The sequence below is a fragment of the Streptomyces sp. NPDC057424 genome, assembly GCF_042803315.1.
In the GTDB taxonomy this organism is placed as follows: domain Bacteria; phylum Actinomycetota; class Actinomycetes; order Streptomycetales; family Streptomycetaceae; genus Streptomyces.
The window spans coordinates 1-55653 of record NZ_JBHVCP010000041.1 but is presented as its reverse complement, the minus strand read 5'-3'; the positions used below and the strand labels follow the sequence as shown (position 1 = coordinate 55653).

At 71.7% G+C, this 55653-nt stretch carries 52 protein-coding genes and 1 riboswitch (1 of these 53 only partly in view); of the genes, 16 read left to right on the top strand and 36 right to left on the bottom strand.

Annotated features, from left to right (window positions below; all coding sequences use genetic code 11):
- The 4 genes from ACFU3E_RS27390 to ACFU3E_RS27375 all read right to left on the bottom strand — a co-directional run.
- Nucleotides 1-146: the 5' portion of a DUF742 domain-containing protein gene (locus ACFU3E_RS27390; RefSeq protein ID WP_333935161.1), read on the bottom strand. 226 nt of this gene lie to the left of the window's left edge; only the first 146 of its 372 coding nucleotides appear in the window; its start codon is at nt 144-146; the stop codon falls past the left edge of the window.
- Nucleotides 147-148: 2 nt separating this feature from the next.
- On the bottom strand, nt 149-580 hold the full coding sequence (locus tag ACFU3E_RS27385) for a roadblock/LC7 domain-containing protein (protein WP_031135180.1): 432 nt from the start codon (nt 578-580) through the stop codon (nt 149-151).
- A gap of 68 nt (nt 581-648) precedes the next feature.
- The gene (locus tag ACFU3E_RS27380; RefSeq protein WP_384163594.1) at nt 649-2769 is read right to left on the bottom strand and encodes an ATP-binding protein; all 2121 of its coding nucleotides are present in this window, start codon (nt 2767-2769) and stop codon (nt 649-651) included.
- Between the two features lie 1065 nt (nt 2770-3834).
- Nucleotides 3835-5337 carry a SulP family inorganic anion transporter gene (locus tag ACFU3E_RS27375; RefSeq protein WP_384163591.1) on the bottom strand — a complete coding sequence of 501 codons (1503 nt, stop codon included), beginning with the start codon at nt 5335-5337 and terminating at the stop codon, nt 3835-3837.
- A 431-nt stretch (nt 5338-5768) separates the two neighbouring features.
- Between ACFU3E_RS27375 and ACFU3E_RS27370 the strand changes: the two genes are divergently transcribed.
- From ACFU3E_RS27370 to ACFU3E_RS27360, 3 genes are all read left to right on the top strand, one after another.
- A complete protein-coding gene (locus ACFU3E_RS27370; protein ID WP_384163588.1) occupies nt 5769-6182 on the top strand; it encodes a MerR family transcriptional regulator in 414 nt (137 codons plus the stop codon).
- 201 nt (nt 6183-6383) lie between these two features.
- Complete coding sequence (locus ACFU3E_RS27365; protein ID WP_384163585.1) at nt 6384-6740, top strand: hypothetical protein; 357 nt, start codon at nt 6384-6386, stop codon at nt 6738-6740.
- Between the two features lie 9 nt (nt 6741-6749).
- Nucleotides 6750-8435, top strand: a complete 1686-nt coding sequence (locus tag ACFU3E_RS27360) for a ribonuclease J (protein ID WP_384163582.1) — start codon at nt 6750-6752, stop codon at nt 8433-8435.
- 267 nt (nt 8436-8702) lie between these two features.
- Here ACFU3E_RS27360 and ACFU3E_RS27355 read toward each other — a convergent pair whose 3' ends face one another.
- From ACFU3E_RS27355 to ACFU3E_RS27345, 3 genes are all read right to left on the bottom strand, one after another.
- Nucleotides 8703-8981 carry an anti-sigma factor family protein gene (locus ACFU3E_RS27355; RefSeq protein ID WP_384163579.1) on the bottom strand — a complete coding sequence of 93 codons (279 nt, stop codon included), beginning with the start codon at nt 8979-8981 and terminating at the stop codon, nt 8703-8705.
- A gap of 41 nt (nt 8982-9022) precedes the next feature.
- Entirely contained in the window at nt 9023-9580 is a 558-nt protein-coding gene (locus ACFU3E_RS27350) for an RNA polymerase sigma factor (protein ID WP_384163576.1), read from the bottom strand.
- Nucleotides 9581-10061: 481 nt separating this feature from the next.
- The gene (locus tag ACFU3E_RS27345; RefSeq protein WP_384163573.1) at nt 10062-11255 is read right to left on the bottom strand and encodes an MBL fold metallo-hydrolase; all 1194 of its coding nucleotides are present in this window, start codon (nt 11253-11255) and stop codon (nt 10062-10064) included.
- A gap of 128 nt (nt 11256-11383) precedes the next feature.
- Here ACFU3E_RS27345 and ACFU3E_RS27340 point away from each other — a divergent pair, with 128 nt between their 5' ends.
- Both ACFU3E_RS27340 and ACFU3E_RS27335 read left to right on the top strand, forming a co-directional pair.
- Nucleotides 11384-12562, top strand: a complete 1179-nt coding sequence (locus tag ACFU3E_RS27340) for a Glu/Leu/Phe/Val dehydrogenase dimerization domain-containing protein (protein ID WP_384163570.1) — start codon at nt 11384-11386, stop codon at nt 12560-12562.
- Between the two features lie 98 nt (nt 12563-12660).
- A complete protein-coding gene (locus ACFU3E_RS27335; protein ID WP_384163568.1) occupies nt 12661-13272 on the top strand; it encodes a TetR/AcrR family transcriptional regulator in 612 nt (203 codons plus the stop codon).
- A gap of 72 nt (nt 13273-13344) precedes the next feature.
- On the opposite strand, the gene ACFU3E_RS27330 is transcribed toward ACFU3E_RS27335, so the two are convergent.
- From ACFU3E_RS27330 to ACFU3E_RS27315, 4 genes are all read right to left on the bottom strand, one after another.
- Complete coding sequence (locus tag ACFU3E_RS27330; protein WP_384163681.1) at nt 13345-14130, bottom strand: SGNH/GDSL hydrolase family protein; 786 nt, start codon at nt 14128-14130, stop codon at nt 13345-13347.
- A 145-nt stretch (nt 14131-14275) separates the two neighbouring features.
- Entirely contained in the window at nt 14276-14992 is a 717-nt protein-coding gene (locus tag ACFU3E_RS27325; protein ID WP_384163565.1) for a DUF6250 domain-containing protein, read from the bottom strand.
- 191 nt (nt 14993-15183) lie between these two features.
- Nucleotides 15184-16098, bottom strand: a complete 915-nt coding sequence (locus ACFU3E_RS27320) for a peptidoglycan DD-metalloendopeptidase family protein (RefSeq protein WP_384163562.1) — start codon at nt 16096-16098, stop codon at nt 15184-15186.
- Between the two features lie 4 nt (nt 16099-16102).
- Nucleotides 16103-16257: riboswitch (cyclic di-AMP (ydaO/yuaA leader) on the bottom strand.
- A gap of 315 nt (nt 16258-16572) precedes the next feature.
- Entirely contained in the window at nt 16573-18651 is a 2079-nt protein-coding gene (locus tag ACFU3E_RS27315) for an alpha-galactosidase (protein WP_384163559.1), read from the bottom strand.
- Between the two features lie 176 nt (nt 18652-18827).
- Here ACFU3E_RS27315 and ACFU3E_RS27310 point away from each other — a divergent pair, with 176 nt between their 5' ends.
- The gene (locus ACFU3E_RS27310; protein WP_384163555.1) at nt 18828-19625 is read left to right on the top strand and encodes a tyrosine-protein phosphatase; all 798 of its coding nucleotides are present in this window, start codon (nt 18828-18830) and stop codon (nt 19623-19625) included.
- Nucleotides 19626-19640: 15 nt separating this feature from the next.
- Here ACFU3E_RS27310 and ACFU3E_RS27305 read toward each other — a convergent pair whose 3' ends face one another.
- From ACFU3E_RS27305 to ACFU3E_RS27255, 11 genes are all read right to left on the bottom strand, one after another.
- Entirely contained in the window at nt 19641-19760 is a 120-nt protein-coding gene (locus ACFU3E_RS27305; protein ID WP_384163552.1) for a DUF6126 family protein, read from the bottom strand.
- Nucleotides 19757-20404, bottom strand: a complete 648-nt coding sequence (locus ACFU3E_RS27300; protein WP_384163548.1) for a helix-turn-helix domain-containing protein — start codon at nt 20402-20404, stop codon at nt 19757-19759. Before ACFU3E_RS27300 ends, ACFU3E_RS27305 begins: the two co-directional genes overlap by 4 nt.
- 74 nt (nt 20405-20478) lie before the next feature.
- On the bottom strand, nt 20479-21894 hold the full coding sequence (locus tag ACFU3E_RS27295) for an aspartate aminotransferase family protein (protein WP_384163545.1): 1416 nt from the start codon (nt 21892-21894) through the stop codon (nt 20479-20481).
- Complete coding sequence (dxs, locus tag ACFU3E_RS27290) at nt 21891-23786, bottom strand: 1-deoxy-D-xylulose-5-phosphate synthase (RefSeq protein ID WP_384163542.1); 1896 nt, start codon at nt 23784-23786, stop codon at nt 21891-21893. The genes ACFU3E_RS27295 and dxs overlap by 4 nt, the downstream gene beginning before the upstream one ends.
- A 29-nt stretch (nt 23787-23815) precedes the next feature.
- Nucleotides 23816-24973, bottom strand: coding sequence for a flavodoxin-dependent (E)-4-hydroxy-3-methylbut-2-enyl-diphosphate synthase (gene ispG, locus ACFU3E_RS27285; protein WP_384163539.1), 1158 nt, complete (start codon nt 24971-24973; stop codon nt 23816-23818).
- A 4-nt stretch (nt 24974-24977) separates the two neighbouring features.
- Nucleotides 24978-26000 carry an adenosyl-hopene transferase HpnH gene (hpnH, locus tag ACFU3E_RS27280; RefSeq protein ID WP_030840883.1) on the bottom strand — a complete coding sequence of 341 codons (1023 nt, stop codon included), beginning with the start codon at nt 25998-26000 and terminating at the stop codon, nt 24978-24980.
- A 5-nt stretch (nt 26001-26005) separates the two neighbouring features.
- Nucleotides 26006-26647: a 1-hydroxy-2-methyl-2-butenyl 4-diphosphate reductase gene (locus ACFU3E_RS27275; protein WP_384163535.1), complete on the bottom strand. Its 642-nt coding sequence runs from the start codon at nt 26645-26647 to the stop codon at nt 26006-26008.
- On the bottom strand, nt 26647-28704 hold the full coding sequence (shc, locus tag ACFU3E_RS27270) for a squalene--hopene cyclase (protein ID WP_384163532.1): 2058 nt from the start codon (nt 28702-28704) through the stop codon (nt 26647-26649). Before shc ends, ACFU3E_RS27275 begins: the two co-directional genes overlap by 1 nt.
- 122 nt (nt 28705-28826) lie before the next feature.
- On the bottom strand, nt 28827-29960 hold the full coding sequence (locus ACFU3E_RS27265; protein ID WP_384163678.1) for a polyprenyl synthetase family protein: 1134 nt from the start codon (nt 29958-29960) through the stop codon (nt 28827-28829).
- Entirely contained in the window at nt 29960-31372 is a 1413-nt protein-coding gene (hpnE, locus tag ACFU3E_RS27260; RefSeq protein ID WP_384163529.1) for a hydroxysqualene dehydroxylase HpnE, read from the bottom strand. The genes ACFU3E_RS27265 and hpnE overlap by 1 nt, the downstream gene beginning before the upstream one ends.
- Entirely contained in the window at nt 31372-31530 is a 159-nt protein-coding gene (locus ACFU3E_RS27255) for a DUF6380 family protein (RefSeq protein ID WP_384163675.1), read from the bottom strand. The genes hpnE and ACFU3E_RS27255 overlap by 1 nt, the downstream gene beginning before the upstream one ends.
- Here ACFU3E_RS27255 and ACFU3E_RS27250 point away from each other — a divergent pair.
- Complete coding sequence (locus ACFU3E_RS27250; RefSeq protein ID WP_384163687.1) at nt 31504-31779, top strand: hypothetical protein; 276 nt, start codon at nt 31504-31506, stop codon at nt 31777-31779. The two genes, ACFU3E_RS27255 and ACFU3E_RS27250, sit on opposite strands and share 27 nt — an antisense overlap.
- Before the next feature lie 83 nt (nt 31780-31862).
- On the opposite strand, the gene hpnD is transcribed toward ACFU3E_RS27250, so the two are convergent.
- The 9 genes from hpnD to ACFU3E_RS27205 form a co-directional block, all read right to left on the bottom strand.
- Nucleotides 31863-32813 (bottom strand): presqualene diphosphate synthase HpnD, encoded by a 951-nt coding sequence (gene hpnD, locus ACFU3E_RS27245; RefSeq protein ID WP_384163526.1) that lies wholly within the window; start codon nt 32811-32813, stop codon nt 31863-31865.
- Nucleotides 32810-33712 carry a squalene synthase HpnC gene (gene hpnC / locus ACFU3E_RS27240; RefSeq protein WP_384163523.1) on the bottom strand — a complete coding sequence of 301 codons (903 nt, stop codon included), beginning with the start codon at nt 33710-33712 and terminating at the stop codon, nt 32810-32812. Before hpnC ends, hpnD begins: the two co-directional genes overlap by 4 nt.
- A gap of 360 nt (nt 33713-34072) precedes the next feature.
- The gene (locus ACFU3E_RS27235; RefSeq protein WP_384163672.1) at nt 34073-34843 is read right to left on the bottom strand and encodes an ABC transporter ATP-binding protein; all 771 of its coding nucleotides are present in this window, start codon (nt 34841-34843) and stop codon (nt 34073-34075) included.
- A 4-nt stretch (nt 34844-34847) separates the two neighbouring features.
- Nucleotides 34848-35783: an ABC transporter permease gene (locus ACFU3E_RS27230; protein WP_384163520.1), complete on the bottom strand. Its 936-nt coding sequence runs from the start codon at nt 35781-35783 to the stop codon at nt 34848-34850.
- A gap of 107 nt (nt 35784-35890) precedes the next feature.
- Complete coding sequence (locus ACFU3E_RS27225) at nt 35891-36763, bottom strand: glycosyltransferase family 2 protein (protein ID WP_384163669.1); 873 nt, start codon at nt 36761-36763, stop codon at nt 35891-35893.
- A gap of 5 nt (nt 36764-36768) precedes the next feature.
- Nucleotides 36769-37548, bottom strand: a complete 780-nt coding sequence (locus tag ACFU3E_RS27220; protein WP_384163517.1) for a CDP-alcohol phosphatidyltransferase family protein — start codon at nt 37546-37548, stop codon at nt 36769-36771.
- Nucleotides 37526-38587, bottom strand: a complete 1062-nt coding sequence (locus tag ACFU3E_RS27215; RefSeq protein WP_384163514.1) for an iron-containing alcohol dehydrogenase family protein — start codon at nt 38585-38587, stop codon at nt 37526-37528. Before ACFU3E_RS27215 ends, ACFU3E_RS27220 begins: the two co-directional genes overlap by 23 nt.
- Complete coding sequence (locus ACFU3E_RS27210) at nt 38575-39327, bottom strand: sugar phosphate nucleotidyltransferase (protein WP_384163511.1); 753 nt, start codon at nt 39325-39327, stop codon at nt 38575-38577. Before ACFU3E_RS27210 ends, ACFU3E_RS27215 begins: the two co-directional genes overlap by 13 nt.
- Complete coding sequence (locus tag ACFU3E_RS27205) at nt 39324-41138, bottom strand: DUF5941 domain-containing protein (RefSeq protein WP_384163508.1); 1815 nt, start codon at nt 41136-41138, stop codon at nt 39324-39326. The genes ACFU3E_RS27210 and ACFU3E_RS27205 overlap by 4 nt, the downstream gene beginning before the upstream one ends.
- 277 nt (nt 41139-41415) lie before the next feature.
- Here ACFU3E_RS27205 and galE point away from each other — a divergent pair, with 277 nt between their 5' ends.
- The 3 genes from galE to idi all read left to right on the top strand — a co-directional run bounded on the left by galE (nt 41416) and on the right by idi (nt 44331).
- Nucleotides 41416-42387 (top strand): UDP-glucose 4-epimerase GalE, encoded by a 972-nt coding sequence (gene galE, locus ACFU3E_RS27200; protein ID WP_384163505.1) that lies wholly within the window; start codon nt 41416-41418, stop codon nt 42385-42387.
- A 148-nt stretch (nt 42388-42535) separates the two neighbouring features.
- Nucleotides 42536-43474 carry a cation diffusion facilitator family transporter gene (locus ACFU3E_RS27195; RefSeq protein ID WP_384163501.1) on the top strand — a complete coding sequence of 313 codons (939 nt, stop codon included), beginning with the start codon at nt 42536-42538 and terminating at the stop codon, nt 43472-43474.
- Nucleotides 43475-43737: 263 nt separating this feature from the next.
- The gene (gene idi, locus ACFU3E_RS27190; RefSeq protein ID WP_384163498.1) at nt 43738-44331 is read left to right on the top strand and encodes an isopentenyl-diphosphate Delta-isomerase; all 594 of its coding nucleotides are present in this window, start codon (nt 43738-43740) and stop codon (nt 44329-44331) included.
- Between the two features lie 21 nt (nt 44332-44352).
- Here idi and ACFU3E_RS27185 read toward each other — a convergent pair whose 3' ends face one another.
- Nucleotides 44353-44859, bottom strand: coding sequence for an ATP-binding protein (locus tag ACFU3E_RS27185; protein ID WP_384163666.1), 507 nt, complete (start codon nt 44857-44859; stop codon nt 44353-44355).
- Nucleotides 44860-45077: 218 nt separating this feature from the next.
- Here ACFU3E_RS27185 and ACFU3E_RS27180 point away from each other — a divergent pair, with 218 nt between their 5' ends.
- Nucleotides 45078-45833: an enoyl-CoA hydratase/isomerase family protein gene (locus tag ACFU3E_RS27180; protein ID WP_384163495.1), complete on the top strand. Its 756-nt coding sequence runs from the start codon at nt 45078-45080 to the stop codon at nt 45831-45833.
- Here the strand turns inward: ACFU3E_RS27180 and ACFU3E_RS27175 are convergent.
- Nucleotides 45820-46455, bottom strand: a complete 636-nt coding sequence (locus ACFU3E_RS27175; RefSeq protein ID WP_384163492.1) for a DJ-1/PfpI family protein — start codon at nt 46453-46455, stop codon at nt 45820-45822. The genes ACFU3E_RS27180 and ACFU3E_RS27175 overlap by 14 nt on opposite strands.
- A gap of 32 nt (nt 46456-46487) precedes the next feature.
- The gene (locus ACFU3E_RS27170) at nt 46488-47435 is read right to left on the bottom strand and encodes a GlxA family transcriptional regulator (RefSeq protein WP_384163489.1); all 948 of its coding nucleotides are present in this window, start codon (nt 47433-47435) and stop codon (nt 46488-46490) included.
- Between the two features lie 114 nt (nt 47436-47549).
- On the opposite strand from ACFU3E_RS27170, the gene ACFU3E_RS27165 reads away from it, so the two are divergent.
- The 4 genes from ACFU3E_RS27165 (at nt 47550) to ACFU3E_RS27150 (ending at nt 51784) form a co-directional block, all read left to right on the top strand.
- Complete coding sequence (locus ACFU3E_RS27165; RefSeq protein WP_384163486.1) at nt 47550-48425, top strand: hypothetical protein; 876 nt, start codon at nt 47550-47552, stop codon at nt 48423-48425.
- Nucleotides 48426-48491: 66 nt separating this feature from the next.
- Nucleotides 48492-48623 (top strand): LPFR motif small protein, encoded by a 132-nt coding sequence (locus tag ACFU3E_RS27160; RefSeq protein WP_252100478.1) that lies wholly within the window; start codon nt 48492-48494, stop codon nt 48621-48623.
- 99 nt (nt 48624-48722) lie between these two features.
- On the top strand, nt 48723-51122 hold the full coding sequence (locus ACFU3E_RS27155) for a Tex family protein (RefSeq protein ID WP_384163483.1): 2400 nt from the start codon (nt 48723-48725) through the stop codon (nt 51120-51122).
- 113 nt (nt 51123-51235) lie between these two features.
- Nucleotides 51236-51784 (top strand): putative glycolipid-binding domain-containing protein, encoded by a 549-nt coding sequence (locus tag ACFU3E_RS27150; protein WP_384163480.1) that lies wholly within the window; start codon nt 51236-51238, stop codon nt 51782-51784.
- Here ACFU3E_RS27150 and ACFU3E_RS27145 read toward each other — a convergent pair.
- Complete coding sequence (locus ACFU3E_RS27145; protein ID WP_384163477.1) at nt 51781-53421, bottom strand: ABC-F family ATP-binding cassette domain-containing protein; 1641 nt, start codon at nt 53419-53421, stop codon at nt 51781-51783. The genes ACFU3E_RS27150 and ACFU3E_RS27145 overlap by 4 nt on opposite strands.
- A 29-nt stretch (nt 53422-53450) precedes the next feature.
- A complete protein-coding gene (locus tag ACFU3E_RS27140) occupies nt 53451-54473 on the bottom strand; it encodes an oxidoreductase (RefSeq protein ID WP_384163474.1) in 1023 nt (340 codons plus the stop codon).
- 66 nt (nt 54474-54539) lie between these two features.
- Here ACFU3E_RS27140 and ACFU3E_RS27135 point away from each other — a divergent pair, with 66 nt between their 5' ends.
- Nucleotides 54540-55490, top strand: coding sequence for an NAD(P)/FAD-dependent oxidoreductase (locus ACFU3E_RS27135; RefSeq protein ID WP_384163471.1), 951 nt, complete (start codon nt 54540-54542; stop codon nt 55488-55490).
- Nucleotides 55491-55653 lie beyond the last annotated feature (163 nt).

Genomic DNA, 55653 nt, shown 5'->3' with positions numbered 1-55653 from the left:
CCGAGGGGGGTCGCCCCGGTGGCCATCACCTGCGACACGAGGTCGAGCGCGACGGTCGGACGGGTGCGGCCGTTGCTGACCGTGAACGGCCGCACCAGCCGCCCGGCAGCGTCGTCGAGCCAGGGCCCGTCACCGGCCGCCGTCACGCTCAAGGCCTCATCGCCGGGGATTCGACGGACTGCCGGGGAGCGGTCACCAGGTAGGGGCGGACGCTCTTGACCAGCATGGCCATCTCGTAGCCCAGCACGGCCGCGTCGGCCTCGCGGCCGGCGAGCACGGCCAGGCAGGTGCCCGAGCCCGCGGTGGTGACGAACAGCAGGGTCGAGGCGAGTTCGACGACGACCTGCCGCACATCGCCGCCGTCGCCGAAACGGACACCGGCGCTGCGGCCGAGGGAGTACAGGCCGGAGGCCAGGGCGGCCATGTGGTCGGCACTGTCCGGGTCGAGGCCGTGCACGGACTTCACGAGCCCGTCGCAGGACAGGAGCACCGCGGCACTCGTGTGCGGTACGCGCTGCACGAGGCCGCTCATCAGCCAGTCGAGATCGGATACATGGGCGGTCGGCGCATCGCTCGCCATGGTGGATCGACTCCTTGGGGTACGAAGGTCTGCGGGAGCGCTGTGGGTGGGGGTGGGAAGGGGGGTGGTCATCCGGCGGGTGCGCTCCCGTCCTGCCGGGTGGTGGTCGTGCGGTGGTCGGAACGGGACCCGGGCGCCGGCCTGCTCGAGGGGGACAGCTCCGAGGGGAGCGCCTCGAGATGGACCGGCCGGACGGACATCGGGTCACTGTCGGCGGACCCGCTGGATGCCGGGTCCGTGTGGGCGGAGTCCATGGAGGAGGACCCCATGTGGGCCGCATCCATGTCGCCCCACTCCGTGGTGCCGGCCTCCAGGTTCTGCTGGGCCTCCGCGAGACTGATGCCGCGTTGGAAGGCGGCCATCAGTCCGGGGTCGTGGCCCACGAGGTGCTCGGGGTCCTGGCGTGGTGCCGGGCCGTCACGCAGCTGGGGTGCGATGTGCTCCTGGGCACGGCGACGGGGCAGTTGGGGCTTGCCGATGGTGCCGCGCACAATGCCGTTGCGCGGGGTGGGAGGCTCGGTGATGTTCCCGGCGAGGACACGCCGGTCGTCCGGACTGATCCCGGGCCGCGCCTCGGCCGGGGTGGGACGCTCCCGGCGGGCTCCCCGCATGGGCAGAGGCGCGGGCCGGCCGCCCGGCGCACTCCCGCCCGCCGCAGGTTCGGCGTCTGCCTCGTGCCCCTGAGGGGCGGCGGGCGCGGCGAGCTGCACCGACGGCCCTGATCCGGAAGCGGGCAGCGGCACGGACGAGACTCCGAACTCCGCTTCCCTCACCGGGGACTGCCCCCCGGTGCTGCCGCCGGCAAGGGCCCCGGCAGCAGCACCGGTCTGCCAGTTCTGCCCGTGCCGTCCGGCTTGCCTGCCCTGCCCGGCCCGATCGGTCTGCCCGTCCGGCCGCCCCGGCACAGCCGGACGATCCGCACCGGCGGCACCGCTCTCCGGCTGCCCCGCGCCCCCCGGTGTCCTCGCTCCCGCCTCCGCTCCCAGCAGCGCCTGCGGTACGACGAGCACCGCCTGCACTCCGCCGTAGATGTTGCTCTGGAGGCGGACGGTGATGCCGTGCCGCCGGGCGAGCTGGGAAACGACGAACAACCCGATGCGGCCGTCCGCGAGGAGCCGGGCGACGTTCACCTGGTCGGGGTCGGCGAGCAGCGCGTTCATCCGCGTCTGCTCCTCCAGGGGCATGCCGAGCCCACGGTCCTCGACCTCGACGGCGAGCCCGGAGGTGACGAGGTTGGCGCGCAGCAGGACCTGGGTGTGCGGGGCGGAGAACACCGTGGCGTTCTCGACGAGTTCGGCCAGGAGGTGGATGACGTCGGCGACGGCGTGGCCGCGCAGTTGCCCGTCGATCGGTGGCACGAGCTTGACCCGCGAATACTGCTCGACCTCGGCGATGGCGGAGCGCAGCACCTCGGTCATGGAGACCGGGTTGCTCCACTGCCGGCGGGAGACGGCCCCGCCGAGCACGGCGAGGTTCTCGGCGTGACGGCGGATGCGGGTGGCGAGGTGGTCGACGTGGAAGAGCCCCTTGAGCAGGTCGGGGTCCTCCATCTCGTTCTCCAGCTCGTCGAGGATGGAGATCTCTCGGTGCACCAGGGACTGCAGGCGCCGGGCGAGGTTGACGAACACCTCGAGCTTCTGTTCGCTGCCGGTCTGGCTGGAGAGCTGGGAGGCCTGCACGACGGCGGTGACGGCGCTGTCGTGCGCGCGGGACAGGTCGGCGCTGAGGAGGTCGAAGTCGTCGGCGTCCTCGGCTGGGCCGCCGTGCCGGCTCTGCGGTGCGAGCCGGGGCGGGCCGTCGCCGCGGCGCAGCGTCTCGACGAGCGTGCGCAGATCGGCCTCGCGCCGCGCCGTGCTGCGGCGCAGGACACCGATCCGGTCGTGCACGGACCGGGCGGCCCGGTTGGCGGCGATCGCGGCGACGGCGATGCCGACGAGGGCCACGAAGACCGCGCCGCCGAGCACCGCCCACAGGGTGAGGCCCGGCCGCGCTCCGGTGGACCGGACGGTGAAGAGGACGGCGGCGCAGCCGCTGAGGGCGACGGCGACGGGGGGCAGTACCGCGAGCCGCAGCAGCTGGGGCCGTATATGGGTCTCGGGCAGCGCGGGTGCGGTGCGGGCGGCGGGCCGCCCGTGCCGCCCGCCCTCACGGCGGTCTGCGCGCGCGGCCGGGGCGCGGAGGTGAGACATCGGTGTCCTCGTGCTGGTCCGTCGGTCTTGGGTGCCAGGGGGGCTTGCGGGGGTGCGTCCGGGTTCACTTGGCCGCTTGCGCGCGCCCCGGGCCGTGCGCCCGGCCTCGCCCCGTTTCCGTACGGCACCGACGCCACCGCGGCCCGCGTGCCGGCCCAGGCCGAAGACCCCGGCCACACTCGCGCCGACCCCGGCAGTACCCGTGCCACCGGCGCCGGCCCCCGTGTCGTCGACCGCACCCGTGCCGGCGTAGGTGGCGCGCGGGCAGCCGGGATCCCCGTCGCGTCGACTCCCTCGTCCGCCCTGCGCCTGCACGTACCGGCCCCCGCTCCCTGATCCGTCTTGCTTCCCGACGGCCACTGACAGTAGTCGCCAGCGCATCATGTGCGGTGGGCAGTTGACAAACTCATACGGTGAGCGTCCCGCTCTGGTATGAGGTCTCGTACGGCAGACCGATTACGCCTCCCCGCATCCGACCATGAACAAAGCAAGCTCGATCTGACCTGGTCATAAGCGGTCACACAGAGACGGCGAGGGCCGGGAAGCCTCTCGCTCCCCGGCCCTCGCCGTTGGTCTGCCGTACGCCCCGAGTCGGCCCGCCGGGAGCGTCCCGGCGCCCTCCGCGCCCTGGCCGACCTCACGACCACCGTCACTCACCGTGTCGGCCTGGGCCACGGCTGCCGCGTCCCGACGCGGTCTTGACGCCGGCTCAGGAGAGGGCCTCCGCGGCCTGCCTGCCACCGACCGAGGCGAGCGCCACCCCACGCCACCACGGCTCGGACGGGACGTTCTCACCCGTGGGCCCGGAGGGCTCGCCGGGCCGGCCCGCGGGTGCGTCGCCAGGTTGAAGGTGGCCCGGTGGGGCGGCAGCATCGGGCCGTGCTCCGGTCCGCCCCTGAGGTCGGGGTGGGCGGGGAAGTGAACCTCGCAAGGCCCACTGCTCGTCCGACAGTTCGCTCGGACGCGGTCTTCGCTCCATGACCGCGTCCCGGCCTGGTCAGGCCACGTGTGGAAAGACCGGCCTCCCCCGCCACGTCCGTGGTCGGGGAAGGGCGGCCGGTCCGGTCAGTGGCTGCCGGTCAGCTGGCCGGCGAGGCGCTCGTGCATGTCGGCGCTGGGCTTGTTCAGGCCGATGATGGTCACCTTCTTGCCCCGCTGGGCGTACTTCGTCTCGACGGCGTCCAGGGCGGCGACGGAGGAGGCGTCCCAGATGTGGGCGGCGGAGAGGTCGATGACCACGTCGTCCGGGTCGTCCTTGTAGTTGAACTGGTAGACGAGGTCGTTGGACGAGGCGAAGAACAGCTCGCCGGTGACCGCGTAGACGACCTGGTTGCCGTCGGGGTCGACGACACCGGAGACGTTGACCAGGTGCGCGACGCGCTTGGCGAAGACGACCATCGCGGTGATACAGCCGACCACGACGCCGATGGCCAGGTTGTGGGTGGCGACCACGCAGGCGACGGTGACGACCATGACGGTCATCTCGCCGAGCGGCATCCGCTTGACGGTCTTCGGGGCGATGGAGTGCCAGTCGAAGGTCGCGAACGACACCATGATCATGACGGCGACCAGGGCGGCCATGGGAATGTCGGAGACGACCGGGCCGAAGACGATGCACAGCACCATCAGGAAGGAGCCCGCCAGGAAGGTCGACAGGCGGGTGCGCGCGCCGGACACCTTCACGTTGATCATCGTCTGGCCGATCATGGCGCAGCCGCCCATGCCGCCGAAGAAGCCGGTGACGATGTTGGCGACGCCCTGGCCGATGGACTCGCGGGTCTTGCCCGAGCGGGTGTCGGTGATGTCGTCGACCAGCTTGGCGGTCATCAGCGACTCCATCAGACCGACCAGCGCCATCGCGAAGGCGTACGGGGCGATGGTGGTCAGCGTGTCCATCGTGAAGGGCACGTCGGGCAGGCCCGGCACGGGCAGCGAGGAGGGCAGCGCGCCCTTGTCGCCGACGGTCGGCACCGCGATCGCGGCCGCCACGGTGATCACGGTCAGGACGATGATGGAGACCAGCGGGGCCGGGATCACCTTGGTGACCTTCGGGAAGAGCACCATCAGGGCGAGACCGCCGATGACGAGCGGATACACGGCCCACGGCACGTCGTGCAGCTCCGGCACCTGCGCCATGAAGATCAGGATGGCGAGCGCGTTGACGAAGCCGACCATGACGCTGCGCGGCACGAAGCGCATGAGCTTGGCCACACCGAGCGTGCCGAGGATCACCTGGAAGACGCCGGCGAGGATGACGGCCGCGATCAGATGGCCAAGGCCGTGCTCGCGGTTGAGCGGGGCGATGACCAGGGCGATCGCGCCGGTCGCGGCGGAGATCATGGCCTTGCGGCCGCCGACGACCGAGATGACGACGGCCATGGTGAAGGAGGCGAACAGGCCGACCGCCGGGTCGACCCCGGCGATGATGGAGAAGGAGATCGCCTCGGGGATGAGGGCCAGGGCGACGACCAGGCCGGCCAGCACCTCGGTGCGCAGGACCTTCGGGGAGTCGAGCCAGTCGGGCTTGGACAGGCGGAACTTCGGGGCTGCGGGCAGCGGTGAGGACATGCAACCGTTTCTGTTCAGGCGGATGCGCCAGCAGATGGCGGACGCTTCCACGTCGTCTACGAAGCAAGGCCGTAAGGCACACACGACTCCGCGCACGCATGAGGCGGAATCCTCGGCGGCCCGGCCACTTCAACGGGGCCCAGCCGATCTGCAAGGCAGCCGTCCAACTGCCGGTCGGGCATCATGTCCCGGAAGTCTTCGGATGCCATCGGGGCCCGGTCAGGCCCGCGCTGTGGCGTTCACTCCTGGCGTCACTCTCGACAGCGGCCGTGAACACGTCGAGACTCTACCCTGACGTGAGGGCAGAGTGCGACTTGGGGCTTGTGAAACACAGGTAAACACCCGCCAAGATCCAGTGATTCATGTCACGTAAGGTGGGTTGCTTTACGGATTCGAAAATCGAAGAAGACAACGAAGGGGATCATGGAGCGATGACGGATCAGCGGCAGATGCAGATCGGCGAGGTGGCCGAGCGGACCGGTTTGTCTCTGCGCACCATCCGGCACTACGAGGAAGTGGGCCTGGTGATCCCCTCGGCCCGCAGCAAGGGTGGCTTCCGGCTGTACACGGAGTCCGACGTCGAGCGCCTGATGGTGATCCGCCGCATGAAGCCGCTGGACTTCTCCCTGGAGGAGATGCGCGACCTGCTGGACATCACCGACCGCCTCGCCGCCACCGACGACCCGCCCGCCGGCGAGGAGCGAGAGCGGCTGCGGGAGCGGCTGGACTCCTACCGCAAAGTGGCCGACGCCCGCTGCGAGACCCTGCGGGCCCGCCTGGAGATGGCCGAGGACTTCGCCACCACACTCCGCCGCCTGCAGGCCGACGCCCGCGCGGGCGCCTGAGCCGCGTCGGCGGTCGCAGTACCGGACGAGGGGCACGGCCATGGCGGCCCGTGCCCCTCGATGCCGTCCGGCCACGTGCCGATCAGCCACGGCGCCCGTCACCTCTTCGGTGACACCGTGCGGCGGTGAGTCCGGATCACTGCCGTACGGGCGAGTGATGGCCTCCGCGTCCCGGCCTGCCTGATCACGGCCGCCTTCGACGTGGACGGGCCCGACCGCCAGCGCTTCTTCACCGACGCCGTGAGCGCCGCCCAGCCGAAGGAGGGCGGGCACCCTGGCGCGATCTCGGCCCACTTCCTGCACAGCGCCGACGGCAGCCGCGTCCTGCTGTACACGGAGTGGACCGGTGTCGAGGCGCACCAGGAGGCCGCCGAGGCCGGTGACCACGACCACGGGCACGAGATCTTCTCCAGTACGCCCGGGGTGCGCCTCACCCACGGCCGGCGCTACCGCCTCCACCGCTCCCGGCCACTGGCACCCGCCGTGACCGAGGCGCCCGGCGCCGCGCCTCGCCTCCAGCGGGCAGGCAGCGGATCATCCCGGCAAGCCCTTCGGTAGCGTGAGGGTATGAGCCACCCGCACCCAGAACTCAAAGCCGCCCCGCCACTGCCCGAGGGAGGGCTGAGGGTCACCGCCTTGGGCGGCCTTGGCGAGATCGGCCGGAACATGACCGTGTTCGAGCATGCCGGCAAGTTGCTGATCGTCGACTGCGGCGTGCTGTTCCCGGAAGAGACCCAGCCCGGCGTGGACGTGATCCTGCCCGACTTCACCTCCATCCGGGACCGCCTCGACGACATCGTCGCCATCGTCCTCACCCACGGCCACGAAGACCACATCGGCGGCGTGCCCTATCTGCTGCGGGAGCGGAGGGACATCCCCCTCGTCGGCTCCAAGCTCACCCTCGCCTTCATCGAGGCCAAGCTCAAGGAACACGGCATCAGGCCCCGCACTGTGCGCGTGCGCGAGAGTGACCGGCGCGGCTTCGGTCCCTTCGACTGCGAGTTCGTGGCCGTCAACCACTCCATCCCGGACAGCCTCGCCGTCGCGATCCGCACCGGCGCCGGAATGGTGCTGCACACCGGTGACTTCAAGATGGACCAGTTCCCGCTGGACGACCGGATCACCGACCTGCGCGCCTTCGCCCGCCTCGGTGAGGAGGGCGTGGACCTGTTCCTCACCGACTCCACCAACGCCGAGGTCCCCGGCTTCACCACCTCCGAACGCGAACTGAACCCCGCGATCGAACAGGTCATGCGCACCGCACCCCGGCGCGTGATCGTCTCCAGCTTCGCCAGCCACGTGCACCGCATCCAGCAGGTCCTGGACGCAGCCCACGAGCACGGCCGCAAGGTCGCCTTCGTGGGCCGCTCCATGGTCCGCAACATGGGCATCGCCCGCGACCTGGGCTATCTGAAGGTCCCCTCCGGCCTGGTCGTGAGCACCAAGGAGCTGGAGAAGCTCCCCGACCACAAGATCACCCTGGTGTGCACCGGATCCCAGGGTGAACCGATGGCCGCCCTGTCCCGGATGGCCAACCGCGACCACCAGATCCGCATCGGCAAGGGCGACACCGTCCTGCTCGCCAGTTCCCTCATCCCCGGCAACGAGAACGCCATCTACCGGGTGATCAACGGCCTGACCCGGTGGGGCGCCAACGTGGTCCACAAGGGCAACGCGAAGGTGCACGTCTCCGGCCACGCCAGCGCCGGTGAACTCGTGTACTGCTACAACATCGTCCGGCCCCGCAACGTCATGCCCGTGCACGGCGAGTTCCGCCACCTGCGCGCCAACGCCGACCTCGCCATCCGCACCGGTGTCGACCCCGAGCGGGTCGTCATCGCCGAGGACGGTGTCGTCGTCGACCTCGTCGACGGCCGCGCCGCCATCACCGGCAAGGTGCCCGCGGGCAACGTCTACGTGGACGGCATGGAAGTCGGCGGCGCCACCGAGGCCTCCCTCAAGGACCGCGTCACCCTCGCCCAGGAGGGCGTCATCACGGTCGTGGCCATCGTCGACGCCGACACCGGCGCCCTCGCCGAGGCCCCCGACTTCCTGGCCCGGGGCTTCGTCCACGACGAGACCACCTTCGAGCCGGTCATCCCCGTCATCGAGAAGACGCTGGCCACCGCCGCCGAGGAAGGCGTCGGCGACGCCCACCAGCTCGAACAGCTCATCGCCCGCGCCGTGGCCAACTGGGCCTTCCGCACCCACCGCCGCCGGCCACTGATCATCCCCGTCATCATCGACGCCTGACCGGGGGCCTCGCTCCGGACCGGGACGCCGACCGTACGAGACGGTCGTCGAAGAGCTGGTCGAGGTGGGCGCGCAGGATGGCCATGGCTGCTCCGGCGGACCGCTGACCGACCAGGACACCGCACCGCAGCCCAGCGGGTTCGGGCGAGTCCTCCGGCAGCAGCGGTGCGGTGGCCGGCGTGCGCGGCACAGTTCATGGTCGTGCTCGACGTGCCGGTGGTGAACGTCGTCCTGCGCAAGGCGGGTTCCCCGTCGGATCGATCCTGCTCAGGCACCGGCCGGTGGCGAGGCGCTGTCCGGCTCGCCACCGGCCTGGCCCTGCTCGTCGCGCACGAGGGACCGGCCGAACGCGGTCAGCCGTGCCACCGCGTCCACATCGGGCTCCGCCCGGCGGGCCAGCGCGCTGCGGATCTCCTGGTAGACCGATGCCTCCAGGCCGCAGCGCGGGCAGTCCTCCAGGTGGACCGCGACCCGGCGGGCGGTGACCTCGTCGGTCTCGCCGTCGAGGTACTTCTGGAGCACCCGGGCCACTTGCAAGCAGTTCATCCTGCGCTCGCGCGAGCGGCGAGCCCACCATGGGCGCTTGTTCACATCACACCTCGCTTCGGTGCCAGTCCCGCCGGGGACAGCCGCACACGTATGCGTTTGCGGGCGCGGTGCAGTCGGCTCATCACGGTTCCTTCGGGCACATCCAGAAGGCGTGCGGCCTCGGCGTAGGTGAGGCCGTCGATGTCCACCAGTTGCACCACCTGCCGGTGTTTGTCCGGCAACGCGGACCGCGCCGAGTCCACCACCTCGTCGAACGCCTCGCCGACCACCACTTCCTCCGCCGACCCCTGGTGGCCCGCAGAGCCGAGCCGGTCCAGATCGGTGTCCGGGTCGTCCAGCAGGTGCGGACGGCGTCGGCGATGCCGGTTGATCTCGGCCCGCCTCATGATCGTCAGCAGCCACGCCCTGGGGTGCCTGCCGTCGAACCCGTCGATGGCCCGGTAGGCCCGCAGCAGCGTGTCCTGCACCAGATCCTCGGCGTCCGCGCGCTGCGCGGTCAGCGTCATCGCCACCCGCAGCAGCACCTCCACCTCCGGCAGCACATAGGCGGCGAACGCCGTACCCCGCGGGTCCGCTGGTTCCGGCGGCGCTGTCACTTGGTCTTCCACACACGGGGAACCTGTTGGTCTGTTCCCCTCATTGACCAGGGAGAGCTGAACCCCGGCATGTCGCCCATCGGCGTCGGCAACGTGCTGCGTGACGTCTACCTCGGAGCATCTACCGATGGGCCGGCCAGTCGTCGGACTGGACCGGGTCACTGGCGGAGGAGCTGCAGCAGATCCTGCGCCTTCTCCTCGACGGCATGACCGCGACGAAGACGACCTAGAGGTGGTCTCCACGGGGACCAGCAGGCCGTGGACAGGGCGCTCGCCGCGACCGGCAGGACGGCGCTGGCCGGCCGTCCCCTGGAAACCCTGCCGGGCGGACAACGCCAGCGCGCCTGGATCGCCATGACGGTAGCTCAGGAGACGTCGGTACACGGATGCGGACCTCTCAGCGGGACCGCCTGCGGTGACGCAGTTCAAGGTCGGCGAGCCGAGCGCCTTCCCATCTGCCCGAGTTCGTCCCCGGCCGACGTCACCGCTCGCCGGCGAGGTCGAGTTCACCCCTGCGCGTCTCAACCACACCCTCAGTACTCAGGGACCCCCGCCACGGGTGCGAGATCGGACCGGCCACCGCCCGCCACCACGCCTCCACGGGCAGCTTCCCGGCAGGTTCGAAAGGCTGGCCGGGGCAGGGGAACGCCACCGCCTGCCCCGCCTCCGCGGCCACTTCCTTCATCCACTCCCCCGGCTCCGCCCACGGGTGCGTCGCCAGGTTGAAGGTGGCCCAGTGGATCGGCAGCATCGGGCCGTGCTCCGGTCCGCCCTGGAGGTCGAGGTGGGCGCGCACGCCCTCCTCGGGAGTCATGTGGATGTCGGGCCAGAAGTCGGAGTACGCGCCGATCTGGATCATCGTGGCGTCGAACGGCCCGTGCTCGGCGCCGATCTCCTCGAAGCCGTCGAAGTAGCCGGTGTCTCCGCTGTGGTAGATCCGGTGCTCCTCGCCGGCGACGACCCAGGAGGCCCACAGGGTGTGCTGGGTGTTGCGCAGCCCGCGGCCGCAGAAGTGCCGGGCCGGGGTGGCGGTCAGGGTGAGGCCGCCGACCTTGGTGGTCTCGTGCCAGTCCAGCTCGCGCAACCGGTCGGCGGACACGCCCCAGTGCTCCAGGTGCGCGCCGACGCCGAGGGGCACGGCGAACAGCGTGTCGGTGCCGGCGAGCGCCTTGATGGTGGGCATGTCCAGGTGGTCGTAGTGGTCGTGCGAGATGACCACGACGTCGACCGGGCCGAGCGCGGCCAGCGGCAGGGGCACGGGGTGCAGCCGCTTGGGCCCGGCGAAGGAGAAGGGGGAGCAGCGCTCGCCCCACACCGGGTCGAACAGGACCCGTCGGCCGTCGATCTCCGCGAGCACGCTGGAGTGCCCCATCCACGTCAGCCGCAGCCCGGTGGCCGGGGGCCGGGCGATGTCGGCGAGGGTGGTGGAGTGCACCGGAGCGGTGCCCTTCGGGGTGCGGCGGGGCCGGGTGTCCTTGTCGAAGAAGGCCTTCGCGAAGTCCAGGGTCGAGCCCGAGGGCTGGGTCCGCGCGGGGCCGCCGGGGTTCTGGAAGACCCCGTCCTTGAAGCGGGGCGATCTGCGGATGCGCGCCATGCGCTCACCACTCGGGTCCGCGCCGAACGCCCCGGGCTGCAGCGCGCGGAGCCCGGAGCTCAGGGTACGGAAACCGGCCACGGTACCTCCAGGTGGAGTCGGTCAGGCTTTCCATTATGGTCGGCCCCTCCGGCAACACCGGATCGCAGGGGCCCCACCGGAGGCGATACTGACCGGTGATTCAGTATCCCGGCGGCGAAGGAGCCCGTATGGCCACCCCCCTGCTGTCCCTGACCTGGACCGATCACCTCACGGGACGGCAGGGCTTCCTGGTCGTCGACCGGCTGGTGCGCGGGGTCGCCAGCGGCGGTCTGCGGATGCGCGCGGGCTGCACCCTGGACGAGGTCACCGGCCTGGCCCGCGGCATGACCGTGAAGGAGGCCCTGCACTACGACCCCGTGAGCCGCTACGTCCCGCTCGGCGGCGCCAAGGGCGGCATCGACTGCGATCCCCGGGATCCTGAGGCGTACCCGCTGCTGGTGCGCTACCTGCGCGCGATGCGGCCGTACATAGAGAGCTGCTGGACTACGGGCGAGGACCTGGGACTCACCCAGGACCTGGTGGACCGGGCCGCCGCCGAGGCGGGGCTGGTCTCCTCGATCCAGGCCGTGTACCCGCTGCTGGACGACGAGGCCGAGGCCCGGCGGCGGCTCCGGGACGCGTTCGCGGTCGAGGTCGACGGCATCGGTCTGGACGAGCTGGCCGGCGGCTGCGGTGTGGCCGAGGCGGCCCTGGCCGCCCTGGACAAGGCCGGTGTGCCGTACTCCGGGACGCGGGCCGCCCTCCAGGGGCTGGGCACCATGGGCGGGGCCACCGCGCGTTTCCTCACGCGCGCGGGGCTCACGGTCGTGGCCGTCGCCGACGTCAAGGGCACGATCGCCAACCAGGCGGGTCTCGACGTCGAGGCGCTGCTCGCCGCGCGGGACGCCCACGGCACGGTGGACCGCTGCGCGCTGCGCCCCGGCGACCGCGAACTGCCGGGCGACGCCTGGCTGTCGGCCGACGCGGACGTACTGGTGCCGGCCGCCGTGTCGTACGCGATCGATGCCGCGAACCAGGAGCGGATCACCGCCCGCTGGGTCGTGGAGGCGGCCAACATGCCCGTGCGGCCGGAGGCGGAGCCGCTGCTGGCCGCGCGCGGGGTGACCGTGCTGCCGGACGTCGTGGTCAACTCGGGGACGAACGCCTGGTGGTGGTGGACGCTGTTCGGGGACGTCGGAGCCGACGCCGAGGAGGCGTTCGCGTGGACCCGCCGCTCGATGCGGGCCCTGGTCGAGCGGACGCTGGCCCGTGCGCAGGCCGACGGGACGACACCGCGGGCCGCCGCCCACGCGATCGCGGCCGACCGGCTGCCGGTGATCGCGGAGCGGTTCGGCTGGTTCCGGTGAGGCGCCCGCCGCCTCCACGGCGACGGCCCTGGCGGCCCCTGCCGGACAGGCCGAAACGCCCCGTCGAGGGGCGGTACGCGCGTGGGTAGGGTGACGGCGTGACGAGAGTCCGGTTGAGTGTGGCTCAGCGGCGCGGGGATCTGCTGCGGGCCGCCATCGAGCAGATCGAGGCGAGGGGTGTGGCGGCGGTCAGGATCGCCGACGTGGCCTCGGCGCTCGGCGTGAGCAACGCACTGGTCCTCTACCACTTCTCGACGAAGGAGCAGCTGGTCGCCGCCGCGTTCCGGCACGCGGCGGAGGGGGACCTGGCGCATCTGCGCAAGGTGCTGGGCCGCCGTTCGCCGGCGCTGCGCCGGCTGCGGTCGGCCGTACGGTGGTACGCCCCGACCGGGCAGGCCAAGGGCTGGCGGCTGTGGATCGAGAGCTGGGCGGTGGCGCTGCGCGACCCGGCGCTGCGCGAGGTCGCCCAGGATCTCGACCGGCAGTGGAAGGCGGCCCTCGCCGAGGTCATCGCGGAGGGCGTGGCCGCGGGCGAGTTCCGCTGCCCGGACCCGGCCGGTACGGCCCTGCGTCTCACCGCCCTCCTCGACGGTCTCGCCGTCCAGCTGACGTCCTACGCCGGCGCGGTGCCGCGTGCCCGGGCCCAGGAGTGGGTGGAGGAAGCGCTGGTCCGCGAGTTGGGCCTGGAGCAAGAGGGGCTGACGCCCTAGACGGCACGCTCCCGCGGGTGCGGGCCATGCCGGATGGGACACCGGCACGGCACGCACCCGCAGGAGCCGCTCTCACGCCACCGGTGCGATCCGCATCCTGATGTCGTCCGGCGACAACGCCCCCTTGGCCGTCACATGGTCGCCGGACGACTCCCCGCGCAGCCGGCGCCCGATCCACGGCACGAGGAACTCGCGCGCCCAGGCGACGTTGTCCCGCCGCATGTCGAGCGCGCCCCGCGGGGGCAGCGGAGGCCACGCCTGCTCGGGGTCGGCCGGCACGTCGAGGCCGAGGACCTGGCCCGCGCGGAGCGCCACGCGCGTGTGCCCCTCGGGCGACAGGTGCAGCCGGTCGGCGTCCCAGGCCCTGCGGTCCTGCACACTGCGCAGGGACCACAGGTCGAGCACCGGGCAGCCGTACCGGTCGGCGATGGCCCGGACGTGGCCGTTGTACGTGGCGATCTTGCCGCGCAGGTGCTTGAGCACGGGCACGCCACGGGTGTCGAAACCGGTCGTCACCATGACCGTGCCGGACACGGCGGTGAGCTGGACCAAGGCCCGCTCGAAGCGCTCGGCCACCTCGTCCGGGTCGGTGCCGGGCCGGATGATGTCGTTGCCCCCCGCGCAGAACGAGACGAGGTCCGGAGCCATGTCGACGGCCCGCGGAACCTGGTCCGCCACGATCTGGTCGAGGAGCTTTCCGCGTACCGCGAGATTGGTGTACTGGAAGTCGCCCTCGGGCCTGCGGTCGGCGAGCAGGACGGCGAACCGGTCGGCCCAGCCGACGAACGCGCCGTCGGGGCCGGGATCACCGACCCCCTCGGTGAAGCTGTCCCCCAACGCCACGTACGACCCGATCACTGCTTTGCTGTCACTCTTCGAATCGTCTGCCACAGCAGGTCATGATTCACCTTCGAATGTGACCTACGCGACCGTAGGAAAGGGTTGACGGGCGGTGAGATAAGCCACTCCTGAAGGGTTGGCAAACTCCGGAATACAGCACTCGTCAGGAATGTTCCGGGGTCAGCCGCCAGACTCGGAACCCGCTGATCCGGAAATGGCTCCACACGGTCCGGAAGGCGAAGTGCCCGCTCGTGTACGGCTGCGGGTCGGCGTAGCCGAAGACCAGCCGCCCGTTGTTCCACCACTGGACCGTGGAGCCGTCGGAGACGATCCGTACCCGGTTCGGCTCGTTCGGGACCAGCAGCGGTTCGGTGTGGTCGAAGACCAGAGGACGGACACCGGGCTCGCCGACGTAGCGGCGCAGCCGGGTCGTGGTGTTGTAGTTGGCGCCGTAGCCCGCGTAGTACGTCGTGAGGTGGTCGTACTCGTCGAAGGCGCCGCCGCGGGGAGCAGCGAAGAGGTCGCCCGGGGAGCGGACGTCGGTCGCGTTCCAGAAGTTGTTGAGGTCCGAGACCCGGTCGTTGGCCCCGCCCTCGGAGACGGGGATCGCGGTGTACTCGAGGACGTACGGCCCGACGAGCCGCTGTCTGAACCACACGGTCGCGCCGCTCGGTACGTCGATCTCCAGGATGCCGCGGGAGGCGGTGACGGTACCGCCGGCCTGGAGTTCCGTGACCCACTGCCCGAGGCCGTGACAGAAGTCGTCCTGGGCGATGGGGCGGCGGTGTCGGGGCGCGGCATGCACGGTCACCGCCGGGGCGAGGGCCGCCAGGGCGGCTCCGGCGGCCAGGGTTCCGAACGCTCTGCGGGTGGTCGGCACGGGACACAGCTCCTCGGGATCCGCCGGGAAGGCTCGGGAAAGCGCTTGCACTCCGGACGGGATCACTCTGTCCCAACTGCCGCCGCCTGTCGATCCCTTGGGGCCGGTCGACGGCATGCACACACCGAAGGCCGGACCCGGCGATCGGGGTCCGGCCTTCGGTCGCGTGTCAGGCTGCGGGAGATCGGCCGTCAGCCGACGGAGACGCCGTGCGAGCGCAGGAAGGCGACCGGGTCCACGTCCGAGCCGTAGTCCGGCGTGGTACGGATCTCGAAGTGCAGGTGCGGTCCGGTCACGTTGCCGGTCGCGCCCGACAGGCCGACCTGCTGCCCGGCGGTCACGGTCTGGCCGGCCGAGACGGAGAGCTGGGACAGGTGGGCGTACTGGGCGTAGTTGCCGTCCGCGAGCTTGATGACGACCTGGTTGCCGTACGCGCCGCCCCAGCCGGCGGAGACGACCGTGCCCGCGCCGACGGCCTTGAGGGAGGTGCCGGTCGGGACGACGAAGTCGACGCCGGTGTGGTAGCCGCTGGACCACATGCTGCCGGACATGCGGTACGGGGTGCCGACGGTGGCGCCGGCCACCGGGACGCTGTAGCCACTGGAGTTGGCTTCGGCGGCGGGCTTGGCGGCGGCCGGCTTCGCGGCGGTCTCGGCCTTCGGGGCCGACTCGGCGGCGGACGACTTCGAGGCCGAGGGCTTGGGCGCGGACGGGGCCGAGGCCTTCGGCGCGCTCGCCGCCTTCTTGCTGACCGACAGCTTCAGGCCGGGGTGGATCAGCGACGGGTCGGAGCCGACGACGTCACGGTTGTCCGCGTAGAGCTTCTTCCAACCGCCGCTGACGTTCTGGTCGTCGGCGATCTTCGCGAGGTAGTCGCCGGCCTTCACGGTGTACGTGCGGGCACCGCCGGCCTTCGCGGCGGCCTGCTTCTCGGCGGCCGGAGCGGACTGGACGGCCTTTTCCGGAGCCGACTGCCCGGTGGCGGCGTGGGCGCCTGCGGCTCCCATGAGCGGCAGGGCGAGGGCGGCCCCGCCGGTGCCGGCGACGGCGATGGAGCGGGTGAAACGCTGGGTCTTGGGACGGCGGTGCTTACCCTTCGCGGGCATGGCGAATTCCTCTCCGTCGCCTGCGAGGTGAGCTGTCGGGTGCGGGCTGGAGATGCCCGGCCGCGCCGGGGCGCGGCTTAACCCCAAGCCGTTCCGGGAACCGGAACAGGCGTCTTACCTGTGGGTCCCCCGCTCCTGCCGTGCGTCGGGTCAGTGTGTGGGGCTCCGGGCGGCGGCAGGATTAGGCGTCCGTCCGGATTGGTGTGGAACGTAAGCGACCAAGACGCAACGGGACAAGCTTGCGGTTGCCCGGGGCGGTGTTTTTCTTGACGCGTCACCACATTTGCCGTCACCGAGCGTGGATTACCGATCTCCCGCTTTCCTCAATGGCCCTGAATAGCGCCAGAATTACGTGAACATGGCGACAACGTATCGTCACGAATATGACGATGGTCACGCGCCCCGAACTCATCTCCTTTACGATCGGGGCACGTTGCCCCTTTACGGCTTAAACACCCTATTCGGACAGAACGACTACTTACGCTTAAGGCGGACGACCGCGGCGTCCAGATCCCCGCACAGGCCGACCCGCAGTCCATGGTGAAGCAGTAGGGCCCCGCGGTGCACTTCGCCCGTTTCGAGGCATTCGTACGATGCGGTCGGGTCGAGGGCGCGCAACCGGAGCGCCGGCACGGGCTCGCCGTAACGCTGCGCCTGGAGCCAGGCGAGGACGACGGTCTCGTCGCCGAGGGCGTACTGCACGGCGCTCAGTCCGCCCTCCGGAGGACGCAGCCGGTACAGGTCGCCCTGCTGCACCACGGGCCGGATCTCCTTGTAGAGACCCACCCATTCCCGCGCCTCGGCGAGCTCCTCCCGCGTCCACTGCGTGAGGTCACCGCCGACCCCCAGCACCCCGGCCATCGCGCTGACGAACCGGAACCGCAGGGAACTGGCCCGCCGGTTGAGCATGGCGTTCGGACTGTCGGTGACCCAGGCGGCCATGACCCGGGCCGGATGGAGCTGACTGAAGCCGTGCTGGATGGCGAGCCGGTCGAGCGGGTCGGTGTTGTCCGACGTCCAGACCTGGTCCGCACGGCTCAGCACCCCGAGGTCGATCCGGCCGCCGCCGCCCGAGCAGGACTCGAAGGCCACGCCCGGGTGGGCGGCCCGCAGCCGGTCCAGCAGGGCGTACAGGCCCCGGACGTGGTCGACCCACAGCCGCTGCGGGTAGGGGTCGTCCGGCCAGCCGGCGTCGGTGAAGCAGCGGTTGAAGTCCCACTTGACGTAGTCGACGGGGGCACTGGAGAGGAGCCCGTCGAGCTGCTCCCACAGGTACACCCGGACGTCCTCGCGAGCCAGGTTCAGTACGAGCTGATTACGGAACTCCGTCCGCTTTCGTCCCGGTTGGTACTGAACCCAGTCGGGGTGCGCGCGGTACAGATCGCTGTCCGGGTTGACCATCTCGGGCTCGACCCAGATCCCGAACTGCATGCCGAGACCGTGCACGTGGTCGGCGAGCGGCTTCAGCCCGCCCGGGAAACGGCCGGGGTTCGGGGTCCAGTCGCCGAGCCCGGCCCGGTCGCTGGTGCGCGCCCCGAACCAGCCGTCGTCGACCACGAACAGCTCGACACCGATGGCCGCGGCCCGCTCGGCCAGCGCCCGCTGCTGCTCCTCGGAGATGTCGAACTCGGTGGCCTCCCAGGAGTTGAACAGCACCGGCCGGTCCCGGCCCGCGTCCGGGATCACGTACGTCCGCTGGTAGGCGTGCCAGGCGCGGCTCGCCCCGCCGAAGCCGCCGTCGCTCCAGAGCCCGGCGAAGACGGGGGTCGTGTACGACTCTCCCGTGCCCAGCGTCAGCAGGCCCGAGTCGTCGTAGCCGGCGCCGCCGGTGATCTGCACCGTTGTGTCCGGGAGCTGGGCCACGGCGATGCGCCAGGAACCGGACCAGCCCAGGGCGCAGCCGTAGACCTCGCCGTGCTCCTCGGTGGCGCCGGCGTCCAGGGCGACCCACGGCAGGTGCTGGTGGGAGGTGTGACCGCGGCGGCTGCCGATGACCTTCTCTCCGTGGGTGAGGGGGGAGCGCGTCAGCCGTGACTCGGCGCCCCAGCGGCCGTGCAGCTGGGACAGCCGCCAGGCGTCGCGGTCGGGCAGGGTCCAGGTGGCGGAGTCGGCGCGCAGCAGCTCGACGGCCGGTCCCCGGTTGTCCAGGGTCACCCAGCGCTCGACGACATCCGTCGAGGAGCGCATCCGGTAGTGCAGCGTGACGGCGAGGTCGCCGTCACGGAACCGCAGCCGCAGCTCGTCGTCCTCGGTGTCGTGTCCCTCGAGGACCCACTCGGTACCGCGCCGCTCGGGCGTGCGTACGGAGAGGGCAGGGCGGACGAAACGGGGGCCGCCCTCGACCGGGTACTCCTCGCGCCCGTCGAGCGGAGCCTCGAAGGGCCAGTAGTCCGGCAGCGGCCGGACGGCGAGGGCCTCGGCGTCGGCGAGGCCGATCCGGGGGCCCCAGTGCAGGTGCAGCAGTTCGTCCCGGTCGGTGACGTGGACGGCGTAGCTGCTGGCCGGCCCGGAGAGCACCCACGTACGACCGTCTTCGGAGATGTCCAGCACCATGCCCCCACAGATTCGAACAAGCCCGACCAGGTGCGACCAGTCAGCAACATCATCAAGGGCCACGGCGGCCCCGGGCAACGCCTGTGGACAACTCATTGCCTCAGGCAGGCATGTCGTATCGTCGAGTGACGCCCGTCGACGAGCCGCGCCGGCGGCACCGAAGGGGAGGAGCCCTCGTGACACAGCAGGTCCCGTCGACCGAGCCCGAGCTGGCCGGAGTGCGCAACTTCCGTGATGTGGGCGGACTTCCGACCGTGGACGGGCGGCGGGTGCGCCAGGGAGTGCTGTTCCGCAGCGGTCACCTCGCCCACGCGACCGGAGAGGACGCCGCCTTCCTCACCACCCTGGGCCTGCACACGATCTTCGACTTCCGCAACGCGGCGGACCAGAAGCTCGAGGGCCCGGACGTCGCGCTGCCGGGCGTGCGCAATGTGAACCTGCCGCTGAGCGACCCCGCCGACGGCGCCGAGTTCTGGAAGATGGTCCGCGACGGCGACTTGGGCCAGCTCCGCGCGATCCTCGCGGACGGCAAGGGCGCGGGCCGGATGATCGCCTCGTACCGCATGATCATCAAGGACCGCACGGGTGAGCACTCCCGGGTGCTGCACGAGCTCGCGGAGGACAGCGTCCCCGCGCTGATGCACTGCGCGGCGGGCAAGGACCGCGCGGGGCTGTCCGTCGCGGTGACACTGCTCGCGGTGGGCGTCGAACGCGAGGCGATCGTCGACGACTACCTGAAGTCGAACGCCAAGCACCGCCGCTACAAGGTGCACCGCAGCAGCTCCGCCGCCTCGGCCTACTCCCCCGAGGTCATGGAGCTGCTCAGTCCCCTCTTCGACGCGCGCGCCGAGTACCTGACGGCGGCCTTCGACACCATCGAGGAGACCTGGGGCGGCGTCGGCACCTACCTGGAGAAGGGGCTGAAGCTCACCCCGGAGACCCGCGAGCAGCTGCGCGAGCGGCTTCTCGACTGAGACGCCCGGGCGGGGCTACTTGGCGCCGACCTCGAACAGCAGGTAGACGAACGCGGCGAAGACGTGCCCGAGGATGAGATAGATGAGCAGCCTCACCCACAGGGCGCGGGGAAACCTCTGCTCCATGTCGCTCACGCCATGTCTCCAGAGGTGGGGCCCAGGCACAGCGCGGCCGTGGGGCTCTGCAGCAGGGTGTGGACGAAGAGCAGCTCGACTCCGTCGTGGTCCTCGGCGGCGATCCGGTGCGGGGTGAGGGAGTCGAAGTGGGCGCTGTCCCCGGGGGCCAGCCGGTGCGTGGTGTCCCCGAGGCGCAGCCGCAGCCGGCCGCGCAGCACATGGAGCCACTCCTCGCCGGGGTGGACGCGGACGATGTCGCCCTGGGAGCCGTGGGGGACGTGGACGCGCAGGGCCTGCATCCCGCGGCCGGGGGCGCCGGCCTGCCAGTAGGTCCAGCCGCCCGCCGCGGTGGGTTCCATGTCGGCGGCGCGGATGACGGAGTCCCGTTCGGCGACCGTCTCACCGAGCAGTTCGGAGACGGTCGTACCGTAGATGCGGGCGAGTGCGAGCAGCATCGGCAAAGAGGGCTGCCGCTGCCCGGTCTCCAGGCGGGAGAGATGGGCGGGCGACAGCCCGGCGGCGCGGGACGCGGCCTCCAGCGTCAGGGAAGCCTGACGCCGAAGCGCCCGCAGCTGGGGCGCGACGACGGCGGGCAGCGCACCGGCCGGCTGGTCGGCCGGCGCCTCGGCCCCTGGGGGCCGCTCGGTCTCGGAGGGGCTCATGCCTCCATTCAGCCGGAGCCTTGCCTCACCGGCAAATTTCTTGCCTCACAGGCAAAGACCCGGGAGGCGGAGCCTCAGCGGTTGGCCACCGCCTGCTTGACGAGCGTCTTGCCGAAGTCCCACACCAGCCCACCGTTGTGCGCGTCGTCCATCACGGCGGTGAAGGCGTCGACGAACCGGTCCACCTCCCGCTCGCCGATGATCAGCGGCGGGATCAGCTTGATCACCTCCATGTGGTCGCCGGAGACCTGGGTGAGGATCCGGTGCCGCTGCAGCAGCGGCACGGCGACCATCTGGGCGAAGAGCCCCTTGCGAGCGGCCTGGAGCATGGCCCAGCGGCTGCGCAGCTTCAGCGACCTGGGCCGTCCGAACTCGATGCCGATCATCAGGCCCCGGCCGCGGACCTCGGCGAGCATCTCGTACGTGTCCGTGAGCGCGGCCAGCCGGGACCGGAGCCGCTCCCCGGTGGCACGGACGCCCGCGACGATCTGCTCGTTCTCCATCACCGACAGCACCGCGAGGCCCGCCGCCATGGCCTGCGCGTTGGATCCGAAGCTCGCCGAGTGGACGAGCACCCGGTCCATGGACGAGTAGACCTTCTTGAAGATCCAGTCCTTGCCGATCGTGGCGCCGACCGGCACATAGCCGCCGGAGAGCGCCTTGGCCACGCACACCAGGTCGGGTTCCACACCGTCCTCGTGCTGGTAGGCGTAGAAGTCGCCGGTCCGGCCGAGGCCGGTCTGCACCTCGTCGGCGATGAGCAGGGCCTTGTGCCGGTGCAGCAGCTCCTGGGCGGCCCGCAGCCAGCCGGGCGGCCCTTCCAGGACGCCCTTGCCCTGGATCGGCTCGACGATCAGCGCGGCGACGTCGCCCTTCCTGAGCTCCCGCTCCAGCGCGTCGAGATCGCCGAGCGGGACGGCCGTGTCGGGCAGCAGCGGGGCGAAGCCGTCGCGGAAGCCGGACTCCCCGTTCACGGAGAGGGAGCCGGTGGTCAGGCCGTGGAAGGCGTGCGCGCAGTACAGGACCCTGGGCCTGCCCGTGACGAACCGCGCGAACTTCAGCGCGCCCTCGACGGCCTCGGTGCCGCTGTTGCCGAAGAACACGCGGTCCAGGTGCGGGCTGTGCGCGAGCAGCTTCTCGGCCAGCAGGCCCGGCAGCGGCTGGCAGTCGAACCGGGTGAGGTCGGCGAGACCGGCGTCCAGGACGTCGTGCAGCGCCTTGCGTACGACGGGGTGGTGGCGGCCGAGGCCCATCACCCCGAACCCGGCGAGCATGTCCAGGTAGTCGTTGCCGTCCGCGTCGTAGAAGTAGGCGCCCTCGGCGCGCTCGTAGACCTTGTCGAAGCCGATGGTGTGCAGCATGCGCGGGAGCTGGTGGTTGAGGTACCGGCTGTGCAGCTCGTAGCGCTCGGCTCCGCGCTCGGCCAGCAGCTTGCCGAGGTCGAACTCCCCGGCCTGCGACGACTCCGACGCGGATTCGGCGGTTGTCATTCCTGTGGCTCCTTGGACTGCTCTTCCTTCACGGCCAGGCTCGCGCTGATCCGCCCGGCCACCTCGACGGGTGTCAGGCCGATGTCGGCGAGCACCTCACCGCGCTTGGCGTGCGCGAGGAACTGCTCGGGGATGCCGAACCGCCGTACCGGTACGTCGACCTCGGCGTCGCCCAGAGCCAGCGCCACAGCCGAACCGACCCCGGCCGCACGGCTGTTGTCCTCGACGACGGCGACCAGACGGTGCTCGGCGGCGAGGCCGGGGAGCGCCGGGTCGACGGGCTTGACCCAGCGCGGGTCGACGACGGTGCAACCGATGCCGCGCGCTTCGAGCAGCTCGGCGGCCTGGAGGCAGACCGGCGCCATCACGCCGACGGCCACCAGGAGAACCTGCGGCCGGTCGGAGCGGTGCAGCACGTCCAGTCCGCCCACCCGGTCCACGGCCGGGACCGACGGGCCGACGGACTCCTTCGGGAAGCGCACGAGCGTCGGCGCGTCGTCGACGGCGACGGCCTCACGCAGCTGGGACCGCAGCTGGTCGGCGTCCCGTGGCGCGGCGATCCTCAGCCCCGGCACGACCTGGAGGACGGACATGTCCCACATGCCGTTGTGGGAGGCCCCGTCGACGCCCGTCACCCCGGCCCGGTCCAGGACGAAGGTCACCCCGCAGCGGTGCAGGGCCACGTCCATGAGTAGCTGGTCGAAGGCGCGGTTGAGGAAGGTGGCGTAGACGGCGACGACCGGGTGCAGTCCGCCCGTCGCCAGGCCCGCCGCGGACACGGCCGCGTGCTGCTCGGCGATGCCGACGTCCCACACCCGGTCGGGGAACCGCTCGGCGAAGGCGCCGAGGCCGACCGGATGCAGCATGGCGGCGGTTATCGCCACCACGTCGTCCCGCTCCTCGCCGATCCGGACGATCTCCTCGCCGAACACCGAGGTCCAGGAGGGGCCGCCCGACGGGGAGAGCGGTGCGCAGGTCAGCGGGTCCATCACGCCGACGGTGTGGAAGTGGTCCTCCTCGTGGGCGAGGGCGGGCTCGTAGCCACGGCCCTTCTCCGTGAGGCAGTGGACGAGCACCGGCCCGTGGAAGCGTTTCGCGCGTCGCAGCGCGGACTGGACGGCCCCGATGTCGTGCCCGTCGATCGGCCCGACGTACTTCAGGCCCAGGTCCTCGAAGAGTCCCTGGGGGGCGAACGCGTCCTTGAAGCCCTTCTTCGCGCCGTGCAGGGCTTCGTAGAGGGTGTTGCCGACCAGGGGCGTGCCCTGGAGCACGTCCTTGCCCCAGGCCAGGACCCGCTCGTAGCCGTCGGTCGTGCGCAGGGTCGCGAGGTGGTCGGCGAGGCCGCCGATGGTGGGGGCGTAGGAGCGTTCGTTGTCGTTGACGACGATGATCAGCGGGCGGTTCTTGGCGGCCGCGATGTTGTTCAGCGCCTCCCAGGCCATGCCGCCGGTGAGCGCCCCGTCGCCGATGACCGCGACGACATGGCCCTTCTCGCCCTGCACCTGGCGGGCCTTGGCCAGCCCGTCGGCCCAGCCGAGGGCCGTGGAGGCGTGGCTGTTCTCGATGACGTCGTGCTCGGACTCCTCGCGTGAGGGGTAGCCGGACAGGCCTCCCTTGCCGCGCAGCTTGGAGAAGTCCTGGCGGCCGGTCAGCAGTTTGTGGACGTAGCTCTGGTGGCCGGTGTCCCACAGGATGCGGTCGGCCGGCGACTCGAAGACCCGGTGCAGGGCGACGGTCAGCTCCACCACGCCCAGGTTGGGTCCCAGATGGCCGCCGGTCCTGGCGACCGCGTGCACCAGGAACTCCCGGATCTCTTCGGCCAGTTCGCCTAGTTCCGCCTCGGACAGCGCCTTCAGGTCGCGTGGTCCCCGGATGCTCTCCAGAATCGTCACGCTCGGGCCCCCTTCGCATTCCGTGCTGCTCAGCTCACGGTGACGGCCGGCTCCCCCGACCCCACGCCGTCCTGCTCCATCTGCTCGGCGATCTTCATCGCCTCTTCGATCAGCGTCTCGACGATCTTGGACTCGGGGACGGTCTTGACGACCTCGCCCTTGACGAAGATCTGCCCCTTGCCGTTGCCGGAGGCGACGCCCAGATCGGCCTCCCGCGCCTCGCCGGGCCCGTTGACCACACACCCCATGACGGCGACCCGCAGCGGCACCTCCATGCCGTCGAGCCCGGCCGTGACCTCCTCGGCCAGCTTGTAGACGTCGACCTGGGCGCGGCCGCAGGACGGGCACGACACGATCTCCAGCCGGCGTTCCTTGAGCCCGAGGGACTGGAGGATCTGGATGCCGACCTTGACCTCCTCGGCCGGCGGCGCGGACAGCGAGACCCGGATCGTGTCGCCGATGCCCCGGGACAGCAGCGCCCCGAACGCCACCGCCGACTTGACCGTGCCCTGGAAGGCCGGCCCCGCCTCCGTCACGCCCAGGTGCAGCGGGTAGTCGCACTGCTCGGCGAGCTGCCGGTAGGCCTCGATCATCACGACCGGGTCGTTGTGCTTGACGGAGATCTTGATGTCCCGGAAGTCGTGCTCCTCGAACAGGGACGCCTCCCACAGCGCGCTCTCCACGAGCGCCTCCGGGGTGGCCCTGCCGTACTTCTGGAGGAGCCGGCGGTCCAGCGACCCGGCGTTGACGCCGATGCGGATCGGTGTGCCGTGGTCCTTCGCCGCCTGGGCGATCTCCTTGACCCGGTCGTCGAACTGCTTGATGTTGCCGGGATTGACGCGGACGGCCGCGCAGCCCGCCTCGATCGCCGCGAAGACGTACTTGGGCTGGAAGTGGATGTCCGCGATCACCGGGATCTGCGACTTGCGCGCGATGGTCGCGAGCGCGTCCGCGTCGTCCTGCGTGGGGCAGGCGACCCGGACGATCTGGCAGCCGGACGCGGTCAGCTCCGCGATCTGCTGCAACGTGGCGCCGACGTCCGACGTACGGGTCGTCGTCATCGACTGCACCGACACCGGGGCCCCGCCCCCGACCGCCACCGGACCGACCTGGATCCGGCGCGAGGCACGCCGTTCGGCGATCGGCCGGGCCGGCATGCCGGGGACACCCAGCGAGACAGCGGTCATGACGTCACTCCCGGTTCCCGGAGACCGTCTCGCGCATGGCGCGCAGGGACTCCTTCAGCGATCCCATGGTGGCGAGGACGGCGGTGGGCTCGTAGCCGCAGTGCGCCATGCAGTTGGCGCAGCGCGGGTCCTTGCCTCGGCCGTACTTGTCCCAGTCGGTGTCCTCGACCAGCTCCCGGTACGTCGGCACGTACCCGTCGCTCATCAGGTAGCAGGGGCGCTGCCAGCCGAAGAGCGAGTAGTTCGGGATCGCCCACGCCGTGCACGGGAAGTCGACCTTGCCCTCCAGGAAGTCCAGGAAGAGCGGGGAGTGGTTGAGCCGCCAGCGCCGCCGGTTGCCGCCCGAGAAGGCCTTCTTGAACAGCTCGCGGGTCTGCTCCACGCCGAGGAAGTGCTCCTGGTCGGGGGCCTTCTCGTAGGCGTAGGCGGGCGAGATCATCATCTCGTCGACCTGGAGGTCGTCGTTGAGGAAGTTCAGCACCTCGATGATGGTCTGCGGGGTGTCGGTGTTGAAGAAGGTCGAGTTGGTGGTGACCCGGAAGCCCCGCCGCTTGGCCTCCTTGATCGCCTCCACGGCCTCGTCGAACACGCCCTCCTTGGCCACCGACTCGTCGTGCCGCTCGCGCAGCCCGTCGATGTGCACCGCGAAGGCGAAGTAGGGCGACGGCGTGAACGTGTCCATCTTCTTGCGCAGCAGCATCGCGTTGGTGCAGAGGAAGACGTACTTCCGCTTGGCCACCAGCTGACGCACGATCTCGTCGATCTGCGGGTGCATCAGCGGCTCGCCACCGGCGATGGACACCATCGGGGCGCCGGACTCCATGACCGCCCCCACGGCCTGGGCGACCGGCATCCGCTGCTTGAGCACCCCGGCCGGATGCTGGATCTTGCCGCACCCCTCGCACTTGAGATTGCAGGCGAACAGCGGTTCCAGTTCGACGATCAGGGGAAACTTGTCGCGTCGGCGGATCTTCTGTTCAGCCAAGTATGTAGCGACCTTGATGGACTGTCGGAGCGGCATGGCCATCTGGCTCACCTCCTGGGGAGCAGCAAGGAACGGTGCCATTCGAAGAAAGCGGGAAGCACGGAACGAAGGACACGGAAAGCTGATATTCCACCGCGCACCGTGCCGATCCGGACGAGTTCATGTTCAGGAGCGTCCACGACCACCCGGACGGCCGCAACCGGGCGCTCGCCCGCGCGCACGGCGCTCAGAAGCGTGACGGCGGACTCCATGTCGACCGCGATAGCGCCGGTGGCGCGCAGCGCGGACCGTTCGGGGCCCCGCACGACGTGGTCGGAGCCGGTGAGCGGCCCGGTGTGCACCGTCCGCCCGGGCAGCGCGCGGGCCAGTTCCTTCACCAGCAGCTCGGTCCCGACGCAGGGGGTCGTGCCGCGCGGGTCGCGGGTCTCCTCGGCGACGACCAGATCGCCGGGGTGCATACCCGGCGCGAGACCCGCGCAGAAGCCGGTGGCCAGGACGGCGGCGTCACGCAGGGCCGGGTCGGCCAGCACGCGGCTGACGGCCCGCTCGGCGGCCGCCGGACCCATGCCCGTCCGCAGCACCGTGACCGGCCCGCCGGCCCCGCCCCGGCCGCCCGCGCGCAGGGCGAACTGCTCGATGCCGAGCGCGCAGGCGATCAGCAGCGGGACCGGGGCGGGCTGTGTGCTCATCAGCTTCCCTTGGCCTCGGCGAGCGGCTCGCCGGTCCCGCTCCCCCGGAGCTCCTCGGCCGTCCCGCTCCCCCGGAGCCTCCCGGCGAAGGGCTCTCCGTGCAGATAGCGGCCGAGCGCGGTGAGCGGGAACACCTGCCGGTAGAGGTGGTAGTTGATCGAGAAGTCCCACGGGAAGCCCGTCCCCGTGAAGTACGGCTCGTCCCAGGAGCCGTCCTCCCGCTGGGTGGCCGCGAGCCACTCGACACCCCGTTCGACGGCCCGGGAGTCCCGTTCCCCGGCCGCGAGCAGGGCCATCAGCGCCCACGCCGTCTGCGAGGCGGTCGAGGCGCCCCGGCCGCTCCATTCCTTGACGTGCTTGTAGGAGCGCAGGTCCTCGCCCCAGCCGCCGTCGTCGTTCTGGACCGACTCCAGCCAGGCGACGGCCCGCCGGATCGCCGGGTGCGCGGCGGGGACACCGGCGGCGGTCAGGGCGGGGACGACGGACCCGGTGCCGTAGACGTAGTTGACGCCCCAGCGCCCGAACCACGAGCCGTCCGGTTCCTGCTCGGCCAGCAGCCACTCGATGCCGCGCCGGGTGCGCGGGTCGTGGGCGAGGCCCTCGACCGCGAGCATCTCGACGACGTGTGCGGTGACATCGGCCGAGGGCGGGTCGATGACCTCGCCGAAGTCGCAGAACGGCAGCCGGTTCGGGAAGGGGCTGGTGTTGTCGACGTCGAAGGCGGCCCAGGCGCCGTTCTTCGACTGCATGCCGAGTGTCCAGCGCATGCCGCGGACGATGGCCCTGTCGACCCGCTCCGGGTCGTGGTGGGTGATCCGGCGCAGCGCGAGGATCACCTCGGCGGTGTCGTCGATGTCGGGGTAGTTGTCGTTGTGGAACTCGAACGCCCAGCCCCCGGGCGGCAGTCCGGGCCGCTTCACGGACCAGTCGCCCGGCCGGACGATCTCCTCGCCCAGCATCCAGTCGGCCGCCTTCACCAACTGCGGGTGATCGGTGGGCAGTCCGGCGTCCACGAGGGCGATGGCGGCCAGGCAGGTGTCCCACACGGGCGACTGGCAGGCCTCGATCATCCGGGCCCCGTCCTCGCGCCACACGGCGAACCGGTCCAGGGACGCCAATCCTTCGCGCATCACGGGGTGTTCGAGGTCGTAGCCGAGCAGATGCAGGGCGATGACCGAGTACACGGCCGGAGGCTGGATGCCGCCCCAGCAACCGTCGTTCTCCTGCCGCTCGATGATCCAGCGGGCGGCGCTGTTCATGGCGGCTCTGCGCAGTCCGCGCGGGGCGACCTTCCGCAGGGCGTGCAGGCCCTTGTCCATCCGCTGGAACGCCCCGTCCCAGCTGAACGGCGGGGCCAGGGGCTTGGGCGGGTTGGGCCGGTCCGGGTCGGTGTGCAGCTCGTCGAGCGGGAAGGGCGCGGGGCGTACCGGCCGCTTCGCGGAGACGATCGTCAGCGGGACGATGGTCTGCCGCGCCCAGCAGCCGAAGTCGTAGATGTTGAGCGGCACCCACTTCGGGAAGAAGACGAGCTCCGGCGGGAGTTCGGGCAGGTCCTCCCACTTCCACCAGCCGAACAGGGCCAGCCAGATCCGGGTGAAGACCCGGGCGGCGGCGATGCCGCCCTGTGCGCGGATCCAGGCCGAGGCCTTCGCCATGTGCGGGGCGTCGGGCGCGTCACCGGCCAGGCGGAGGGCGACGTACGCCTCGATGGTGGCGGACAGTTCGCTCGGCCCGCCGTAGAAGGTGGCCCAGGTGCCGTCCTCACCCTGCTCGCCGCGGATGAAGAGGGCGGCGGCCTGTGTGGTCTTCTCGTCGCGGATGCCGAGGAACTGACGGAGCAGCAGGTCCTCGGCGTCCATCGTGACGTTGGTCTCGAGGTCGCCCTTCCACCAGCCCTGGGCGTCCTGGCGGGAGAGCAGGAAGTCGGTGGCACGCCGGGCGGCGCGTGCGGCGGCTTCCGGTACCCCGGCCGCCCCGGGGGTGTCCGTGTCGGTGTCGCTGGCCGCGGCGGCGCGGGGTGGCAGGGCCCCGGTGCTTCCGTCGGTCGTCGCTGTCATGGCTTCCCCTTCGTGCAGTGGTGCAAGGTGTGCAGCTGCTGTGGGTCCGCCGTCGGCCGGTGCTCCGTGATGACTCGCGGCACCGGCCGGCGACTACGCGAGGGCTATTCGGCCGATGGTGATCATCTCTTTCGTACGACGACGAAGTCCGCGAGGGCCGTGAACTGTGCCCGCACCCGGTCGGGCATGTCGACGGCGTCGAGGGCTTCGATGGCGATGGTGTGCTGACGGCGTGCCTCGTCGGCGGTCCACTCGCGGCCGCCGGCCTCCTCGATGAGAGCGGCACGGGCCGCGAACTCCTCCTCGGAGAAGTTCGCGAAGTCGCTGCTCTTGGCGTCGGCGGCGAGGATCTCGCCGAGCCGCTCGGAGGCGGGGCCGCCCGCCGCGAGAGCGGCGACGACGGGCAGGGACTTCTTGCGCTGGCGCAGGTCGCTCCAGGTCTGCTTGCCGGTGGAGACCGGGTCGCCCCAGATGCCGAGCAGGTCGTCGACGGCCTGGAAGGCGAGGCCCAGGTGGTAGCCGTACTTCTCGAGGGTGTCGGCGGTGTGGTCGTCGGCGCCGCCGAGGACCGCGCCGATGGAGCTCGCGCAGGCGAGCAGGGCGCCGGTCTTGTTGCCCTCCATCTCCAGGCACTCCTCGACGCTGACACGGTCGCGGTGCTCGTAGGAGATGTCCTGGGCCTGGCCGTCGATCAGGGCACGGGTGGCGGTGGTCAGCCGGCGGGTGGCACGGCCGGCCTCGACGGTGCCGAGTTCGAGGAGCACCTCGTTGGCGAGGGCGAACAGGGCGTCCCCGACCAGGATGGCCTGGGCGGGGCCGTGCACCTTCCAGACCGTGTCGCGGTGGCGGCGCTGTTCGTCGCCGTCCATGAGGTCGTCGTGGAGGAGGGAGAAGTTGTGGACGAGCTCCACGGCGACGGCGCCGGGGATGCCGGTCTCGGGGGCGGCGGACGTGACCTCGGCGGACAGCATCGCGAGGGCGGGGCGCACGGCCTTGCCGCCGTCCCCCTCGGCGGGCCTGCCCTGGGCGTCGATCCATCCGAAGTGGTAGGCGGCAACAGTGTCCATGGGAGGTGCCAGGCGGTCGACGGCCGCCCGCAGTACCGGAGTGGCCAGGGTCCGGCCGCGCTCCAGCAGCGCGGTCACGTCCACCGCCTCGGCAGTCTTCGAGGCCGGGGGCACAGTGGGCACAGTCTCTCCTCTTGTCGCGGTACCGGGGGTGCGGGGGCCGCCTGCCGCGCCGGCCTGAGCCGGCATCATGCCGCCTCCTCGAACTCGAAGAGGGCTTGCGGACGGGGCCGGCCCAGGGCGCCCAGCACGGCGTCCGCCGCGCTCACGCCACTGCGGACCGCACTCTCCATGGTCGCGGGCCACCCGGTGGCGGTCCACGCTCCGGCCAGGCAGAGGCCGGATGCCTTGGTGCGGGCGCCGGGCCTGAGGCGCCCGACGCCGGGAGCGGGAGCGAACGTCGCGGTGCGCTCCCGGGTGACGAAGAAGTCCCTCACTTCGGCGCCGCGGGCCGGCGGCAGCAGCCGCTCCAGCTCGGGCAGGTACCGCTCGCGCAGCACCGCCACGGGCTCGTCGATCTCGTCCTGAGCCGCCGACTGCGACACGGCGAGGTACTGCCCCTCGCGCAGTCCCGAGCTGTCGGTCCGGTCGAAGACCCACTGCACGGGGCTGCCGAGGGCGGTGAAGAACGGCCGGCCGAGTACCTTCCGGTCGTACACCACATGGACGTTGAGGATCGGTGCGGTGCCGATCTCCAGGAGCCGCTCGGGCGCGTCGAGTGCGCCCGCGGGCAGCAGGCCGTGCGCCTCGCGCTGCGGTACGGCGAGGACCACCGCGTCGGCCACCAGCGTCTCGCCCGGAACCTCGACCACCCACTGCCCGTTCCCCTTCGAGGAGACGGAGGTGACGCGGGTGCGGACCTCGGTGCGGACGCCGGCGGAGTCGAGCGCCTTGCGGGCCAGCCGGTCGTGCAGGTCGCCCAGCGGAACCCGCGCCCAGCCGATGTCGGCGGCGCCCGGGTCGGAGAGCAGACCGGTCTTGAACACCATCGCGGCGAGCCCCAGGGAGGCGTCGGAAGCGACCGCGTTGAGGGTGGCGACCCCGACCAGGTCCCACAGGGCCTCGACGGCACGCGCCGACTGGCCGTGCGCGGCCAGCCAACTGCCGAAGTCCTGCGTGTCCAGCGCCGGGTCGGTGAGGTCGAGTCCCTTGAGCGCGAGCGCGGCCCGGCCCACCCTGGCGCGGTCGGCGAGCGACAGGTGCGGATAGGTGGCCAGGCTGCGCCCCAGGTGCAGCGGCACGGGCAGGGCGTCCCGCCGCAGCCTGCCCAGCCGGCGCCCCTCGGGCCGGGCGAGGTCCAGGACGGGTACGTCGAGCCGGTCCTGGAGCGGGGCGAGCGCGGCGCCCTCGATGCGGTCGAGGAACCAGCGGTAGGCGGTGCAGCAGCGCAGGTAGACGTGCTGGCCGTTGTCGACGGTGAGATCACCGCGCTGGAAGGAGAAGGCCAGACCGCCGAGCCGCGGCCTGCCCTCCAGCAGGGTGACGCGCACCCCGGCGTCGGCGAGCGCGAGCGCGGTGGTGACACCGGCGAGCCCGCCGCCCACCACGACGGCGTGCCGTCCGTCCGCGACCGGTCCGTGGGACCGCGTGCCGTGGCTCATCACGCCCCCTCCCCTGCGCGGCGGCCGAGCTGCTCGAACGGTGCACGGCCGGCCGTCTCCGTCAGGGACGCGGCCCCGCGCCGGAGGGTTGCCCGCCGGTTGGCTCCGACGGCTTGGCCGAGGGGGGCGTCGTGGCCTCGCTCGGCCGTGCGGGGCACGCGGGCGGGACCGTTCGGCCCGGCGCCGACGACCCCTACGCGCCCCCGCCGACGGACCGGGGAGAGTACCGGTTCGATCGCGTGGCGGGCATGCGGGGCGTCATGCCCGCGCCCGGCCGCCCCGGCCACACAGGCGGAAACGCCCGGCGCGGCGCCGACGACCGCGGCGTGGCCCCGCCGACGGACCGGGGAGAGCACCGGCTCGACCTCGTGGCGGGCATGCGGGGCGCGCGGCACCGCGCTCTTTGACGCTGCCCTGCGGCACAGGCCCGCACCCGCGCGGCCGGGGTGAGTCCGGGCGCCGGTGGTATCTCGCTGGACCGGTCCGTTCGTCACGCACGCCTCCTGACGGTCCGCCGGGTCACATGCCGGGCGTCCAGGCCGGACAGTCCGCGCACGGCGACGTACGCCTTCTCCCTGCCGGGCAGGGAGACCCGGCCGCGCAGCACGGCCTCCGGGTCGCGCTCGATGCGGTCGAGGAGACGGCGGTAGATGCCGGCCATGGCGGCGACACAGGCGCCGCTGCGCCGGTCGAGCATCGGGAGCAGCCGGTATCCCTCGGCGAACAGGGCGCGGGCCCGTCGCACCTCGAAGTGCACGAGGCCCGCGAAGTCGGAGCCCTCCGGCGGTTGCGGCCCGCTGAAGCCGGCCGAGCAGCCGAACTTGGCGAGATCGTCGGCGGGCAGGTAGGTCCGCCCGCCGACGGCGTCCTCGCGGATGTCTCTGAGGATGTTGGTGAGCTGAAGCGCGAGCCCGAGCGTGTCGGCGTACTCCGGCGCGCGGTCCGCGCCCCGCGTCCCCGGTTCCGTGCCGAACACACCGAGCGAGAGACGCCCGATCGCACCCGCCACGCACCGGCAGTAGACCTTCAGATCGTCCCAGGTCTCATAGGTCTCGCCGCGGACGTCCATCAGGACGCCGTCGATGAGCTCGTCCAGGCCGCTGAGCGGGATCGGGAAGTGCCCGGCCGCGTGCGAGAGGGCGACGGCGACCGGGTCGGTGTCGTCCTCGTCGACCTCGTCCTCACGGATCCGGGTGAGCAGCGCCCGGGTCTCCTCCAGCCTGGCCACCTTGACGTCGTCGCCGAGGGCGCCGTCGCCGATGTCGTCGACCCGCCGCGAGAACGCGTACAGCGCCGACATCGCACGGCGCTGGGGCGTCGGCAGCAGCCGGATGCCGTAGGCGAAGTTGCGGGCCTGCCGCCCGGTGATGGCCTCGCAGTAGCTGTAGGCGGCGAGTACCGGCGGGGACGCGTGTGGTTCCGACTCCACGGTCCGGATCACCCCTCTCCTCGCAGAGTCACGCCCACCTCACGCAGCAACCGGACCTTGCCGGGCTTGGGCGGGCCGGGAAGTACGTCGAATCCGGCGGCGGCGATCGCGTGGACGGCCGCCCTTCCCCCCGCCACGAACCCTGCGAGCAGCAGCTTCAGCCTGCCGTGGACGCTACCCACCAAGGGGGCGCCTTCATTCAGGAGATCCCGGGCCCTTTGCGTTTCGTACGCAATCAACGCCCGGACCGACGCTCCGGCGGATGTCGTGGCGAGATCCGCTTCCTGGACGTGGAAGCGTTTCATGTCGGCGGCGGGCAGGTAGATGCGGTCGCGGGCGAGGTCCTCGGTGACGTCCTGGAGGTGCTCGACGATCTGGAGGGCCGTGCAGATCAGGTCGGAACGGCGGATCCGCTCGGGTGTCGAGGTACCGGTGACGGCGAGGACGAGACGGCCGACGGGGTTGGCGGACAGCTCGCAGTAGGCGAGCAGGTCGTCGTAGGTCTCGTAGCGGCCGACCAGCTGGTCCTGGCGGTTGGCGGCGATCAGGCCGAGGAACGGCCCGGGGGTCAGCGAGCGGCGGCGCACGGTCGGCTGGAGGCGGCGCAGCAGGGGATGGCGCGGCGTCGAGTCGAACACCCGGCGCAGGTCCGCCTCGAAGGCGTCCAGCAGAACCAGCCGGTCCTCGGCCTCGCGCGGGGACACACCGAGCAGACGGGCGTCGGCGCCGCCGGGGGCCAGGTCGCCGTCCCCGATGTCGTCGACCAGGCGGGCGAAGCCGTAGACGGCCATGAGGTCGGTGCGCCAGGCCCGGGGCAGGAAGAAGGGGGCCACCGGGAAGTTCTCACCGGCGGCCTTGTCGAGCGTGCCGCGCTCCGGATCGAGGGGGCGCGCCGTGCCGGTTCCCGTCACCGCCGGCTGCCCGGCGCGGGGACGGCACGTGCTGCGTGGAGCTGGGGAGTTTCCGAAGCCATCGCCGTCACATCTCCCGTTCTACACTGCCGACCCAATACGCACTATTTCGGACACGCCGCCCGGCCGTCCGCACGGTGGCCCGACGGGCGGTGTCGCGCATTATTGCCCTGATTGCCGTGTTTCGGGACCGGTACAGCTTACGTTGTACAACGCGACACGGTTCGTCAGGGTGTCCCGCACATCACGAGAACACACCGATTGGCCCCAAGGTTCCTGAGATGGGGCGGAGTTGACGTTTCCTTTGCAGACGCCGGGCCCCGCCGGAGCAGTTCCGCCGGGGCCCTGTCCGAAATCGGGCTACTTGCCCGTGAACTTCTCGTACTCCTTGAGCACCTCGTCGGTGGGGCCGTCCATGCGCAGCTCGCCGCGCTCCAGCCACAGGACGCGGTTGCAGGTGTCGCGGATGGACTTGTTGTTGTGACTGACCAGGAACACCGTGCCGGCTTCCTTGCGCAGCTCCCGGATGCGATCCTCGGAGCGCTTCTGGAACTTCCGGTCGCCCGTCGCCAGGGCCTCGTCGATCATCAGGACGTCGTGGTCCTTGGCCGCGGCGATGGAGAAGCGGAGCCGGGCCGCCATGCCGGAGGAGTAGGTGCGCATGGGCAGGGTGATGAAGTCGCCCTTCTCGTTGATGCCGGAGAAGTCGACGATCTCCTGGTAGCGCTCCTTGATCTCCTCACGGGACATGCCCATGGCGAGCCCGCCCAGTATGACGTTCCGTTCGCCGGTGAGGTCGTTCATCAGGGCCGCGTTGACGCCGAGCAGCGAGGGCTGGCCGTCGGTGTAGACCTTGCCCTGCTCGGCGGGGAGCAGACCGGCGATGGCCCGCAGCAGGGTGGACTTGCCGGAGCCGTTGGAGCCGATCAGGCCGATGGCCTCGCCCCGGTACGCCACGAAGGAGACGCCGCGCACCGCGTGCACCTTGCGCACGCCCCGCTCCTCACCGCGCTTGACGATGCGGCTGAGGGCCGCCGTGGCACTGCCCTTGCCGGCCTTGGCGCCGTTGACGCGGTAGACGATGTGCAGGTCGTCCGCGATGACGGTGGGGATCCGCTCGTCCTGCTTCATCGGATCAGCCACGGCCGTACCTCTCTTCCGCCTTCCAGAAGTACACGAAGCCGACCCCGCCGGCCACCAGCGCCCAGCCGAGGGCGAAGGCCCACACGTGATCAGGCAGGTACGAGGAGTCGTATCCGTCGATCATCGCGAACCGGATGAGGTCCATGTAGATCGCGGCGGGGTTCCACTGCAGGACGTCGGTGACCCAGCCCGGGAGGTCCTTCTCCGCGAGCATCGCCGGGATGCTGAACATCACGCCCGACGCGTACATCCAGGTGCGCAGTATGAACGGCATCAGCTGGGCCAGGTCGGGCGTCTTGCTGCCCATGCGGGCGAAGATCAGCGCGAGGCCCGAGTTGAAGACGAACTGCAGGGTCAGCGCGGGCACGATGAGCAGCCAGGACAGGTCGGGGAAGCTGCCGAACGCCAGCATGATCACGACGAGCACGACCATGGAGTAGAGCAACTGCTGAAGCTGCTGGAGCGCAAAGGAGATCGGCAGCGAGGCGCGCGGGAAGTGCAGGGCGCGCACCAGGCCCAGATTGCCGGAGATGGCGCGCACGCCCGCCAGTGCGGAACTCTGGGTGAAGGTGAAGACGAACACGCCGGTCACCAGGAACGGCACGTAGATGTCGTGCGGGATACCGCGCCGGGCGTTCAGCAGCAGCCCGAAGATGAAGAAGTACACGGCCGCGTTCAGCAGCGGCGTGGCCACCTGCCACAGCTGGCCCAGCTTGGCCTGGCTGTACTGGGCGGTCAGCTTCGCCCGGGAGAAGGCGAGGATGAAGTGCCGCCGGTCCCAGAGCTGACGGACGTACTCGATGAGGGACGGCCGGGCGCCGCTCACGGTCAGCCCGTGCCTGGCGGCGAGTTCCGTCGCCGTGAGGCCCTCGTCGGGCGCCGCGGGCGCGCTCACCGCGACCGTGGCGTCGTGCGTTGTCTCACTCACTAGTGGAAACTTTCGTCTTCGAGATGCTCGGCCTGTGCCGGTCTGGCATGAGCCGGGGCCAGAGTACGGCCCCGGGGGGCTCCCGGGTGTTCCCGGATACGAGCTTGTCAGATGACGGGGGGCCGGCCCAGCCGGGTCAGCCGCCACACCGTACGCCACTTCATGGGCCGCCGGGGCCCGCAGGAGGTGGCCCAGCCTTCGCGGAAGCCGCCGAACCAGGCCCGCAGCGCACTGCGGGAGGGACGGCGCACAAGAGTGAGCAGCAGCCACACGCCGAGGTAGACCGGGACGAGGAGCGCGGGGAGGTTGCGGCGGGCCAGCCAGACGCGGTTGCGGGCCACCATGCGGTGGTAGACCGCGTGCCGCGAGGGAGCGGTCGTCGGGTGGTACAGCACCATGTCGGACCGGTAGTCGATCATCCAGCCCGCGTCGAGGGCCCGCCATGCCAGATCGGTTTCCTCGTGCGCGTAGAAGAATGCGTCCGGCAGTCCGCCGACGTCGGCGAAGACGCGGGTGCGGACGGCGTTGGCGCCGCCGAGGAAGGTGGTCACGCGCGAGGAGCGCATCGGGTCGGAGGCACGCAGCCGCGGGACGTGGCGGCGCTGGGTGACGCCGGTCTCCGGGTCGGCTATGCGGAAACTCACGATGCCGAGCTTCGGGTCGGCCTCGAACGCCGCGCGGCACAGCTCCGCGGTGTCGTGGCCCGCGAGCAGTCCGTCGTCGTCGAGGAAGAGCAGGATGTCGACGTCCCGGCCGGCGGGTCCGAAGGCCTCGATGCCGGCGTTGCGCCCGCCGGGGATGCCGAGGTTCTCGGGCAGCTCGATCGTACGGACGCCCTCGGGGACGTCGGGCACGGGCGAGCCGTTGCCGACGACGACCACCTCGACCGGGTCGCCGTCCTGCTTGGCGACGGAGTCGAGGAGGGCGCGCAGCTCCTCGGGCCGGTTGCCCATGGTGATGATGACGGCGCCGACCTTCATGCCGCTCACTTCAGCCTGCTCGAAGCGAGGATGGACACGAGGTGCAGCAGGGTCTGCACCAGGGCGATGCCGGCCAGTACCGCGACGCCGAGCCGCGAGAAGAACAGGTCTCCGCGGACCTGGTCCGCGATCGCCAGCACCAGGATCAGCAGGGTCGCCTCGATGCCGAGGATCAGCCGGTGGAACTGCAGGGCGGCGGCGGCCTTGCGGGCCAGCGCCATGCCGGAGGAGCGCATCTCGGCGGCGGCCTCCTTGACGGGAGGCTTTCCGGCCTGGTGCCGGGCGACGCCGACGAGGTCGGTCTCCGCCTTGATCAGGATGGCGCCGAGGGCGGCCAGGGTGCCGAGGAAGGCCCACAGCCAGTCGATCCGGCCGCTGCCCCACAGGTCGGCGGCGCGCAGGCCGAAGCCGGTGAGCACCGCGGCGTCGGTGAGGTAGGCACCGACGCGGTCCAGGTAGACGCCGTTGAGGGAGTACTGCTTCTTCCAGCGCGCGATCTCGCCGTCGACGCAGTCCAGCAGCAGGTACAGCTGGACCATGAGCACGCCGAGAACGGCGCCCGCGATCCCCGGCACGAGCAGTGCCGGGGCCGCGAGCACACCGAAGACGGTCATCAGGTACGTGAGCTGGTTGGGCGTGACCCTGGTGTTGACCAGGTAGCGGTCGACCCGCAGGGACACCTCGCGCATGTAGAGGCGTCCCATCCAGTGCTCACCGCTGCGCCGGTCCTTCACTCCTGGGGGGTGAACGACGGGGCGGAGTTCAGCTACCGATGGCCTTGACATAGTCGGCGTAGGTGTCCTTGATCTGTTCGGTGTTCAGGTCGAGGTGTTCGAGGATGGTGTAGCGGCCGGGCCGGGTCTCCGGGGCGAACTCGACGGCCTTGACGAACTCGTCCGTCGTGAATCCGATCTCGTCCGGCAGCACGGGCAGCCCGTGCCTGCGCAGCACCTCGGCCATGTAAGCCGACTCCTCGTGCGCCCCGCGCAGCCACATCGCGAAGGCCGCGCCGAGACCGCACTGCTCGCCGTGGGCCGCGGCCCGCTTGGGGTAGAGCAGGTCGAAGGCGTGGTTGATCTCGTGGCACGCCCCGGAGGAGGGCCGCGAGTCGCCGGAGACCGACATGGCGATGCCGCTGAGGACCAGTGCCTCGGCGAGCACCTGGAGGAAGTCGTTGTCGCCGATGCCGCCCGGGTGCCGCAGTACGGCCTCACCGGCCTGGCGGGCCATGGCCGCGGCGAGGCCGTCGATCCGCTCGCCCTTGACGCGGTTGGCCAGTTCCCAGTCCGCGATCGCGGAGATGTTGGAGACGGCGTCACCGATGCCGGCGCGTACGTAACGGACCGGCGCGTCACGGATGACGTCCAGGTCGATGACGACCGCGATCGGGTTCGGCACACCGTACGAGCCGCGGCCCGCGTCGTTGTCGAGGGTGGCGACCGGCGAGCACAGGCCGTCGTGCGCGAGGTTCGTCGGCACGGCGACCAGGGGCAGGCCGACGCGTGCCGCGGCGAACTTGGCGCAGTCGATGATCTTGCCGCCGCCGAGGCCGACGACCGCGTCGAAGTGGCCGGCCTTTATGTCGTTCGCCAGCCGGACCGCGTCGTCGAGGGTGCCGCCGCCGACCTCGTACCAGGTGGCGCCGGGCATGCTCGGCGAGATGCGCTCGCGCAGCCTGGCGCCGGAGCCGCCGCTGACGGCGACGGCGAGGCGGCCGGAGTGCGAGATGCGCTCGTCGGCGAGGACGCACGCCAGGTCGTCGAGAGCACCCGGGCGGATGTCGACGACGAGCGGCGAGGGGATGAGCCGGGTCAGTACTGGCACGCGATCTCCCGTCCCCGGGCGAGGTCGTCGTGGTTGTCGATCTCCACCCACTTGACGTCGCCGATGGGCGCCACGTCGATGCGGAAGCCGCGGTTGACCAGCTCCTGGTAGCCGTGCTCGTAGAACTGCTGCGGGTCGGTCTCCCACACGGCCTTGAGCGCGTCGGCCAGCTCGGGGGCGGCGTCGCCCTCGATCAGCGTGACGCCGATGTACTCGCCGGTGGCCTCGGCCGGGTCCATCAGCTTGGTGATCTTCGTCATGCCCTTGGCGGGGTCGACGACGACCTTCATCTCCTCGTCGGCGAGCTGCTTGACCGTGTCGAGGGCGAGGATGATCTTCTTGCCGTCGCCGCGGGCGGCGAGCAGCGTCTTCTCGACGGAGACCGGGTGGACGGTGTCGCCGTTGGCGAGGATCACCCCGTCCTTGAGGGCGTCACGCCCGCACCACAGGGAGTAGGCGTTGTTCCACTCCTCGGCCTTGTCGTTGTCGATGAGGGTGAGCTTGAGGCCGTACTTCTGCTCGAGGGCTTCCTTGCGCGCGTACACGGCCTCCTTGCGGTAGCCGACGATGATCGCGACCTCGGTCAGACCGATCTCGGCGAAGTTGCCGAGGGTCAGGTCGAGAACCGTGGGTTCGCCTTCTATGCCCGCGGGGCCCACCGGCACCAGCGCCTTGGGAAGGCTGTCGGTGTAGGGGCGCAGACGCCGTCCGGCGCCGGCCGCAAGCACGAGGCCGATCATGCGGTTTCTCCTTCATCGTGTACGGCGGGTGCGCCGCCCTTGTGGACGGCGACCCAGAAGCGGATGCTCTCGACGAGCACCACCAGGGCCACGGCCACGGCCAGTGCCGTGAGCGCGACCGTGAACTGCGAGGCGGTGAGCAGCGCGGCGAGGACGGTGACGAGCAGCGTCCGCCCCTCGTGCCCCCCGATGGAGCGCACCAGCCAGGCCGGGGGCGCTCCGGCGTCGCCGCGGATGCGGTAGACCGTGTCGTAGTGATGGTAGGCGACCGCGGCCACCAGCCCGAAAGCCGCGGGAAGGGCTCCGTTCACGTCCGCCCGGGCCGCCAGGACCAGGACGGTGCCGTACTCGGCGGCGCGGAGGATCGGGGGGACCAGCCAGTCGAGGGCGCCCTTCAGGGGGCGGGCGACCGCGAGGCCCGAGGTCAGGGCGTAGACGAGGGCCGCGACGACCGGCCAGGGGCCGCCGAAGTCCGTCAGCGCCGCGGTGAGGACGACGGCGAGACCGCCGAGCAGGGCGACGACGGGTGCGGTGAAACCCGGCAGCGTGCGGGCGGCCTTCCTGGACGCCTCCGCGACGCCCTGCGCGAGCGTGCCGCTGTCGGCGAGGTCGGCCAGGGCGCCGGCGGCCCGGTCGGTCCGCTCGGCCCTGCGGGTCAGGGAACGCAGCACCCGGCCGGCCGTGGTGTACGTCGCGGCGAAGGCGCAGCCGATGAGCAGCGCGTAGAAGGTGATGCGAGGCGTCGTGAGCGCCGTCAGGACGGCGATCATCGCCCAGCGCTCGCCGATCGGCAGGACGATCATGCGGCGCACCCAGACCGTCCAGCCGACGCTGTCGAGCTTGTCGGAGAGGGCGGCGGTGGGGCTGGTGTTGGCGGTGGCGTCGTGGTTGGCCTCGTTGAAGGAGAAGTCCACGACGTGCCGGCAGGTCTGCAGGACCATCGCGCCGAGGGCGAGGGCCCAGACGTCGTCGCCGCCGCGGGCGGCCCCGAGCGCGAGGCCGGCGTAGTAGGCGTACTCCTTGGCCCGGTCGAAGGTGGCGTCCAGCCAGGCGCCGAGCGTGGAGTACTGCAGGGAGTAGCGGGCCAGCTGGCCGTCGGTGCAGTCCAGCACGAAGGACGCGATCAGCAGGACACCGGCCGCGACGAAGCCGCCGCGGGTGCCGGTGGCCGCGCAGGCCGCCGCTATGAGGGCGGTGAACAGGGAGGCGGTGGTGACCTGGTTGGGGGTCAGGCCGCGGCGGGCGCACCAGCGGGCGATGTAGCGGGAGTACGGGCTGATGCAGTAGGTGGTGAAGAAGCCGTCGCGGGACTTCACCGCCGACTTCAGGCGTACGGCCTCGTCGTCGACGTCCGCCACCGCCTGCCGTGCCTCGTTGCGGGCCTGCGGGTCGGCGGGGACGGCGGCGACGAGGCTGCCCAGCTCGGGGCGGTGCACGTCGGTCCCGTCGGCGCCGAGTGCGGTGTGGATGCGGTCGGCGAGGCTGTCGACGAGGGTGGTGCCGCCGCCGGCGGAGTTCTCGCGGGCCATCGCCCGGGTCAGGGCCTGGCGGCCGGCCGGCTGGGCGGTGACGGCGCCCGGGATCGCGGCGAGCGGGAAGCGGGGGTCGGTGAGGCCGAGGCGCAGCGCGTGCACGTGCCCCACGAAGCGGGCGTCGACCAGGGCGACCCGTTCGTCGCCCGGCACCTCGGCGAGGAGGGTCTCGGCCTCGGTGGCGTCGGCCGCGATCCGGAGGTCGAACCCGAGGGACCGCAGGTCGGCCTCGATCGACGATCCGGGGACCGGCTGGCCGGTGAGGATGGCGGTCGACAACCGAATTCACTCCCTGGGTACCGACGCGTCCGCGCCGGTGATGTACATGGGGGACGCCTTCTCCGGTGGCTCCCGGGCGGCGTGTCGGCAGAGGGTATCGGATGCCGGGAAGGCCGCGTTCACCGCCCGTTCGGCAGCTGGATCGACGTGGTTCGCGCAAGCCCTTGCCGCGATCATCATCGGGGATCCTGGGCCCGCCTCACAAACCGTGCCCCCCTAAGCGGACATCCGGGGACATTGCGCAGGCAGGCACCGTGGCCGCATAGGGTGGGCGACCATGACGTGGCTGATCACCGGCGGTGCCGGCTATATCGGAGCACATGTGGCCAGGGCCATGAACGAGGCCGGGGAGCGCGTCCTCGCCCTGGACGACCTCTCGGCCGGGGTGCCCGCGCGGCTTCCGGCGGAGGTCCCGCTCGTGCGGGGCTCCTCGCTGGACGGCGAGCTGCTGAAACGGGTCTTCGCCGAGCACGGTGTGACGGGCGTGGTGCATCTCGCGGCGCGCAAGCAGGTCGCCGAGTCCGTCGCGCAGCCGACGCGGTACTACCGGGAGAACGTCGGCGGTCTGGTGACCCTGCTGGACGCGGTCGCCGGGGCCGGGATCGAGCGTTTCGTGTTCTCCTCGTCGGCTGCCGTCTACGGTGACCCGGGGGTGGACCTCATCACGGAGGACACGCCCTGCGCGCCGGTGAACCCGTACGGCGAGACCAAGCTCGCCGGGGAGTGGCTGGTGCGGGCGGCGGGACAGGCGCACGGAATCTCCACCGTATGTCTGCGCTATTTCAACGTGGCGGGGGCCGCCGCGCCGGAGCTGGCGGACACGGGTGTCTTCAACATCGTCCCGATGGTCTTCGACCGGCTGACGCGTGACGAGGCGCCCCGGATCTTCGGCGACGACTACCCGACCCCGGACGGCACCTGCGTCCGGGACTACATCCACGTCGCCGACCTCGCCGAGGCTCATCTGGCGGCGGCCCGGCGACTGGCCGGGGGCGCGGGCACGGGCGATCTGACGGTCAACATCGGCCGCGGCGAGGGCGTCTCGGTCCGCGAGCTCATCACGGTCGTCGGCGAGGTCACCGGTGACCGCCGGCCACCGCTCGTCGAGGAACGCCGGCCCGGCGACGCCCCGCGGGCGGTGGCCTCGGCCGCCCGGGCAGCCGCGGAGCTCGGCTGGACGGCCCGGCGCGGGGTCCACGAGATGACCGAGTCGGCCTGGCGGGGATGGCTGCTGCACCACGGCTCCTGACTCGCTGGAGGCATCCTGACCTGCCTATCGTTTCCGCAGGTCAAGGCACATGACAACGGTGTTCAATGCCGCGTTGCTCATACCCCCTCCCCGTAGTTCACTGGGGTGCCCGAGCACGATCAGGCGGACACAGGGAGGCTGACTTCTCATGGGGGCTGGGCACGATCACGGGCACGCGCACGGCGCGGCGGCCGCTGGTACGGCGACCTCGGCGTACCGCGGCAGGCTGCGGATGGCGCTGGCGATCACGCTCGGCATCGTGGTCGTGCAGATCGTCGGCGGTGTCCTCGCCGACTCGCTCGCGCTCGTCGCGGACTCCGCGCACATGGCGACGGACGCCCTGGGCCTCGGCATGGCGCTGCTCGCGATCCACTTCGCGAATCGCCCGCCGAGCGAGCGGGCCACCTTCGGTTACGCCCGCGCCGAGATCCTCGCCGCCCTGGCCAACTGCCTGCTGCTGCTCGGGGCCGGCGGGTACGTCGTGTACGAGTCGGTCCAGCGTTTCATCACGCCGGCGCAGACCGAGGGCCGGCTGGCTCTGCTGTTCGGTGTGATCGGTCTGGTCGCGAACCTGGTGTCGCTGTCGCTGCTGATGCGCGGCCAGAAGGAGAGCCTCAACGTGCGCGGCGCGTTCCTGGAGGTCGCGGCCGACGCCCTCGGTTCGGTCACGGTGATCGTCTCGTCCGTGGTGATCATGCTCACGGGCTGGCAGCCCGCCGACCCGATCGCCTCGCTCGTCATCGCGCTGATGATCGCGCCCCGGACGTGGAAGCTGCTGCGCGAGACGCTCTCCGTGCTGCTGGAGGCCGCTCCCAAGGGCGTCGACATGGCGGAGGTGCGGTCGCACATCCTCGCCACGGACGGGGTGGAGGACGTCCACGACCTGCACGCCTGGACGATCACCTCCGGTATGCCGGTGCTGTCGGCGCACGTGGTCGTCAGCCCGGAGGCCCTCAGCGCGATAGGCCACGAGAAGATGCTCCACGAGCTCCAGGGGTGCCTCGGCGACCACTTCGACGTGGAGCACTGCACCTTCCAGCTGGAACCGAGCGGCCACGCGGAGCACGAGGCGCGACTCTGCCACTGACGGGGCGCACTCCGCTGGGAGTGCGCGGCGGAACGCAACCCTCCGCCGCGCTCCCCGCGTCCTGAGCTCCACAGCTCCGTCAAGGACGATTCTCCGCCTGCCCTGCCGGGCACGATCATCCATTGGGTCCCTTTCCCGGCGTCCGACCGGTGGCGGCCGCGGTCCGCGCCGCCGCGCGGGACATGCGGGCGTGCCGCGAAGTGCCGGGAGCGCCGGATTCGTACGGCAGACTTGGGGCGCGAAGACCGATGTGAAGGATGGGTATGCCGATCACACCTGCCACCGCGACGCACACCCCGTCGAACGGCACCGCAGACGCGATTTTGCTGGAACTGGTCGACGAGGACGGCGTGACGATCGGCACCGCGGAGAAGCTCGCCGCCCACCAGCCGCCCGGGCAGCTGCACCGCGCGTTCTCCGTGTTCCTCTTCGACGAGTACGGCCGGCTGCTGCTCCAGCAGCGCGCGCTGGGCAAGTACCACTCCCCCGGTGTGTGGTCCAACACCTGCTGTGGCCACCCCTACCCCGGCGAGGCGCCCTTCGCGGCGGCGGCGCGGCGCACGTTCGAGGAGCTCGGCGCTTCCCCGTCCCTGCTGGCCGAGGCGGGCACGGTGCGCTACAACCACCCGGACCCGGAGTCCGGTCTGGTGGAGCAGGAGTACAACCACCTGTTCGTCGGCATGGTGCAGGCCGTGGTGCGGCCGGACCCGGAGGAGGTGGCGTCGACGGCGTTCGTGACCCCGCCGGAGCTGGCGGAACGGCACGCGAAGGACACCTTCTCGTCCTGGTTCATGACCGTCCTGGACGCGGCCCGGCCGGCGATCAGGGAGCTGACGGGCCCGTCGGCCGGCTGGTGACCCGGGCCCTGACGACGGGGCTCAGGAAAAGCGCGCGGGCTTGAGCGGCAGGGCGGCCCAGATCACCTTGCCGCCGCTCGCGGTGTGCTCGACCTCGCACATGCCGCCCGCCTCCCGGGTGATCTCGCGCACCAGGAGCAGTCCGCGCCCCCCGGTCCGGCCGTGGTCGGTCTCCAGCGCGGTGGGCCGGTACGGATGGTTGTCCTCCACGGACACCCGGAGCCACTCGGCTCCGACGGCCAGCTCGACGGCGACCGTGGGCGACAGCACGGCCGCGTGCTTCACGGCGTTCGTCACCAGCTCCGAGACGATCAGCAGCAGCCCCTGGGCCAGGTCGTCCGAGACCGGCACCCCCTGACGCAGCAGCAGGTCCCGTACGGCGTGCCGCGCCTGGGGGACCGAGGCGTCGACCGACGGTGCGGTGAACCGCCAGACCCCTTCGTACGGCAGCGGATCCGCGGGGCCCGGGCCGAGGGGCGCCGCGCCGCCCCCTGGGCGCGGGCCGAGCCCACGCCCGTCGTTGTCCATCGTCCGGTCGCCACCCTCGCGCTCGATTGTCGCCACGCCTTGAGTGTTGGCAACGATGCCCCTCGCACTCCGGGACTGAACAGAAGTCAGCAACTATCGAGCACTTCTGACCGTTGGCGTATGACACGGTCAGTTGTGGGACTGGTCCTGTCCCTGTTGTGCCGTCTCGGCGAACTATTCGGGTTGTACGGGTTTGGCATCCGGATAGCATCCGGCGCATGGAGCCGCAGCTGGAGTACCGCGTGACCGACTCGGTCGCGACGGTCGTCATACGCCACCCCGAGAAGCGCAACGCCATGACGGCCGCGATGTGGCGCTCCCTCCCCCCGCTGCTGGAGGAGCTCGCGGCGGATCCCGCCGTGCGGGCGCTGGTGCTGACCGGTGCGGGCGGCACGTTCTGCGCCGGGGCCGACATCTCGACGCTGCGGGGCTCGCCCGAGGAGGCGCAGGGGCTGGCCGTGCGGGCCGAGGAGGCGCTGGCCGCGTTCCCGAAGCCGGCGCTGGCCGCGATCCGGGGTCACTGCGTGGGCGGCGGGGCCCAGCTGGCGGCGGCCTGCGATCTGCGGTTCGCCGAGGAGGGGGCGCTGTTCGGGGTGACGCCCGCGAGGCTCGGCATCGTGTACCCGGCCTCCTCGACCCGGCGGCTGGTGTCCCTGGTGGGGCCGGCCACGGCCAAGTACCTGCTGTTCTCCGGGGAGCTGATCGACGCGCAGCGGGCGCTGCGCACCGGTCTGGCCGACGAGGTGCTGCCCGAGGGGGAACTCGGCAAGCGGGTCGCCGAGTTCACCCGGATCCTGGCCTCCCGTTCGCAGCTGACGCAGGCGGCGGCCAAGGAGTTCGCGGACGGGCGTACCGACCGGGACGCGCACTGGGCCGGGCAGGCGCGCGCGAGCGGCGACACCGCTGAGGGTGTCGCCGCGTTCCTGGAGCGCAGGCAGCCGCGGTTCGGCTGGAGCGTGCCTACGTCAGGATGACGCCGGAGTGCGTACGGACCAGGTCGACGAGGTGCGCGGGTGCCTTCTCGGGCGATCCGGCGTCGTAGGGCGGTTGCGGGTCGTACTCGGTGGCGAGCTGGACGAGTTGGGCGTGGTCGTCGCCCGCGAGCCGGCCGAGCAGGGTGAGCCCCATGTCGATGCCGGAGGAGACGCCGGCCGCGGTGACGTACTTGCCGTCGGTGACGACCCGCTCCCCCGTCGGCTCGGCGCCGTGGCGCTTCAGCTCCTCCAGGGCCAGCCAGTGGGAGGTGGCGCGGCGGCCCCGCAGGAGTCCGGCGGCGGCGAGCAGCAGGGAGCCGGTGCACACGGACGTCGTCCAGGTGCTGGTTTCGTCGGCGGTGCGCAGCCAGGTGAGCAGGGGCCCGTCCGCAGCCAGCGGAAGCGGGCCCGGCCCGCCGGGAACCACGATGATGTCGGGGCGCGGTACGTCGGCCAGGGTCCGGTCGGCGGTGAGCGCGAGGTTCCCCGCGTCGTTCCGTACGGGGCCGGTCTCCTCGGCGACGAGGACGGTCTCCGCGCCCGGGAGCCGGCCCAGGGTCTCGTAGGGGCCGACGGCGTCGAGGGCGGTGAAGCGGTCGTAGAGGACGATGGCGATCTGCATGAGGGCCTTCCGTCGGCTGGTGTCGGTGGGGGTCAGGGTGTGGTGGCGGGGCGGAAGCGGCGGCGGTACTCGGCCGGGGGCGTTCCCAGGGTCCTGACGAAGGCGCGGCGCATGGCCTCGGGCGTGCCGTAGCCGGTGGCGCGGGCGATCTCCTCGATGCCGCCTGCGGTGTCCTCCAGGAGGCGCCGGGCGTGTTCGAGCCGGACGCGGTCCACGTAGCGGCCCGGTGTCATGCCGGTCTCGGCGCGGAAGGCGCGGGCGAAGTGGCGGGCGCGGGCGGCGAGGGTGTCGACGCAGAGGTCCGCGTCCGGGTGGTCCGTGATCCACCGCTGGACGTCCCGCAGGGGCTCGCGGTGTGCGGTCTGGGCCGCGAGCTGGGCGCTGAACTGGGCCTGGTTGCCGGGGCGGCGCAGGAACACCACCAGATGGCGGGCGATGGTGAGGGCGGCGTCCCGGCCCAGGTCCTCCTCGACCAGGGCGAGGGCGAGGTCGATGCCGGCGGTGACGCCGGCCGAGGTGGCGATGTGCCCGTCGCGCACGTAGACGGGGTCGGGGTCGATCTCGACGGCCGGGTGCTCGCGGGCGAGCCGCTCGCAGTAGGCCCAGTGGGTCGTGGCGCGGCGGCCGTCCAGAAGCCCTGCCCCGGCGAGCACGGCGGCGCCGGTGCACACGGAGACCAGGCGCCCGGCGCGCGGCCCGTGCTCACGCACCCAGGCCACCAGGCGCGGGTCGGGCCGCAGGCTGCCCGTTCCGCCGGGCACGAGGAGGATGTCCGGGTCGGGCGCGGTGGTCAGGGACTCGTCGGGGACGAGGGTCAGGCCGCTGGTGGTCCGCACGGGCGCGCCGTCCAGGGACGCCGTGCGGATCCGGTACGCGCCGGGGCGGAGCAGCTCCGCGCCCGCGAAGACCTCCACGGGCCCGGTGACGTCGAGACTCTGCAGGCCGTCGAAGAGGACGGCGAGAACCGTGCGCTGGGCCATACCGTCGATTCTTCGCGGCCCCGCGGTATGGCCGCAAGGACGAGTACCCCACCTTTCCTGCCATGGGATGCGCGACCATGGAGTACATACCAAGCGGTTGGTAACCTGCCGGCCATGACGACTGCCGCCCTGGAGCCGCGCGCCGGCCGACGCTGCCACAACATGCTCAACTCCCTGCACGCGACGCACTACTTCTCGCCCGACCTCGGTCGGGAGCTGGGCGCCGTCGGGATCACAGACCCGCGTGCCGTGAACTTCGCCGTGCGGGCCGCCGCCCTCGGACCGGTCGGGGCCGGGGCCGTGACTGCGGCCTTCTACAACTACAAGTACGAGCTCGTGGCCCGGCACGTGCCGGCGGTGTGGGAGACCGCCGCACCCGGGCAGGTCCTGGCGGCACGCGCGCGTGCGGTCGACGCGACACTGCGCCGCCTGCTCGGTGAGGAGGCCCTGGCATCGGCGGAGATGGCCGAGGCGGCGCGGCTCGCGCTGCGCGCCGCCGAGGCCTGCTCGCGCGAGGCACGGCCGCTGTACGCCGCGCACGCCGATCTGCCCGTCCCCGAGGAGCCGCACCTCGCCTACTGGCACGCGGCGACCCTGCTGCGCGAGCACCGGGGGGACGGGCACCTGGCCGCTCTGATGTCCGCGGGTCTCGACGGCCTGGAGGCGATGGCGACCCACACGGCGACGGGCAAGGGGATGACCCCGAAGTGGATCCTCGGGACCCGGGGCTGGAGCCAGGGCGACTGGGACGCGGCGACGGAGCGGCTGCGGGGGCGCGGGCTGCTGGACGCCTCCGGCGACCTGACCGAGCAGGGTGTCGCCCTGCGCCGGGAGATCGAGGACGAGACGGACCGTCTGGACCGCGCCCCGTACGAGCACCTGGGCCCACAGGGCGTGGCCCGGCTGACCGAGCTGGGTGGGGTGTTCGCGCACGCGGTGCTCGTGGCGGGGGCGTTCCCTGCGGATCTGATCGGCAAGGGTGACGCATAGTGACGCGCCTGTGAGGTACCCGCTCTCCACCGGCCGCCGCGGCCGGAGTGGAGAAAGGGGAATCTCGTGTTCCGTGCTATCGCAGACGTGCTGCGCCAGATCGGCGGCGCCATCGCCACCGTCGTGACACTGCCCTTCCGGGCCCTGGCCCGGCTGTTCGGCGGGGCCTCGTCCTCCACCCGCAGCCGCAGGGCCTGATCCCGGCCCCGGCCCGCCGGGTGCCGCCCTGATCCCCGGGTGTCCGCGCCACCTGCCACAATTGCGGCGCAACCTCAGTGGAGAAGGCGGTACGGGATCGTGACGACACCCGGGTCCAACGGGTCCATCAACGCAGTGTCCATCGAAGGCAGGATCGCCGAGGAACTCGGCGTACGGGAGCGGCAGGTCAGGGCCGCCGTGGAACTGCTCGACGGCGGTTCCACGGTGCCCTTCATCGCCCGCTACCGCAAGGAAGCGACCGAGATGCTCGACGATGCGCAGCTGCGCACCCTCGAGGAGCGGCTGCGCTATCTGCGGGAGCTGGAGGAGCGGCGGACGGCGATCCTGGAGTCGGTGCGCGAGCAGGGCAAGCTCACCGACAAGCTGGAGGCGAGCATCCGGGGCGCCGAGACGAAGGCGCGCCTGGAGGACATCTACCTTCCGTACAAGCCCAAGCGGCGCACCAAGGCGCAGATCGCCCGGGAGGCCGGACTCGAGCCGCTGGCGGAGGGGCTGCTCGGCGATCCGGCCGTCGACCCCCTCGCCGCGGCCGCCGCGTTCGTCGACGCCGACAAGGGCGTGGCGGACCCGCAGGCCGCCCTCGACGGCGCCCGTGCCATCCTCACCGAGCGGTTCTCGGAGGACGCCGACCTGATCGGCGAACTGCGCGAGCGCATGTGGGTGCGCGGGCGGCTCGCCGCCAAGGTGCGGGAGGGCAAGGAGGAGGCGGGGGCGAAGTTCGCCGACTACTTCGACTTCGCCGAGCCGTTCACCGAGCTGCCCTCGCACCGCATCCTCGCGATGCTGCGCGGCGAGAAGGAGGAGGTCCTCGATCTCGTCCTGGAGCCCGAGGAGCAGACGGACGGCCCCTCCTCGTACGAGGGGATCGTCGCCCACAAGTTCTCGATCGCCGACCGGGGCCGCCCCGGCGACACGTGGCTGAAGGACACGGTCCGCTGGGCGTGGCGCACCCGCATCCTCGTCCACCTCGGCATCGACCTGCGGCTGCGGCTGCGCACGGCCGCCGAGGACGAGGCGGTGCGGGTCTTCGCGGCGAACCTGCGCGACCTGCTGCTCGCCGCCCCGGCGGGCACGCGCGCGACACTCGGCCTCGACCCCGGGTTCCGTACCGGTGTGAAGGTCGCCGTGGTCGACGCGACCGGCAAGGTCGTCGCCACGGACGTCATCCACCCGCACGTCCCGGCCAACCGGTGGGACGAGGCCGTCGCCAAGCTGGCCCGGCTCGCCAAGGAGCACGCGGTCGAGCTGATCGCCATCGGCAACGGCACGGCGTCCCGCGAGACCGACAAGCTCGCCGGGGAACTGATCACCAGGCACCCGGAGCTGAAGCTCACGAAGGTGATGGTGTCCGAGGCCGGCGCGTCCGTGTACTCGGCGTCCGCGTTCGCCTCGCAGGAGCTGCCCGACATGGACGTGTCGCTGCGCGGCGCCGTGTCGATCGCCCGCCGGCTCCAGGACCCGCTGGCCGAGCTGGTGAAGATCGACCCGAAGTCCATCGGCGTCGGCCAGTACCAGCACGACCTGTCCGAGGTGAAGCTGTCGCGTTCGCTGGACGCGGTGGTGGAGGACTGTGTGAACGGCGTGGGTGTGGACGTCAACACGGCGTCGGCGCCGCTGCTCGCCCGGGTCTCCGGCATCACCTCCGGGCTCGCCGAGAACATCGTGGCGCACCGGGACCAGAACGGCCCGTTCAAGGCCCGCGGTGAGCTGAAGAAGGTGGCGCGGCTCGGCCCCAAGGCGTACGAGCAGTGCGCGGGCTTCCTGCGGATCCGCGGCGGTGACGACCCGCTGGACGCGTCGAGCGTGCACCCCGAGGCGTACCCGGTGGTCCGGCGCATGGTGAAGACCACCGGGCAGGAGGTCGCCTCGCTCGTCGGCAACACCGGGGTGCTGCGCTCCCTGAAGCCGCAGGACTTCGTGGACGAGACGTTCGGTCTGCCGACGGTCACCGACATCCTGAAGGAGCTGGAGAAGCCCGGCCGCGACCCGCGCCCGGCCTTCAAGACGGCCGCCTTCAAGGAGGGCGTGGAGAAGATCTCCGACCTGTCGTCCGGGATGATCCTGGAGGGCGTCGTGACGAACGTCGCCGCGTTCGGGGCGTTCGTCGACGTCGGCGTCCACCAGGACGGCCTGGTGCATGTCTCCGCGATGTCGAAGACGTTCGTGAAGGACCCGCGGGACGTGGTGAAGCCCGGAGACATCGTCAAGGTGAAGGTGCTCGACGTCGACATCCCGCGCAAGCGGATCTCGCTGACGCTGCGTCTGGAGGACGAGGCGGCTGCTTCGCAGGGCCAGGGCGGGGGCTCAAGTGAGCGCCGGCAGCGAGGTGGGCGTCCGCCGCAGCAGCGGCAGGGTGGGCGTGGTGGTGGCCGTGGCGGTGGTGGCGGTTCGCGTCAGGCGCCGCCGCCCGCCAACAGCGCGATGGCCGATGCGCTGCGCCGCGCGGGGCTGGCGGATCCCCAGGGCGGCAAGCGCTGACTGTTCCGTCGGGGAGGCCGTGGGGAGCTGCGGGCCCGTTGTGCCTGGTCACGCAGTTCCCCGCGCCCCTGGGAAAGAGGCGCTTCGCGCCCTTTCCGTTCTAGGGTTGCTGAATGCGTGCCATCACCTGGGAAGTGTCCGGGAGCCATGGGTTCGAGACCACCTGGGTCCAGCTCGGAGAACGCGTGCTGCGGGCGCGCGGGAGGGCCGTCGGTACCGTTCCGGAGCCGTACTGGATCTCGTACGAGCTGGAGACCGCAGAAGGATTCGTGACCAAGCGGTTGACTGTCACGGCGGAGGCCGAGGCCGGGACCCGCCTACTCGATCTGCTCCACGACGGTGAGGGCGCCTGGACCGCCAACGGCGAGCCGCTCCCGGACGTCGACGGGGCCCTCGACTGCGATCTCGGGCTGTGCCCGCTCACCAACACCATGCCGGTGCTCCGGCACGGACTCCACCGGGCGCCCGGCGAGCGGGAGTTCCTGATGGCCTGGGTATCGGTGCCGGACCTCGCGGTGCGGCCCTCGCGGCAGACGTACACACATCTCGCGACCGGGCGGGTCCGCTACTCCTCCGGCGACTTCCGCAGTGACCTGGAGTTCGACGACGAGGGGTACGTCGTCGACTACCCCCGGCTGGCCGCGCGTCTGACGGACCGTTAGCGCGCGGTCACCTTGCCGTCCGCCACCTCCAGGCGGCGTGTGACGTGCACGGCGTCCAGCATGCGGCGGTCGTGGGTGACCAGCAGGAGGGTGCCCTCGTAGGCGTCGAGGGCGGACTCCAGCTGCTCGATGGCGGGCAGGTCCAGATGGTTGGTGGGCTCGTCGAGGACCAGGAGGTTGACACCCCGGCCCTGGAGCAGCGCCAGGGCGGCCCGGGTGCGCTCGCCCGGGGAGAGGCTCGCCGCGGGGCGCAGGACGTGGTCCGTCTTGAGACCGAACTTGGCCAGGAGGGTGCGGATCTCGACCGGTTCGGTGTCCGGGACGGCCGTGCGGAAGGCGTCGAGCAGCGACTCCTCGCCGTGGAACAGCTCGCGGGCCTGGTCGACCTCGCCGAGCAGGACGCCCGAGCCGAGCGCGGCGTGCCCGGCGTCCAGCGGGACACGGCCGAGCAGGGCGGCGAGCAGCGTGGACTTGCCGGCGCCGTTCGCGCCGGTCACCGCCACCCGGTCCGCCCAGTCGATCTGCAGGGTGACGGGGCCGAGGACGAAGCCGCCGCGGCGCACCTCGGCGTCCCGCAGGGTCGCGACGACGGCGCCCGAGCGCGGAGCCGACGCGATCTCCATGCGCAGTTCCCACTCTTTGCGGGGCTCCTCGACGACCTCCAGGCGCTCGATCATGCGCTGGGTCTGGCGGGCCTTCGCGGCCTGCTTCTCGCTGGCCTCACTGCGGAACTTGCGGCCGATCTTGTCATTGTCGTTGCCCGCCTTGCGGCGCGCGTTCTTCACGCCCTTGTCCATCCAGGAGCGCTGCATCTGTGCGCGGTCCTGGAGGGCCGTCCTCTTGTCGGCGTACTCCTCGAACTCGTCGCGGGCGTGCCGGCGGGCGACATCCCGTTCCTCCAGGTAGGCCTCGTAGCCCCCGCCGAAGAGGGTGATCTGCCGCTGGGCGAGGTCGAGTTCGAGGACCTTGGTGACGGTGCGGGTGAGGAACTCGCGGTCGTGGCTGACGACCACCGTCCCGGCGCGCAGACCGCTCACGAAGCGCTCCAGGCGCTCCAGGCCGTCCAGGTCGAGGTCGTTGGTCGGCTCGTCGAGGAGGAAGACGTCGTAGCGGGACAGGAGCAGGGAGGCGAGGCCGGCCCGGGCCGCCTGACCGCCGGACAGCGACGTCATCGGCTGGTCCAGGCCGACCGCGAGGCCGAGCGAGTCGGCGACCTCTTCGGCGCGTTCGTCGAGGTCGGCGCCGCCGAGGCCGAGCCAGCGCTCCAGGCTGGTGGCGTAGGCGTCATCGGCGCCGGGGGCTCCGTCGACCAGGGCCTGGGTCGCCTCGTCCATGGTGTGCTGCGCCTCGGCGACGCCGGTGCGGCGGGCCAGGAACGCCCGTACGGTCTCGCCGGGCCGGCGGTCCGGCTCCTGCGGGAGGTGACCGACGGTGGCGGCCGGCGGGGACAGGCGCAGTTCGCCCTGCTCGGGTGCGGTGAGCCCGGCGAGCATCCTGAGCAGGGTGGACTTGCCCGCGCCGTTGGCTCCGACCAGGCCGATCACGTCGCCGGGCGCGACGACGAGATCGAGTCCCGTGAACAGGGAGCGGTCTCCGTGGCCGGCGGCGAGGTTCTTGGCGACGAGGGTGGCAGTCATCAGGGCGCCGATCCTAACGGCCGGGCCGCTCAGTGGTTCACGGCCGCCACCAGGACGCTCCCGGAGGTGCGCGCCACGACGAACGACCGGCCCCTGACCGCTTTCGCGTCGAGGGGGACGCGGTGTCGGCCCGGTTCGAGGACTCCGTCGAAGATCTCGTGGGTGTGGGTGCGGGAGAGCCGGTCGAGGCGGTACGCGGTCAGGGTGACCCGGCAGGCAGAGGTGACCTGGACGTCCGCGCCGCCGTCGGAGGCGGTCAGACCGGTGAGGCGGCGCCGGTCGGCCGGGCTGCGGTCGAGGGCGTGTTCGATCTGGGCGACGAGGAGCGGGACGACCGGGGCGAGGCCGTCGACATGGGCGACCGGTACCCCGGCGCGCTCGAAGGCACGGCGGACGGCGGCGCGTTCCCGCTCGCCGGCCGCGTGGCCGAAGGCGACGGCGCCGTAGTCACGGAGTTCCTCGGGGGGTACGCCGTCGGCGTCCTGGGCGATGTCGGCGCCGACACCGATGGTGCGTAAGGCCGCGGCCAGCTTGGCGAGGACGGCGACGCGGGCGCCGATCAGCAGGACGCGGCGCCGGGGATCGGGGGCGAAGCCGTTCAGCAGGGCGCTCAGCGCCGTCCGGTACTCGGCGCCGCGGAAGCGGAACGGGCCGATACCGTGGTAGCCGTTGAGTTCCAGGTCGGCGTGCTCGTCGGTCTGCCAGGCGAAGTCCCGCCAGATGAAGTCCTCCCCGTCACTCTGGATGGCCGCCGTGACGGCTCCGCAGGCGAGGTCCTCGCACTCGGGGCAGCCGTAGACGACGTAGCGGCCGCCGGGCAGCGGGGCCGCGCTCTCCAGGAGCAGGCAGCGGACCTGCGCGGTGAAGATCGCGGGCGGGACGTCGGAGGCGAGCGGGGAGACCGCGTCGAGGTCGGAGAGCCGGAACAGCAGCGGGCGTCCGTCGACGATGAAGTCCACGAAATCCCGGTGGACCTGGTAACCACCGTCGTTGAGGACTCCCCCGGCCCGCATCGCGGGTGCCAGGCCGAAGGTCGCGTACTCGGCACACATACTGTGAGTATCCCCACACTGCGCGTGATGTGAGCACGGCATGACACATTCCGCTACGGTCCGGGCATGGCGAACGATTCGAACGGCGAGATCGTGGTGGTCGGCGGCGGGGTGGCCGGGCTGACGACCGCCCTGGTTCTCGCGGAGCAGGGGCGGCGGGTGCGGGTGTGGTCGCGCGACGCCGTCGAGGCGACCACCTCAGCCGTTGCGGGCGCGCTGTGGTGGCCGTACCGGATCGAGCCGGTCGCGATGGCACGCATGTGGGCACTGCGGTCGCTGGAGGTGTACGAGGACCTGGCGGCACGGGCCGAACCGGCCGGCGTACGCATGGTCGAAGGGGTACAGGGCGAGACCCGCCTCGACGAGGCCGACGCGTGGCTGGCGGGCCGGGTGCCGGGGCTGCGGGCGTCCACGGCCCGGGAGTACGCGGGCACGGGCGTCCGGGCACGGCTGCCGCTCATCGACATGCCGGCCCATCTGCCGTGGCTGCGGGAGCGGTTCGTCGCTGCGGGTGGCGTGGTCGAGACGCGTACGGTGTCCGGGTTCGCGGAGGTGGACGCACCGGTGGTGGTCAACTGCACGGGACTCGCCGCGCGGGAGCTCGTGCCGGATCCCTCCGTGCGGCCCGTGCGCGGGCAGCTCGTCGTCGTGGAGAACCCCGGCATCGACACCTGGCTGGTCTCCACCGACGCGGCCGGGGAGCACACGTACCTGTTCCCGCAGCCGGGCGGGCTCGTCCTCGGCGGTACCTCCGAGGAGGACGCGTGGTCGCTGGAACCGGACCCCGCGACAGCCGAGGCGATCATCCGGCGCTGTGCGGCACTGCGGCCGGAGATCGCGCGGGCCCGCGTGCTGGGGCACCGGGTCGGGCTGCGGCCCACCCGGCCGGCGGTCCGGCTGGAGCGCGACGCCCTGCCGGACGGGCGGCTCCTGGTGCACAACTACGGCCACGGCGGCGCGGGCGTCACCGTGGCCTGGGGGTGCGCGGAGGAGGCGGCCCGGCTGGTGTCCGGCTGAGGGCCCTCGGCGGCGTCCGAACCGCGAGGGCGGCCCGGGTTCGCGGAACCCGGGCCGCCCGCCGCCGTTGGGGTGAGTGCTGGCCGCACGGGGCCCCCGCCACCGGCGGGGCCCGGCCCCGGCCGCCCCCGCACACGGAGTCGCCCTGAAACGGAGAGTGGGC

Coding starts and splice junctions, on each gene's coding strand:
- ACFU3E_RS27385 (WP_031135180.1), bottom strand. CDS start 580: ATGGCGAGCGATGCGCCGACCGCCCATGTATCCGATCTCGACTGGCTG.
- ACFU3E_RS27380 (WP_384163594.1), bottom strand. CDS start 2,769: ATGTCTCACCTCCGCGCCCCGGCCGCGCGCGCAGACCGCCGTGAGGGC.
- ACFU3E_RS27375 (WP_384163591.1), bottom strand. CDS start 5,337: ATGTCCTCACCGCTGCCCGCAGCCCCGAAGTTCCGCCTGTCCAAGCCC.
- ACFU3E_RS27370 (WP_384163588.1), top strand. CDS start 5,769: ATGACGGATCAGCGGCAGATGCAGATCGGCGAGGTGGCCGAGCGGACC.
- ACFU3E_RS27360 (WP_384163582.1), top strand. CDS start 6,750: ATGAGCCACCCGCACCCAGAACTCAAAGCCGCCCCGCCACTGCCCGAG.
- ACFU3E_RS27355 (WP_384163579.1), bottom strand. CDS start 8,981: ATGAACTGCTTGCAAGTGGCCCGGGTGCTCCAGAAGTACCTCGACGGC.
- ACFU3E_RS27340 (WP_384163570.1), top strand. CDS start 11,384: ATGGCCACCCCCCTGCTGTCCCTGACCTGGACCGATCACCTCACGGGA.
- ACFU3E_RS27320 (WP_384163562.1), bottom strand. CDS start 16,098: ATGCCCGCGAAGGGTAAGCACCGCCGTCCCAAGACCCAGCGTTTCACC.
- ACFU3E_RS27315 (WP_384163559.1), bottom strand. CDS start 18,651: ATGGTGCTGGACATCTCCGAAGACGGTCGTACGTGGGTGCTCTCCGGG.
- ACFU3E_RS27300 (WP_384163548.1), bottom strand. CDS start 20,404: ATGAGCCCCTCCGAGACCGAGCGGCCCCCAGGGGCCGAGGCGCCGGCC.
- ACFU3E_RS27295 (WP_384163545.1), bottom strand. CDS start 21,894: ATGACAACCGCCGAATCCGCGTCGGAGTCGTCGCAGGCCGGGGAGTTC.
- ispG (WP_384163539.1), bottom strand. CDS start 24,973: ATGACCGCTGTCTCGCTGGGTGTCCCCGGCATGCCGGCCCGGCCGATC.
- hpnH (WP_030840883.1), bottom strand. CDS start 26,000: ATGGCCATGCCGCTCCGACAGTCCATCAAGGTCGCTACATACTTGGCT.
- ACFU3E_RS27275 (WP_384163535.1), bottom strand. CDS start 26,647: ATGAGCACACAGCCCGCCCCGGTCCCGCTGCTGATCGCCTGCGCGCTC.
- shc (WP_384163532.1), bottom strand. CDS start 28,704: ATGACAGCGACGACCGACGGAAGCACCGGGGCCCTGCCACCCCGCGCC.
- ACFU3E_RS27265 (WP_384163678.1), bottom strand. CDS start 29,960: ATGCCGGCTCAGGCCGGCGCGGCAGGCGGCCCCCGCACCCCCGGTACC.
- hpnE (WP_384163529.1), bottom strand. CDS start 31,372: ATGAGCCACGGCACGCGGTCCCACGGACCGGTCGCGGACGGACGGCAC.
- ACFU3E_RS27235 (WP_384163672.1), bottom strand. CDS start 34,843: ATGAAGCAGGACGAGCGGATCCCCACCGTCATCGCGGACGACCTGCAC.
- ACFU3E_RS27225 (WP_384163669.1), bottom strand. CDS start 36,763: ATGAAGGTCGGCGCCGTCATCATCACCATGGGCAACCGGCCCGAGGAG.
- ACFU3E_RS27220 (WP_384163517.1), bottom strand. CDS start 37,548: ATGTCAAGGCCATCGGTAGCTGAACTCCGCCCCGTCGTTCACCCCCCA.
- ACFU3E_RS27210 (WP_384163511.1), bottom strand. CDS start 39,327: ATGATCGGCCTCGTGCTTGCGGCCGGCGCCGGACGGCGTCTGCGCCCC.
- galE (WP_384163505.1), top strand. CDS start 41,416: ATGACGTGGCTGATCACCGGCGGTGCCGGCTATATCGGAGCACATGTG.
- ACFU3E_RS27195 (WP_384163501.1), top strand. CDS start 42,536: ATGGGGGCTGGGCACGATCACGGGCACGCGCACGGCGCGGCGGCCGCT.
- idi (WP_384163498.1), top strand. CDS start 43,738: ATGCCGATCACACCTGCCACCGCGACGCACACCCCGTCGAACGGCACC.
- ACFU3E_RS27185 (WP_384163666.1), bottom strand. CDS start 44,859: ATGGACAACGACGGGCGTGGGCTCGGCCCGCGCCCAGGGGGCGGCGCG.
- ACFU3E_RS27180 (WP_384163495.1), top strand. CDS start 45,078: ATGGAGCCGCAGCTGGAGTACCGCGTGACCGACTCGGTCGCGACGGTC.
- ACFU3E_RS27175 (WP_384163492.1), bottom strand. CDS start 46,455: ATGCAGATCGCCATCGTCCTCTACGACCGCTTCACCGCCCTCGACGCC.
- ACFU3E_RS27170 (WP_384163489.1), bottom strand. CDS start 47,435: ATGGCCCAGCGCACGGTTCTCGCCGTCCTCTTCGACGGCCTGCAGAGT.
- ACFU3E_RS27165 (WP_384163486.1), top strand. CDS start 47,550: ATGACGACTGCCGCCCTGGAGCCGCGCGCCGGCCGACGCTGCCACAAC.
- ACFU3E_RS27150 (WP_384163480.1), top strand. CDS start 51,236: ATGCGTGCCATCACCTGGGAAGTGTCCGGGAGCCATGGGTTCGAGACC.
- ACFU3E_RS27145 (WP_384163477.1), bottom strand. CDS start 53,421: ATGACTGCCACCCTCGTCGCCAAGAACCTCGCCGCCGGCCACGGAGAC.
- ACFU3E_RS27140 (WP_384163474.1), bottom strand. CDS start 54,473: ATGTGTGCCGAGTACGCGACCTTCGGCCTGGCACCCGCGATGCGGGCC.
- ACFU3E_RS27135 (WP_384163471.1), top strand. CDS start 54,540: ATGGCGAACGATTCGAACGGCGAGATCGTGGTGGTCGGCGGCGGGGTG.